This is a genomic window from Photobacterium sagamiensis, assembly GCF_050337085.1.
Taxonomy (GTDB): Bacteria; Pseudomonadota; Gammaproteobacteria; order Enterobacterales; family Vibrionaceae; genus Photobacterium; species Photobacterium sagamiensis.
Window position 1 is genome coordinate 1 of record NZ_JAKJSP010000043.1, and the last position, 57,671, is coordinate 57,671.

Below are 57,671 nucleotides of genomic sequence, written 5' to 3' on the forward strand. Positions count from 1 at the left end.
ATATGGTGAGTTTAACGTCCTTCTTTTTGCCATCTTTAGACTCAACGACAAAGGCAACATCAGTGATGATCCGCTTACCAAGCAGCGCAACCAAATTAGAGGATGCAGGATCTTCCATCGTTTTGATCAAAGAGGCATCCCAAAGTTTGATCGCATGCTGAAGAAAATGTCGCGGTCCATTGTTCTTTTGGGTGGGATAATACCGATCAGTATAATCCGACGCCTTCAAGGTCACCGAACGGTACTTTAATGGCAGGTACTCTTCCCCGCTCTCTAATGCCTTGATAAATGACTCATTTTCCAATAAATCCATTGGGTAAAGATTTAGGCTGTCAGAGGTGAACTTGTACATTCTTAGAGCATGGCTATCTAGGGACTCAAACGTTTTCAGCAACGAGTTCGAATAACGTTGGATGCCATTTTTCTTGTCACCCTTATAGTTATGTTCAAACTGTGCAAGGCGCTTTCGCTCTGTCGTAATAACTTCGTTGAGTTTTTCTTTAGTATCGATATCCATCTTCTAGTAATTTTTTGATCGTTAAACTTTGGTCAGTATACCTATTTATACTGTCACTTACTGCAAAAATACACCTATTTTCACTGTCACTATGGTGGAGTGTGATCTCGATGCTATACCTAAAAAATGACAAAAATTGGCGGTATTACACCTAGGAAAGTGCAATACTTTTCAATAATACACCTAACTAGTAGCATTTATTTTACGATTAAGCGTTACTAAACAACAAGTTAACACCCTACAAGTAAAGTAAAGTGATCTATATAAATAGATCGAGATCGTTAATTAAAGTAGTTATAAGTACAACTCTGTTGTATGTGATTTTTTTATTGTTTTTCTATACAAAGATCACGTTAGTACTGTACCTATTTTTACTGTCATCAAATACCATAAGATCCCTATTTTTACTGTCATTGTGTCTCTTAACCATGACGATAATACACCTAAAAAAATGCATAAAAACACCATGACGCACCTAAAAATGTGCAATTATTATCGATAACATACCTAAGAACATGCAACATCTTGATATTAAACTATTAAAAAACAATATGTTAGATAGCGCTAAGTAAAGTAAAGTGATCTATCTAAATAGATCGAGATCGTTATATAAAGTAAATATAAGTACAAACGTCGTTTGAATTTTTTGTTTATTGATCTTTAAGATCACTGATGGATCAATCAAACATCAGACACTGGCGCTAGAGAGCATTCGTAACTCGATACCCAGTAATATCACTGTGGCTGCACCGTCAGCTTCATAGTCAGGGATGACAGTTCGTTAATGGCTTCAAGTGTCACCTTGTCATCGATCGCTTCCGGTCCTATGTTGAGGCCTGTCAAGATGAATTTCTTCGGCCTACTGGCAATATCTTCAAAATACTGCTCAAGATTTGCCCTCAACCGAATAGGCTTTAACCATTGGTTACGTTCCATCCCCCACCATATTGTAAGTATGCTCATTCAAGTCCCACCCATCTTTGAAGCCTTTTTCTTTGAGTATTAAGGCACACCTCACCACTGCCAATGTTTCTCCACTTCTGCTGGTACGGCAAGATATTGTTCAGCCCAGGCATTTCAATCTCTTTTTTGAAGCCAGAAAAAATACTTAATATCCAATGCCTGTGATGTGCATCAGCTCCGAAATTAGTTAACCCAATAGAGAGTGACATGATTGTTAATCACAATAGCTAGCAAATTCTGGAAGCCATCGACACCATTATCCGCGAGCTCAATGTCCGCCAGCCACACCATGAAAACGTTCAAGTATGCATTGGGCGTGAATTTCTCGACGTATGTGATCCCGCGGCTTAAAGTGCAGTATTTTCGCCGTACTCGCCATTGAGCTAAAAATTTTTTGCAACAGAGCCCCAAAAAGCCCTTAATAAAAGGCAATGTATTGTTTTATCTGTTTTGTTCTAAGCGCTCGTTTTCCCTGAACAGAGAAGGGCTTATTCCTACCGTTCGTCTGAAATCTTTTGAAAAGTGAAGTGGGTCTTTATACCCAACTTGATAGGCAATTTCAGAAATACTCTGCTCTGATTCCACCAGCATTCGTCTAGCTTGTGTAAGACGGTAATTCTTCAGCCACTTTTGTGGTGACTGATTAAACGTTGACTTGAATAACCGAAACACCTGAGACTTACCGACTTGGCAATATTCAGCAAATCTAGCTATATCCCAATCTTCTGAATAATGACTATGTATCGCGTATATCAAACTTGTCAGCCCACGATGTTTAACAGGGTCTTGCGTTATCTTATCTGGTTCGCTTCGTATCTCTAAAAGCATTACAAGAAGCTCAGATATAAGTTTATCGCAGGAAATATCAGATAGCAGAGTGTGACTTTGCATCTGCTCAAATATGCTTTCGAATATCTGGCAAACATGATCTGTGTCATCAATCAAGAATGTTGGCTGCTGCGGGACTTGAAGAAAATCTACTATATTATTTAGCTTGCCGCCATCAACTCTAAACCAATAAATCTCCCAAGGACGTTTAGAGTCCGGGCAGTGAAAGTGCGTTTCACTAACCGGTAGCCATACCAATTGTCCTTTGTGGATATAGTGCCGCTTACCTCTAAAATCTACCCACCCTGCCCCATTGATACAGTAGATAAATTCATGACCAACCACCGAACGTCTATTAATTCTGTGATCTATATCGGTAACAAGATGACCGGCTCTAAGGACTCGATGGCTACATAGAGCTGAGAAGTCTAATGACTCTCTATAAAAAGACTTAATTGTCTTTGTCTTTGGCATTTTTGATCTTCTATGTTTATCGATAATGAGTTTGTATCACATTAAGGTGCTGTTTTATCAGCGCATTTCATTTAAATTAGACGCTCGTCACAAACACTGTGGATGGGAATTCTGTCCATGTATTGAGTAGTGGTGTGTATTAATTAGTAGCGTTGCTAGAGATATATTAAGCGCAGGTCATTAAGGCACTATTTATAAAAGTCCACTATTTAGGAGTTATACACATGATCGATTTTAACGATCCAAAGCAAGTTGCCAAAGCTATCCAGTTCACAAACGTAAATGCAGAGCTAACTAAGAACGAGTTAATTGCTCACCTAGATATCTGTAAAGAATTCAACTTTGATGCTGCGATGATTGCTCCTTGCTGGGTAAAAGTTGCTAAAGAATACCTAAAAGGCACTGGTGTTCGTGTTGCGACTACTCTTAACTTCCCACAAGCGAACGACACTACTGCAATGAAAGTTGCCCTAGTTCATCAGCTTGGTACAGAAGGCACTGACGAGTTTGATTTCCCGCCAAACCCAGGCTTCTTGCTGAGCGGTATGGAAGAAGAATATTTCCAAGAAATCAAGCAAGTTGTTGACGCTGCACACTCTTACGGCATGAAAGTTAAAGTTATGCTTGAGTTTGGTTTTCTACCAACTGACGAGCTAAAAATCAAAGCAACTCAACTTTCTATGAAAGCTGGCGTTGATTGGGTTAAGCAGTCTTCTGGCTGGGGCAAAGGCGGCTGCGCTGCAACTGAGCATGACGTTCGCATCCTTAAAGAAAACATCCAAGCACCTTGTAAAGTTAAGGTTTCTGGCAAAGTTAACACTATTGAAAAAATGCAGGCTATGTTTGAAGCCGGTGCAGAGCTTGTAGGTACTAGCTCTGGTCCTGAAATCGTTCGTCGTATGACTGGTGATATTAACGCTTACTAAGCAAACCTAATGCCGCGTACCTATTTTGCGCGGCATTTTTTTATTAAAATTTTAAGGATGTGTAAATGAGCGTATTCATTTTAGGTAGCTACGCAAAAGCATTGGTAATGACCGCAGATCGCATTCCTCTTGTTGGCGAAACTTTAATTGGTGAAGATTTCCGTCAAACATTTGGTGGCAAGGGTTCAGACATGGCCGTTCAAGCTGCTCGTCTTGGATCAAAGGTGGTTTACTCAGGTGTTATTGGTGATGATGCATTCGGTAATGAATTTCAAGACCTGATGAAGCAAGAAGGTATCAATACAGAAGCTCTTCGCGTAACTAGCGAACTTGCTACTGGCGCTGGCTTTATCGTTAAAGACAACAAAGCACAAAACGTTATCGTTGTTGATATGGGCGCAAACAAGCTATATAGCAAAGAGGATGTTTTCGAAGCTAAGCCATTAATGAACGACTGTAAAGTTGCACTTGCTCAGCTTGAAATCCCATTAGAGACTGCACTATATGGTCTAAAGATTGCAAAATCTCTAGGCAAGAAAACCATCTTAAACCCTGCCCCTGCTCGCGATCTTCGTGGATTAGATTTGTCTGACGTTGACTATCTAACACCAAATGAAACAGAAGCCCGAGTTGCTTTAGGTCTTGAGCCTAATGCTGATATCTCAGATCGCGAAGTGGCTGACAAGTTATTAGAAACTGGCTGTAAGTTTGTTGTTATGACTTTAGGCAGTGATGGCTCTGCGGTATTTACCAAAGACGAAACGATTATTGTCCCACCATGCAAGGTTGATGTAGTTGACAGCAACGGTGCAGGAGACAGCTTCAATGCTGCGCTTTCGGTGGCGCTTTCAGAGAATATGAATATTAACGAAGCTATTAATTTTGCAAATGCAACTGCGGCTTTATGTTGTAAGGATTGGGAAACCGTCCCTTCATACAAAAACCGAGTTCAAGTTGAAGAATTTATGGCGAAATAAACTCCAATAAAGGAAATAATAATGAGAACTGAAAGAATCCTACACCCAGAATTATCTAAAGCGCTGGCAACTCTAGGGCATGGCGACATCGTTCTAGTAACTGATGCTGGCTTCCCTATCCCAGCCGATGCAAACCGTATCGATTTGGGCTTCTATCCTGGCATGCTAGATGTTTTGGATATTCTTCGTGTTTTGCGAAAAGAAATTTTTGTAGAAAATATCAAATTTGCACCAGAAGTTCGTGACGTTAACGGTGAACTTTACAAGTCAGTGCAAGAAATCTATACCGGTCATGGCGCTGAATTCACAGCCGTATCTCATGAAGATTTATGTAACAACATCGCTCAAAAAGCAAAAGTTGTTATCCGCTCAGGCTCATTTAATCCGTGGGCTAACTTTGCAATGACAGCAAGCACTGACCCATTCGCATGGTTCTCAGAAGAATCTAAAGTTAACCCTCTTCCTGCATACATTGAACGTCGAAATCGCATCACCAATAACACTAAGCCATCACTGAAATAATCGAAAACACATTAAAGATTAATGGTACAGCCATATTGTAGTCTGTGGCTGTACTTAAATTATTCAATGGAGTGAAAGATGAATACAGTAAACTATAAACTAGCCCTCATTGCATCTATTGGTGGGCTTTTATTCGGTTATGATACAGCGGTAATTGCTGGCGCAGTTCAAAACTTAACTGCGTACTTCTCACTTACCCCTACAGAAACAGGGTGGGCGGTTTCATGTGCTCTTGCTGGCTGTATGATTGGCGGCCTTTTTGGGAAGGTGCTAACTGATAAACTTGGCAGAAAGAAAACTTTAATAATCACAGCATGTTTAATTCTTATTTCCGCCATCGGAACTGCCTTACCAGATAATCTAACAACATTTGTGATCTTTAGGGTCATAGGCGGCCTTGGTATTGGTCTTGCGTCACTTGCTGTCCCTGTATATATCAGTGAGATATCAGCCAAAGAAGTTCGTGGCAAAATGACGGCTCTTTATCAACTAATGATTGCGCTAGGTATGCTAATTGTTTATATCGTTAACACCGGCATATCAGAAATGAGTCCTAGCACTGAATGGGCTGTTAGCCAATCTTGGCGCTGGATGTTTGGATCAGAATCAATCCCCGCTCTAATTTTCTTTGTTCTACTTTTTACCATTAAAGAGTCTCCGCGATGGTTGGTTAAAAACAACCAAGAGCATGAGGCTGCTAAAGTCATTCGCGCAGTTAATGGTAACGAAGCTGATGCTGAACAAATAGTTCGTGAAATCAAGGCGTCATTTAACGATGAGCACAGCGACGACAAGAGTGATTCGCTTTTCTCAAAGCGAAATAGAAAAGTTTCACTAATCGTAATTGCAACGGCTTTTATCGTTAACTCAGTAGGTGTAAATGCCGTCCTTTATTACGGTAATGTTCTTGTTCAGAATATCGGCATAGCAAATGCACAAACAGCATTTTGGCAACAAATAATAGTAGGCGTTGTATTTTTGCTAGCTGCTGTATTTGCTGTTTACAAGGTTGAGGCTTATGGACGACGACCGTTACTTATAATTGGTAGCGCAGGGTGTGCGATAAGCATACTTGCACTTGCTGCTATGATTTACTTGGGCGTTCAAAGCCCGTTTATGTTCGTGTTAATCTTGATTTATATTATGCTTTTCGGAGCATGCGTTGGTCCAATATTCTGGGTTATGCTTCCTGAGTTATCACCTAACTCAATCCGTGACAGACTTGTATCCGTATCCGTTCTCATGGTTTGGTTCGGTAACTTTCAGATTGCTCAAACATTCCCAATGATGAATGACAATCCATACCTGATTGAAACGTTTAACGGTAGCTTTCCATTTATCATTTATGGAATATTCGCAATTCTATATCTAGTGCTAACAATCAAGTGCATACCAGAAACAAAAGGTAAGTCACTTGAGCAAATAAGTGCGGAGATGAGAGGCGAAGAAACTAACCTAACAACGGCTAATAACTACAACTAGCCCAATTAAACGAGCGGCGAGAATGCCGCTCGATCAAATCAAAAAATAATAAGGATTTAAAATGGCAACTACAGCATTCTTTATGCCGTCTGTAAATATCATGGGCGCAGGCTGTCTAGCTGAAGCTATAGACGCAGTAAAAGGCTATGGTTTTAAAAAAGGTCTTATCGTTACCGATAAGGTTCTTAGCAAGATGGGCGTTGCTGAAAATATCAAAGCTGAGCTAGCGAAGCGTGACATCGATACAGTAGTTTTTGATGGCGCACAGCCTAACCCTACTATCGGCAATATTCATGATGGCCTAGCTATTCTTAATTCAGAAGAATGTGACTTCATCGTGTCTCTTGGCGGTGGCTCTCCACATGATTGCGCCAAAGGCGTAGCCATGATCAAAGCTAATGGCTGTACTGTTAATGATCTTGAAGGTCTTGATCAGACAGAGAAACCTATGTTCCCGCTAATCGCTATCAACACAACTGCGGGTACTGCATCTGAAATGACTCGTTTCTGCATCATCACTGACGAAGAACGTCATATGAAGATGGCTATTGTAGACAAACATGCAACTCCGTTAATGTCAGTTAACGATCCAATTCTTATGACTAAGAAACCTGCAAACTTAACAGCTGCAACCGGCATGGATGCACTTACTCATGCTGTTGAGGCTTATGTTTCTATTGCTGCTAGCCCTATCACAGACGCCGTTGCGCTTAAAGCTATCTCTATGGTTCAAGAGCACCTTCGCACTGCGACTCACGAAGGTGATAACATTGAAGCGCGTGAAGGCATGGCTTATGCACAATTTATGGCAGGAATGGCTTTCAATAACGCCTCTGTTGGTTATGTTCACGCTATCGCCCACCAGCTAGGTGGTTTATACGATCTGCCTCATGGCGTTCTTAACGCTATCTTGCTTCCTCACGTTGAGCGATTTAATGCAAAAGCATGTCCAGAGCGTATGCGTGATATCGCTGTAGCGATGGGCGTTGATATTTCTAGCATGTCTGTAGAAGAAGGTGCAGAGGCAGCTATCGAAGCAATGGCGCAGCTTTCTAAAGATGTGAATATTCCGGTTGGTCTAAAAGAGCTAGGCGCTAAAGAAGAAGATGTGGCCAAACTTATTGATCAGGCACTAGTAGATGCATGTGCGGCTACTAATCCAATTCAGGCAACTCACGAAGAGCTATCGGCAGTATTGCTTGCTGCGTTCTAAGTAAATTTTGCCTACTAAAGAGCGCCTTATGGCGCTCTTTTTGTATCCGTTGTATTTGAACGGGAGTGAGGGTTGTGTCGCAAACTGAAGTGGTGGGTTATGATCTCCGTCAGCACTCATTACTTTTTGCATTATGACTATCAACTTTTCTGGTCGCCACTTTCCTTCCGCCATCATCCTTAAAATTGTTCGCTACTACCTTGCATATAAACTGAGTTATCGTGAAACCGAAGAGATCATGGTTGAGCGAGGTATCCATATTGATCACTCAACCATCAATCGGTGGGTCATCCAATACGCCCCGTTACTGGAACATCGTGCTCGACAAATGAAAAAGCCAGTCGCATCATCTTGGCGTATGGACGAGACATACATTAACGTCAAAGGTAAATGGAAGTATTATTAGCGGGCCGTTGATAAATACAGCAATGTGATTGATTTTTTACTGTGTGACCACCGAGATGAGAAAGCAGCTCGCGCCTTTTTCAACAAGGCGATAGGCTATAACGGCTTACCTGAAAAGGTGGTGATAGATAAGAATGGTGCGAATGCGTTAGCGCTGCATAATATCAACGTCCAACTCTGGTTGACGGGAAGGATGCTCAACCTAATTGAAGTGCTTCAAGTTAAGTATTTGAACTACATAGTCGAGCAGAGCCACCGAAAAGTGAAAGGTAAGATGCATCAGTGCCAGGGATGGAAATCTGATGAAGGAGCCAAAGCAACCCTCGCTGGCGTGGAGCTGTGAACGATGATAAAAAAAGGACAGCTCGACAACCCTGAAGGCTTATCTGTTTGGGAGCAGTTTTACGCGCTAGCAGCCTAATTGTATCTGAAAATCAATACGCTTGTACTTCTTCATAACTTTGCGACACAACCGACAATGGCTGCCTTTGTTTTATTGAAGTGAGACTGAGCACTCAATTAACAAATAGCGGATAGGGTTTGTTAAATATCGTAATTGTTGAACTAATTCTATAAGCGCAGGATTAGATACAGATAAACCACATTCTAGTCTGATTTCAATTGGTTGGGCTTAAATACCTCACTCTTACCTCTGAGATAAATATCATGGATATGACTGATAAATACGAAGCTCTAGTTCTTAAGGGCGCTAAATTCCAAGTAATGATCAACGCAACAATTAACGCCCTAGTTCCGGCATTGACTCTTAGCGGTGTGTACATGACTATCATGGGGGGAAGTGGCATGGTTGTTGATTTCCTAATCATGAACTTCTTCCTCATTTTCTTTGTGTTTCTTTTTGCTCGCAAAGAGGTTGCGGATTGGGGTGCAAAAAACAACGCTCATGGCGTTTGGTACAACGAAACAAAACATAAAGATTTGAAAAAATACTTACATCGAGGCTTCTTCAAAAACTTCTTGTCTATTTTCGTTCGCTACAACATTACTATGGCTCTTCCTGTAATCGTTGCATGTGGCTTTATCTACCCTGAAGCCGGGATTCCTATTGCTCACTTTGTATTTATCAAATGCGTTTACTCAGTATTTTTGGCAAATAAAGTTGCAACTCTAGGTGGCCGCCTAGGTTCTATTGATCCTAAAAGTATTAAATTAGCTCAGGCTTAGGGTGGAAAAATGTTTTACGAAAAAATTGGCGCAGATAAAGAATTCTACGAAGAAAAGGCAAAGCTACTAGTATCTAAAATGACGCTGGAAGAAAAATGTCACATGCTTTCTGGCAACTGGGATGTTTTTGGCAATGTTAAAAAGGGCGATGCGTATAACCCTGTACCAATCAATACATTTGGCTGTGAGCGTCTTGGTGTGCCACCAATTGGCTTCTCTGATGGCCCTCGTGGTGTTGTAATGCAAGGCGGCACTTGTTTCCCAGTATCAATGGCTCGCGGTGCTTCATTTGACCGCAGCTTAGAAGCTGCAATCGGTGATGTAATTGGTAAAGAGGTTCGCTCTCACGATGGCGGTAACTATTTTGCCGGTATCTGTATTAACCTACTTCGTCACCCTGCTTGGGGTCGCGCTCAAGAAACTTACGGTGAAGACCCGTATCACGTAGGCGAATTTGGCTTGCAGCTAACTGAGCAAGTTCAACATAACGGTGTAATGGCATGTCTTAAGCACTACGCTATGAACAACATCGAAAACTCTCGTTTCAAGGTTGATATTACAGTTGATGATCGCTCTCTTCATGAAATCTACCTACCTCACTTCAAGAAATCTGTAGTTGAAGGCGGCGCAGCATCTCTAATGGGTGCATATAACAAAGTTCGTGGTGATCAGGCGTGTGAAAGCAAGCTCCTTAATACTGATATTCTTCGTGATATGTGGGGCTTTGAAGGCTTCATCTCTACTGACTTCTTCTTCGGTACTCGTGACACCAAGAAGTGTTTAGAGTCAGGTATGGATGTTGAAATGCCCCTTCCTATCCACTACCACAACGTTCTTCGTGACAAAGTTAACTCTGGCAAAATTGACGTTAAGTATGTTGACCTATCTTGTGAGCGAGTTGTTCGCACCGTTCTTGCGTTTACAAACAAAACAGACGAAATGAACTATGGCAGTCACATGCTATACAACCAAGACCACATTGCGTTGTCTCGTCGTGCTGCTGAGGAGTCTATGACTCTAATTAAGAACGAAGGCAATGTTCTTCCGCTTTCTAAGAAAATCAAAAAACTTCTTGTTGTTGGTAACTTTGCTATTACACCTAATACCGGTGACAAAGGCAGTAGTGCTATTAACTCTGGTCGCTCTACTTCACCTTTCCAGGGCTTAATTAAATATTTTGGTGACACAGTAGAAATCACTCACTGTTTAGATACTGAAGTTCAAGAAGCGAAGAAGCATGCTGGCAAAGTTGATGCCGTTCTTATCTTTGCAGGCTGTGATCACACTGACGAAGGTGAATATCTTGTTCCTGACGAAGATGTGAGACTTGGTCCACTAATGTGTAAGGCATTCGAGAACAAAGGTCAGAACCTTAAAGGTAAATTCATAGAATGGTCTGCTGGCAAAGCTGAGAAGTTCATTGAGGCTTCAGACGAAGAAGGCAAAGGTGTTGGTGGTGACCGCGTAAAACTTGGTGTTCGCAGTTCTCAGGCTAAAATGATCCGTGAAATTGGTCGTATCAACCCGAATACAGTGGTTAACATTATTTCTGGCTCGATGATTATGACTGCTGAGTGGGATGATGCAGCGCCAGCTATCTTGATGAACTGGTATGCTGGTGAGGAAGGTGGTAAAGCGCTTGCTAGCATCCTATTTGGTGATGTTAACCCAAGCGGCAAGCTTCCATTCACTGTGCCTTACAGCGAAGCGCATTTGCCTCATTTCGAACCTAACTGTAAAGAATTTACTTACGACTTCTACCACGGTTACTACTTGCTTGATAGAAATGGCATTAAGGCTATGTATCCATTTGGTCACGGTCTGAGCTACACAAACTTCGAAATCAGCAACCCATCTTACGAACTGTTTGATGATCGAATTCGTGTAACCACTGACGTAACTAATACCGGCCTTGTTGACGGTAAAGAAGTTGTTCAAGTTTACGCTGGTTACGCTAAATCTTCTGTTGAGCGTCACAAGAAAGAACTGAAAGGCTTCGAGAAAGTATTAGTTAAAGCTGGTAAAACTGAAACTGTAACGGTTGATGTGATGCTGAAAGAACTAGAATACTTCTCACCGGAGAAACAGCAATTTGTATTCGAAGATATGGATTACGAGCTGTACGTAGGTAACTCTTCAAAGGAGGAAGCTCTAGTTAAACTAGATGTGGCTATGAGCTTGAAAGATAAGATTAGCGCATAAACAATATCAAATCATCTTAACTTTAGCGCTCCTTTGGGGTAATGCCGTTCACTTAAAGTGAGCGGCATTTTTATTTCTAGCATATCGTTGTGGTCTTGGTTTTACCGCTTGAGGGAAGGTTCTCTTTCTTTTGGGAGCTAATATTAGGTGCTCTGCCATACTATGGATGTACTTAAATTGACGAGGAATTGCGCCTGGCTTTGAGTAAGGTCGGCTAATTAAAAGGCTGGTTATTTGTGCTAGGGAGCCATTAAAACTCAACTATTCTGGTCAAGCACAAATGGACACCTGACTTTGTGATTTTTCATAGTTGATTGGTGTGAAATCAACAAGCGTTGTATGCAGCCTTTCATGATTGTAATACCGTATGTATTCTTCAACATATTGCTTCATCGATTCACGCGTCAGATACACGATATTCAATAACCACTCATACTTTAAACTGTCAAATAAGAGCTCTACAACGGCATTATCTAAACAGGCACCAACACTACTCATTGAAGCGGTAATTCCATGTTTTACTAACAAGCGCTTAAATTGTTTACATGTGTATTGGGAGACTCTATCACTATGGAACAGTAGACCTTTTTTGGGTTGGCGCAACGTGATGGCCATTTGCAATGCGCGTTCAACTAGAGTCACGGTCATACGCCGAGAAATAGACCAACCGATAATACATCTAGAGTGCAGAGCCATAACGATAGCCAGATACATCCAACCCTGATTAGTCCTCAAATACGTCACGTCACCAGCCCAAGCTTGATTGGGCTTCTCAGGATTAAACTTTTGATTCAGAAGGTTATCAGCAACACTGTGGCTGTTCTTACGCTTCGTAGTTACCTTGTAAGCTTGACGCTGAATTACCCTTAATCGTAACGAGCACGATGACGACCAATGCTAAAGCCTTCCTCACGTAATTTTTTAGCTAACTGACGAGAACCTAAACTACCTCGGCTACTCTTAAAATAAGCGTTTTGCAGATCGATATAGATTAAGCTCTTATTCGCTAATAATTTTAGCAGGTCGCCTTAACCAATCATGAAATGCACTGCGGCTCACTTGCAGTACATTACAAAGCAAGTTTGTAGGATATTTAGAGCGGTTTGCTCGAATATACCGACACTTTACTTCATTTCTTTCGCGAAGAAGGCAATGGCCTTTTTAAATGTTTCTTTTTCCATACGCAGTTGTTTTACTTCTTTGCGAAGCGCTAATAGCTCAGTTTTTTCATCTGAACTAACGGATGAGTTTTCTTGTTCTTCAGACTTCTGCTTCCAGGTATCAGGTATAGAGAAGGTTGGTTTTGATACCTAACGCATCAGCGGCTCCCTGGACGGAGTAACCTTGGTCGGAGATCAAGCCTAAAGCTTCGTCATTAAATTCTTTGGTATTACTTCTGTACTGACGTTTAGTATTCATACTCACCTCGATTGATATCATATTATCTACAATCAAGGTGTCCAGATCGATTAGACCAGATCAGTGCTGAAAGGCTTGACCAGTCAGGATTATCGCTAGTTGCAGTGAGAACTATTGATATATTTGTGTACTCGTAATCAGTTTGGCACTAATCAAAAATTCCCATGCTTGCTTCTTCCCGTTTATCAGCTTGATATGGAGGTCAGTATCACTTGACCATCACAACAAACACGAATAAAAAATACACACCGTTGCGGGTGTGTGTTTTTTAATCACTTTAGAATGTTTTTGCTTTCAGTGCATTCACTCGTGTTTATGCTTATTAAGCCAGAGCCTCGACAACGGCCTGCTTAATTTTCGCTTGCAGTGCTTCATCCAAGCCGGCAAGGTTGATCACAGCGCTCTTGCTGCTCTTTTGCTTCCACTCGACTTTCTGCTTGGCAGTACTGCCGTTCCAGAGCGTCTCGGGTTCGACTTTTTTACTTACCGTGCGTTTCTTGGTATTTAGTTGGTTGAAGCTGCGGTTCAGTAGGTCAAAGCGCTCGTTTGCACCAAGGCTGTCCGGGACTGCACTGCCGACATTCTCCAGGTATCTCTCATGCAGCTGTTGGGCCTCGACAGGGCTTTCCGTTAGCGCATTGTTAAGCGTGACCATTTTGTTCATCACACGGGCGCTGATCTCATTGCTGCCCATCACCGACCAGAAAACCGGTGCCAGGGTGATCGCGTTGAGGTAGCGTGACATTAACGTCTTATCAACACCTTCGTCATCGGCAAATAGGCTCTGTGTTAGCGCTGGTGTCTCTTCTCTTAATTTTTCCAGCTTGTTAGAGAAATAGTGGCCCCAGTCAAGATAGCTGAACGCCTTTCGCTTGTCTGACTGCAGGACGATATATTCGGCATCCTTCGGGTCAATTTTGGAATCACTGACATCAATGCGAAGGGGAGCGTCGGCTATATCCGCACAGGCCATTCGACGTGAACCATCGACCACATACACCAAGCCATCTTCACCTAGGTAGCCGATTGCATTGGTGATTTGATTGCCGTCGGCAATCCCTTCGTAAATATCAGCCAGTTTATCGCGGGTCAGCTCTTCCGGGCGGCGGATATTGAGGTGATCAACCCGTACATGCTTTTGGATCTCTTCACTGCCTTTGTAGGAGTGGAGTCTTAGCATAATTTCTTGGCCAGACGGTAGCTTGATCCTGTTCGTTACAGGTTTCGCCTGGGGCTTAATTCCTGACGTTCCACGATTGATACCATTAAAGCCAGTTGCTTTTTTATTCCTATTCATTAGTTAACCCGTCCGGAAATTTTCTTGATGTTGGCCATGACTTCTTCATAAACAGCCCTGGTCGATACCACTGCATTGTCGTAAGCCGACACAGAGGCATATTTGTTGTCGCGGGATTCGGTTTTTTGGATGTCGAAAATGCTGCGGTTTAAGTTATCCGCAGCCAGGAACAGCTCAGAGTGCTTGATCGAATTCGAGCACAGGTGCTCGACAAACGAACGGATGATCATGTTGGACGTCTGTTCGACCTGCGGACTGTTTGAGTCCACATTGACACGCAGGCATTTGAACATCTTTAATTGGTCACCACCGCTAGGTAGCTGGCGGATACGGTCCTTGATAAAAGTGATAAAGTTCTTCGTCGATAGGTAGTCCAGCTTGTGTGGTGTGACAGGTAGTAGCAGGAAGTCTGCAGCCTCAAGGGCTGACCAACAGATCGGGCTATCCTGTGGCGGAGTATCGATAAAGATAATGTCGTAATGGTTTTTCAGGATCGGCAGGATGAAATTACGGAGCTCCTGCAGCAGTTCTGCTTTGCCCTCTTCATCGAGCTCGGCATAAATGTCGCTGAATACTTCATCTTCAGGGAAGGCTGAGAACACATCGAGGTTTGGCAAATGCGTGTTGAATGCCGCCCCCAATACAACCTCCTCTTCCGATAGGCCGTAGTTTTCTACATATTCGTTAAAGGATGGGGTGTATTTTCGCAGTGCGATATCCGCAATCGTTAGGTAAATCCCATCGTCATCTTTTGGCTGTGCCTGCAGACCTGCTGAACCCTGTGGGTCAAGGTCAAGGATACACACTCGGGCATTGAGGTTGAGATCCAATGCTGCGGCCGTGGCCAATGATTTTGTGGTCGTGGACTTGCCCGTGCCCCCTTTGTGGTTCTGGACAGAGATGACGCTGGATGTGAAGTCGTCACTGTATTTGCGGTGGCCAAGGTTGTCGAGGATAACCTGGACATCAAAGCGGTTATAAAGGAAAGACTTGCCTTGTTGGATAGCCTCGCCAATCACCTCTTCTTCTTCCAGTGCCGCCACTCGCTTGTTGAACGTCTTGGTCGATAGATTGACGATTTCGCGGATTTTGGTCTTGTTTAGTGAATGGTTGTAGATCAGGCGGTCTACGCCTTCATCAAGCTCGCTGTCGGTTACATTGATACGAGATTTTTCATTGATGATGTCTTTCAAACGGACATCTTCATTCTGCATGCGTTCTGAGCAATCATCCAGTGCCAACAATACATCCATTTTTATCATCCATTTAACTAAAGAATATGTAATGCGATGATAATAATGACATTTCCACGTTGAAGCAATGATATCTGTATTTTATTGTGGAATGTTGTTGTCATTGATTGACGCCAAGGGATAACGTGGCACTTTTTTGCCTTTTCCATGTTTTTATAAGCTATTGATTTTAAACTGTTGTACCCGTACAACACCTCCGCTGTTTACTGCTCCTGGTTATTGCGGTCGTTTGGTAGTTCTGTCAGCTTATTTTGCCAGTACAGTGTTGTTTCTTTATCCTTTTCGATATGCTCACCATCCTGGTAGATGTCAATGAGCGACTCGATGGCCTCGCGACTCCCTCGATTTGCTGCTTCGGTGTACAGTGAAATCGCAAATGCGCTATCTGTACCTAAATTAGTTTTATCTAGATAGTAATCGGCTTCATCAGTGAGTCCTGATGTCGTAGTCTCAAGGGCCAGATTTAGCCACTGGGTTGCTTCTTCTTGGTCTGGGCTTGTTAATTTGCCCTGAGTGTAGGCTTTATGTAGGGCGATCATGGCATGAGAACTCCCTTTTTCAGACCAATGTCGGTAATGGCGGATGGCGCTGGATAGACTTTTTTCAACGCCGAAGCCGTGCTCAAGGCAAGCGCCGACAGTGAGTATGCCCCACCCATCTTTAAACTCGGCCGCTTTTTGTGCCCACAAATAGCATTTCTTTGGGGCTTTGGCGGTGCCGATGCCATGTCTATAACAATTAGCAAGATTATACATTGCTATCTCGTTGTTCTTGTTCGCTGCTTTTTGATACCACTTAAAAGCCTTGTTAGGATCTCTGTCCGTTCCGATGCCTGACTCAAAATAGACACCAAGCTCAAACATAGCGTAGTTCTTACCTTGCGCTGCGGCTTTTTGAAGCCACTTAAATGCATTGCCACAATCTTTGTCTACGCCTCTACCTTCTGAGTAACAACATGCCAAATTGAACATGGCTTTGGTGTCGCCTTGCTCAGCGGCTTTTTGATACCAATTGAAAGCTTTGTCACAATCTTTGGCAATGCCTGTTCCATCTGAGTAACAACATGCCAAATTGTACATGGCATTGGAGTGGCCTTGCTCAGCGGCTTTTTGATACCAATTGAAAGCTTTGCCATAATCTTTGTCTGCGCCTGTACCAAAGAAGTAACAACATCCCAAATTGAACATGGCAGATCTGTTACCTAATTGCGCTGATTGTTCTATGAATTTCATAGCTAACTTGTCGTTTTTCGTGACCAGTTCTCCAGACTTAAAGCTCAGCCCCATATTTAATAATGCCTCTGCATCATTGAAGTATGCCTTATCAACCAATGTCTCAAGGATAAATATTTTGGCATGTTCATTGTTGTTGGCCGCCTTCATTATCATCGAGACGGCCTCGTAACTTAAATCCCCAGTATTGATACGGCGCAATGCCTCAATATACATGGCGGTATGATCACCCTCTTCAATACGTTTTTTGATCGCTGTATGGTATTCCACGCAGCGAGAGAACAGCCGGTGTTGGTGGTCAACACTAATGAATTCCAGTTCTGAAAAGGTGTGCTGGGTAATGATTTCCATGAGACTGGATTCAACAGACATGTTCTCCAATTTATCGGCGGTTTCCTTTGCCTGCATGGCATCCTGTTCGGCACTGAGCAGGTGCTCATTCAATTCGGAAGTCTTTTCTTGTTCTTTATGCCAACGGTATTCGAAAATCATGCGCTCGACGTAGGGAGTGATCATCTCGGCTGAGGTGTCGTACCACTCGGAATCGCTATTTGTCGATTTGTGGGAAATAACGGTGAAAAACTGGCCTAGATAGTGATGGAGTTTAGTTTCCAGGTCTTTATAGGCTACTTCATCTACTTCATATATTTTTACTAATTCATAAAAGGGGTTGTCGGTACAGGCCTTATTTTTCCGCTTATTTTCATCAATCGTTGAGCCCACCTTGCACCCCCGCTGGTCATCTCCGATATAGATAATTGCCGTTCTCATAACCGAACCCATTTATTAACTCACGATAATACAGAGTGTTGCACAGCCTGACTGAGACAGTGGCTTAGATATTAGACAGAGTGCCAACTCGTCTAGTTGATCTCATTTATCTATATTAAGAAGTCTGCGTTGCCAATAATACCTCCATCACTGGGATACACAGGTAATTCCATCTTCCTCTGTGTAGCATTAACATTGACAATCACTTCTTTAGTTTCTCCCTGCTTGATAGTGACGCCGGCCACGCTGAACTTGAACGTGCACAGGCACAGGCTGCAGGTAGCCGGTGCACGCCCTTGAACAGTGCCATTGTCCAGTTGTACTCGTAGCTAATTCCTGCCCCACCCCACTGGTGCTGGTTGCCCCAGTGAAAATTGTTGCTATTGTTGTTGCCGAACGGTGAAGTGGTCGTCAGGTAGATATCGTGGTTATCTTCACCGGAAGTTGTGGTTTGGCCAAGTTTGTTAATCAGGCTCAACCCGGCAAAGATATATTGATGGTAATTGTTCTTGGGAATAAGCCAGGCCTGTTTGACCAGGTTAGTTTTACTGTCAGTCCCGGACGATATGGTTCATTTGGTTCTGTGTGTCTGTAAAACGGTATTCGATAATATCAGCCAATGTGTTGCCGAAAGTTGGAGGGACAGTAGTAAGACATTACCTAAGCGCATGACCATTCCCGTTGCAATATAGCTTACAGCAACTGTATACAGTTTGAGGAAATTGACACCTAATTTGCGAAGCCATTTTCTCTGCTTAATTTACCTTTCTATTTTTTATACAGTACAGTCGGTAAATGGTGTTTTACACACACAACATCAAATAAATGATGTTTTGCATGGTATAGCCGGTAACTTCAAAGTGATTAACGTCTTAATGGGCTTTACAACGAACCGCAGGCGTGAAAACTGCAAGGCGAATAGATGTGTAAGGACAATATATTCGCTCGTAGACAATAAAGATTGCCCGTAGCACGTAACATTATGATTCAAAGATTATTTGGGGTGTTAAAAGCTCTAGCGATGATATATCACTGTGAGCGATAGAAAGGACTAAGGTTTACCCTATCTCTCTCAGTTTGGGACATTATCGAGTTAAAGTTAATGGCCTAATGACGTCCTTTGTCATAAGCAAAAGTATCTCATTCCAAGCAGTATTTACCTCAGCTACCAACTTTGTGATACACACTAAAACGCTCGCTAACGGGAAGAATGAGCGAGCGTAATGATTTTTCATGATAGTCAAATAATCTACTAGAACATGAACCGCTTATTTTCGAAATATGAACTCAATAGGAATGAACACATACGTCCAGAGAAATACTAGTTTAACTAGACAGCGAATTGCCTATCAGACATCAATTGTAGTGCATCAGACTTGACCAAACAGTCACTGCCAGATCGAGGCTAAAAGGTGACACTGCTGGTTGGCCTTCTATTGCCTTCTCTAATCGAGTCACATTCCCGAAAGCGGACATATCTCATGGAAACAGCGAAGGGTGCTTCCGACACACAGGAGACATTTAGGGGCGGTTTACACAAGGGTCATACTCTCAGCTACGTAGTTCCTTCAGAGCGGACATGGGCCGGGAGTATGGGTTGGGCAGTTCTCGACCCATAACTGACATTGATTTCGCAGAGAAAACACAACCAAAAGGCAAGCTACGAGTCGAGAAGATCCGCCGTAGCATAATTGATTGCACGCCCTGTTAGCTGGCAGATTCCAACTGAACAAATTCAATTTATTGATTTTTCAGTTTGGAGGCACGTTTCGCAGCATACATACTTTGATCGGCTTGTTGGATCAGTACATCTGGGGATACATAATCATTTGAACCTGTCTGAGCGTAGCCAATACTCAGTGACAGATCTTTCTCATTCTTATGTAGCTTATCAGTTATGCGTCGTCCATAAATGCTCTTTGCTTGGTCTTTTGTACAGTTGGCAAAAATGATACAAAACTCGTCACCACCATAACGAAAGGAGTAATCCTCTAGCCTCGTAACGCTCTTAATAGCTTTTGCCACAACAAGCAGRATTTCATTTCCGCGCTGATGGCCAAGGGTGTCGTTGATTGCCTTGAAGTCATTGATATCGATATAAACAACCGTCACAGGTTCTGAACGCCGTTTCGCGCTACATAAGACATAAGTGAGTGTTTCGGTCAGAGTCAGGACATTCAATAACCCCGTTAACGGATCTTTTGTTGCCATTTTCTGTAAGCGACCTACTACGGTTTCGCGTTTGGATTCATACACATGGGCCATTGCCCAGATCGCTGCGGCACAGAGCCCAAAGTTACCCAGTACAATCCAATGCACCTCGGGATCCTGTTGCCAAACCCGCCATCCAAGAATACCTAATCCCAAAAAGACACAGATTGTAGTCATCACCATTCCAGTTCTGCGCCCTAACAGCAGGTAGGATAAAATAGGAAAAATAAAAATCCATGCAAATAATCCGGATCGGAAACTAGAAATAAAAATACCAAGCAAAACAAGACAATAAAAGGTAAGCAGGTAGGCAAAAGACCATCGTTGTAAATGTCGGGTTGTTTTAACAATACTCAGTATGCCGCCCCACAGGCAAACCACAATTGCTTCAATCAAAGCATAGGCTTTATGCCCAACTATCCAATTAAAAACACCGAAGAAGCTTGCAGACAAAATGGTGAGGATAAGTAATACACGTAATATTGATCGGCGGAATTCATACTCATCTGGCATTCGCATTGGATATTCCTTTATTTTATTGACCTATCATCAGCAAATATACCAACGGCACAGCTCATCGAGTAACCATAATAAAACTATCATAATCAGGCGCCTTTTTCGGTTCAAGACTTCGTTAACATGGTTACCCTTTCCTACGAACGGAACTAGATCTGCATCCTCTAGCCCCTGTAGCTCAATGTATCTAGGTTACTATGCTTCATGGAGATATGGTTTGAAAAGTGTGCATTTAGTTCCAGCTTTTTATATTGTGATATGACGCTTGTTGGAGAACGTAGAGACGTTGTCTGACATTAGGAAAATTTCGCAAATTGCATGCGAGCATTAACTCTATCAAGGAAAGGAACAGAAATAAGTTAGACCTTTAGCTCTAACTCGGGCGTATCGGATAAGGGAATGTATCTCAAACCACCAAGCATACGCCGAGACTATCGCTGTTCTGATTCACCGTGGAGCGCTCGCAAACGGGAAGAAACGGGCAAATCAATTCAGTGATAAGAAAATATTATATGCAGATATAATGATTGGGTATTGTGTTCGATAATTTTAAAAAAGTGGAACTTTCAACATTTGTAATCAAAAGTAAATTTGTGGTAAATAGCGTATCTGCATCTGACATGCTAAGACTGTACTTAACTTTCAAGCCAGATAGCCTGTTTTAGTCACTGTAAGCTTCTAACCTTGGCGCTTCATACCAAATAATTCTCAATAAGCCCATTTTTCTATATATGGCAATGCATTCATGAATCCTACATGAACAACGCCTTAATGGTTGGTTAAGTTGCAATCCTTTATATTCTTCCCAACATATTTCCTCTTGGGATTCAATAATGAACAAGCGAATCGCTTTCATCTCAGCTTTTCTAATAATGCTTTTCGGTATAAACACTTTATTATCACTACCGGAGAACATTGATTCTGCATTTATCAGGCATCAACTTGTCATGCTTTCTGGTTTCTTGACTTTTGGCTATATGAGCATCGCCATGATTTTGTCTATCAAGTCTGCATGGCTAAAGAAAAAGCTTAATGGCTTTGGTAAGATGTATCGTCTTCATAAAGATTGTGGCATTGCGGCAACTGTAACTTTAATCGCCCACTGGGCATTGGCTAGCGACAGAACAGTTAATTCAGGGTTATTTGACCATAGTTTTCAGCGAATAGGTTCTAATATTGGTGAGATTATACTGTTCTTGTTCCTGCCTTTCGTGGTCATAAGCATGACAAGTATAATAAAACGAGATTGGTCTAAGTTAATACATAAACTTGGCGGCCTTATCTTTGTTGCAAGCGCATTGCACTCCATTCTCCTTCTAGACAATGGCATGTCACAGCTAGTGTTAAATCTTTGTGTTGCGATAATGACTGTGGTAGGAACTTATAGTGCGTGGCTGTCTCTTACAGATCGAATATCTCCATCCAGAAAAACTAAAATAGCATAATACTCATCAAAACGCCTAAAAGGGGAGTCTATGACGCCCCTCTTTCTATGTATATTATTTATGTGTGGATATAATTTATAACCACGGATCCAACATCACTTTTCCAACCACTTTATGCTCTTCTACCAGTTGATGCGCGGTTTGAATCTCGCTTAATGGCAAAATAGTGGCAATGGCTGGAGCGATTTTACCAGCAGCAAGCATCTCTAGGTAAACACGTTGATCATTTAAACGAGAGCCTCGAATACCTAGGATGGTCATTTCTTTTGCGACCAAGTCCATAATGCCCCATGGAAGACCACTGGAAGTGACATCCCCTCCAACAGGACACAAATTGCCTCCTAAACGCAAAACGTCATACGTCAACTGTTGTAGGACTGGGCTACCTGTATACTCAATAGAATGCTCCACTCCTTGTTGATGAGTAAACGCCATGATCTCCTTTCGCGCTTGCTCAGGCTGATTTGGATCCACCACTAGATCGGCCCCAAGCTCTAACAAGGTTTGACGTTTCTCTGCATCACGACTAGTCGTAATCACAGAAGCTCCGACTAATTTCGCCCATTGCAAGGTCGCATAGCCCATACCGCCAGAAGCGCCAGTCACAAATACATACTCACCCACCTTCACTTTGCAGCGATCCACAATGATACGGTGACTGGTTGGATAAGACCAAGAGCCTGCGGCCGCATTTTGGTAGCTCACATTGTCAGATAGTCGCATCCAGTAGTTTTCTGGGCGAGCAATAAATTGTGCGTTGCCCCCTTTCATAGCATGCCCCGGATAATCTAGGCCAACAGATAAGTTTCCTAATCCTCTGATTGCATTGATGTCATCTATTTTTTCAGGATGTACTAAGCCTAACACGCGGTCGCCAACAGCGAATTGAGTAACTTGGTTACCAACAGCTATCACTTCACCAGCTGCTTCTCGTCCGGGTTGTTGCGGTAAAGGGTAAGCTTTACGACCTGGTAAGCTTTTCCCCTCAAATTTTTTTAATAAGTCGCCATTACGGTATTTAATATCCCAGCCTGAAACGGCTGTTGACATCACTTTGACTAATACATCGTGATCACCGACATTGGGCATTGGGTAGTCGCCATATTGAAGAACGTGATAATCACCACACTCATTAATTCGAACTGCTTTCATTGTTTGCATCTCTACTTCCTTCGCACATAATGTCAATCATGATTAACATAATCAACAAACAAAGGTGATGTCAACCATGATTGACAAAGAGGGTGCGATTTTTTTAGAGTCGAACGTAAAGGGCTTAATGCAAGAGTGCATTACGGCGATGAATATTAAGATGGCAAAATGGCGAGAAGATACTGAGTTTGCGACTCTTCGCGAGGGGGATATCCGTGTCTTTGCACAGCTTCGCGGGCAACCTTTTACTGTGTCTCAATTAGGCCGTCTAATGGGGATCACCCGTCAAGCCGTGCATCTCGCCGTACAGCGCTTGCAACAAGAAGGCATGGTTAATTTGGTGGATAGCCCAGCAGATAGAAAGCAAAAAATAATTGAAATCACAGAAAAAGGTCAACGTTTTCGCCATCTCGTAGCCAAACACCTACAACATCAAGAGCAGCAAATTTGCCAACAATTAGGTCAAACGACTTTTGATACATTGCGTGACGCTTTGTTGGAATTGCAGTCCTTTTATAAACAAAATGGATAACTTGAACCCCACATTTGGGTAAGCCTGTACTTGTTATCAGACGCGCAAGCGCTCTTGTTTGGTTTGTGCAAAATTATGCAGACTGGATACATCAACAAAAAGATAGGTCTTTGCACGTGTGGGAGTTTGTTAGCGTTGCTGACTTAAAGGATCACTCCTCATCACGCAACAAGCTCTAATTAGTGTTTTGCGCACATTATAGTAGTCTTGTGGGATTGAATCGACCAGCCTTCTCTATAAACAAGTTGAGCATTCACGCTCTCGTCCTGGGTAGTTGCTAGAAATGACGAAAAGAGCATCTTTGGCTCTTTTCGTCATTTGAGCAAGGCAGTAGGTGACAGTATGTAATTACAACACAGTAAGCTTCTTCACCTTAAAGTAGGATGTCGAGAACATTTCAGAATCATATTCACCGCTAATTCTCACTTTGTCTTTGTCTGAGAAATTTGCTGCAGTATTAGACTTGATCTTGATGGTCATTTCGTCATTGCCATCGGTGAAGATAAACTGTGAGTCGTTCACTTGCTTGACGATATTTCCTTCCAGAGTGAACTTTTGATCTTTAAACCAGCTATCTTGGGCAAGTAGTTCTTTAATAGTCACCGTTTCAACTGGGCCTGCGTATTGGATAGAAGACTTAACCACAGTTTTATCGTCTTCTCGATCATGGTTACCATTGTGGTCACCGTCAAACGCCAATGCACTACCAGTACTACCAATAACAAGTGCTGACGCTAGTGCAGTTGCGGCAATCGAATTTTTCTTATTGATGTTTACATTATTTAATTGTTGTTTCGCTTTTAATACTAGATCTTGGATGTTCATAGTGTGTCCCTCTTAATCTCTTTAATCGCTTTAGTATTTATATTACGAATGGCGTCTGAACCATGAGTGAGGTATCTATTCATATTCGGTTAACTTGTATTTGACGGTGGTATACTTCGAGTTGGTAAGAACGGCTAACTTGATGTGGGATTGAGTTAATTAGCATTTGGTTTTCTACAAGAAGCTGCTCCAGTAGTGGGTAACATTCAAGATTGAGTTGACGTAACTAACTATAGCGCTGTACGTGTTATGTGCACGCTCTCTCTTTGTCAATTCCCGACTTTTTTCCGAGCGACAGGATGAAGTTGAATGTGGGCTGACCAAAGGTCTGTCACTGATAGACCTTTTGCTATCTCACATTCCGTAAATGCGATTAGAAAATGTATCGAAAACCAGCATTAACAGCCTATGAATGAGTGTTCACTCTAACGCGGAATGGGGCATTTCTTTGTTACTGAGCACACACGATTGCGAAGGTCATACCCTTTATCACGGGCAGACTTTATTGTCTTTATATAATAGAAAATAGAACGTTTATCAGTCCGTTGTAATACCTAGTAGAATTGTCAATTTTTGAAATCTCCTTATTTGTATAAGCTATTGATTTTAAGGCATTGTACCCGTACAACACTTTGTGATCTTTTGCGGGGTTGTGCGGACACTCCGGGGCGAGTTTAAAGCATACCCCTGAATCTTGTGGCTTTGTTGAAGCGCTCAGATAATACTCAATGATTCCATTAACACTGAGTTCAGTTATCATAACCAGCCTTTCATTCCGGTAGCTATTTAACACATGCCTTACAAACATAATGACAGAAAGCGCCATCATTTTAAGGAGCATACCTACGCAATAAATAACTATCGCGAGTACAACCAGGCGCTCAGGCAACGCGGAAGGTTTGACATTTGGATCTCTGACGAGATCATCAATCATTGGCAGCACGACGAGCGCGTTTATGACGGTACCGGCTCTTCCGTTAAGTATCCTGATAGTACCATCGAAGCCTGCCATTACATCCGGTTGGTGTATAAACTTCCCCTGCGTCAAGCCCAGGGATTGATTGAAAACTGACTGATGAAGCTAGGCATGGCCAGCCTTCAATGCCCCGATTATACGCTGTTGTTAAAGCGGCTGAAGCAGCTCAACCTCACGGCTCCACGCTTTAGAAAGAATGAAAAAACAGACGACAAAATTACAGCGATAGCCATTGATTTAACGGGGCTCAAGCGGTTTGGTATGGATGAGTGGCACCAGGGAAAACACAGGGTCAATGCAAAACGCAGCTGGCGAAAGGCGCATTTCGCTGTTGATGAGGCTCACTTTATTCAAAGCGGAGTCCTCACTGATAAAAACACCATGGATGATCAGGTTGTCGGGGCGTTATGTCAGTCCATCATTACGGATGTCGAGCACGTAAGTGCCGACAAAATGTATGACACCAATGCGGTGTACCAGACATTAGAAGATCATTTTCCGAATGCTGAGATTGTTATTCCGCCGAAAGACAATACGTTTGCCGATGAGGTTCATCACCCCAAGAGGATGAGCAACCTGATAGGTTGCTTCGCCCTTGGCATCATCGGTTGGCAGAGTGTGCGGCAATATGGAAAAAGGAATATCTCAGAAACGGCCATGCAACGTTACAAAAAGATCATCGGCAATACGTTACACAGCAGAAAGATTGAAAATCAGTCAAAGGAAATGTTACTCGGTTGTTCTCTTTTAAATCGCTTTACTCACCTCGGGATGCCCAATAGCTACCGGGTCGCCTAACCGTATCAAAAGACCACGTAGCTTTAGTGTTGCAACAAAGCCCCGTGCTACTGAACAATTTGCATTCCCCCGTAACACTCTCAAGAAACGAGAGTAGTACCACACAAAACACATCACCCACCCTTCATGTGAAATTTCGTAATTGTTACCAATTCCTATTAAGAGGATAGTGTCCTTAATAGCTTCTATCACTAAGGACAGATTGTGTTTATCTCTATAGACGAAGGAAAGTTTGGAATTGAAGCCACTATCACTGATGAGTTCGGAGAAGTGGTTGGGTCAACATCTGTCTTGGCGGAAGAGAATTTCTTTGATGCCGCATTTAGAGCGATTGGCCATCTTAAAGACGTTGTCGACCTCTCTAACGTAAAGGCAATTGGCGTCAATACACATGGAGACCGCGCAAACACTCATGTCACAGATGTGCTCGACTCAGATATTGCCCGACAATTAGAGATACCATGTGTACCTATTGTCGCTATTTAATAAGTGATACGCATCACACATATAAGAAAAAGCAACTAATTATTTAGACCCGCATCTAAGTTTTTGCTGTATGTCGCAGCAAATAAAGTCTCTCCAATTAAAATAGCGGATGTCGTCCTTAATAAAGCAAGTGAACGCATGCAAAATAAAGCCTACAGAGTCGCACTACTATTCAATGCAAACAAGGTCTTTGACAGAGACATCATCAGCGGTATTGGTGAATACATACACGCCTCAAATACTCGTTGGGATGTCTATGTTGAAGACGACTTTGTTGTTGCAAAAGATGTCATAGCAAACTGGTCAGGAGATGGCATCATTGCCGATTTTGACGATTTAGATCTTGCGAAGATTCTTAGCAGAAAAGATATGCCTATTGTAGGCATAGGAGGCTCATATAGAGACGAGTCTAAGTACCCAGATGTTCCGTATGTGGCAACCGACAACGTTTCCGTAGTTAAAAATGCATTTAATCACTTGCGAGATAAAGGTATTAGCCAGTTCGCATTCTATGGCCTTCCTGACATAGAGAATAAGCGATGGGCTTTAGAGCGAGAGTCTATCTTCAAAGACATCATGAGAGAGTCAGGTCACAATCACTGGGTTTATCGAGGCATTCATACGAGCTCAAAGACTTGGGAATATGGCATGCATCGATTGACTAGCTGGGTAAAAGATCTTCCCAAAGGGACAGGCATAATTGCTGTAACCGATGCAAGAGCACGGCACTTACTTCAGGTCTGTGAAAATGCCGGGATAATTGTACCTGATGACTTGGCTATTATCGGTGCAGACAATGAACGAGTAGCAAGACATCTAACAAGAATATCGCTCAGTTCGGTCGATCACTCCTGCAGGAAGATGGGTCATGAAGCAGGCAAGATGATGCACAGAATTCTTGAAGGCAAAAAGCTAAAGAGCAATCGAGTTATTGTGCCTTCAGAACGAATCTTTGAACGACAAAGTTCAGCATATCAGGCTATTCAAGACCCTTATATTATTAAAGCACTTCACTTTATACGAACCCATATAAAAAATGGGATCAAAGTTTATCACGTACTCGATGAGCTACGGCTATCGCGTTCTAATCTAGAAAGCCGGTTCAAACAAGAGCTTGGCTACACTATCCACCAAGAAATACATGAGACTCGCTTGAAGCTAGCCTGTTCAATTCTTACGAACACAGAGCTACCAATTAGTGACATCTTCAGCATGTGTGGGTATCCATCGCTTCAGTATATGTATTCGGTTTTTTCTAAATCATTAGGAATGACTCCGAAGGACTATCGCAAAAAGGCAATCAATGAAACTGTATAGACTTGAAAATAATGGCGTCAAAGTTGATATCTCACCAATTGGCGCATCAATCATAAATTTCTTCGTAAGGGACAAGGATAATGTCGAAAGGAATATCGTTCTTGGATATGACACGGAAGATAGATACAAGAACAACAGCACCTATTTTGGCGCTGTTGTTGGTCCTATTGCTAACCGCGTGGATTTGGGTGAGTTTACCTTACGTGGGACTATACACAAACTTACACAGAATGATGGGACAAACCACCTCCATGGTGGAGATGCCAACCTTAATAGCCGTAATTGGTCGATTCTAGATTACACGGAAAAAACCATTCTATTGCGAGCTCGCACTGAGAAAGGCGAAGGCGGTTATCCTTCAGGTACGCAAACTACTGTCATGTATCACTTAGATGACAAAGGAAGCTTGAAAATAAGCTATGTATCAACCCCTGACACTGTTTGCCCGCTTAATATAACTCAGCATACGTATTTCAATTTGGACGGGGCTGGTGACGTTCTAGATCACGAGATGTGGATCGATTCTGATATGTTCTTGCCGGTTGACGAGAGTCTAATTCCAAATGGCGTCACGTACGTTGAAGACAGTCCATTTGATTTCAGAGCCCCTAGAAAGATTAGCGAAGCACTTAGCTCGCATGTAGACCATCGCCAGCTGTTGGTTGCTAATGGCGGATATGATCACTGTTACGTTCTTAATCACCGTGATCTAACCATTGAGTCAATGCGCGTTAGAAGCGAAAAGACCGGCATAACACTTTCGGTTAAAACTGATTTGCCAGGGGTGCAGTTCTATAGCGGCAACTTCCTAGATAACGAGCAAGGTCGCGGAGATGAAGTTTACAACAAGCATGCAGGGCTTTGTTTGGAGACGCAATTTTTCCCTAATCTAATCAACTCAGAACACAAAGAGCAATGCATCTTTACTCTAACCCATTCATTTATATCAACTACCATTTACTCAGTTAGCATCGACTAGAAATAGAAAAGCCCCTCTCATGAGCTAACGCCAGTTTGATTGTATTTTTTACTTTGCAGTATTTTATCGGATATAAAAGATGTCACTTCCACATGTAATTTTAACAGCGTTGAGCAATCGCGACGCAACCGGTTACGATATCACCAAAGAGTTTTCACACCGCGTTGGAAATTTCTGGAAATCGAGCCACCAACAGGTGTATCAAGTACTGAATAAAATGGCCGGCAGTGGCCTGGTAACGTGTCAGCTTGAACCTCAGGAAGGTAAACCGGATCGTAAAGTCTACTCGATTACCGATCTGGGATGTCAGGCACTGTTTGAATGGTTCCAGGAACCCGCTCGCAATCCAACGATCCGCGATGAGCTCTCGGCCAAGCTACTGGTTTGCGGTGTTCATAATTCAGAGCCAATGCAACAACAGCTTGAGGCACTCATTGAAGAGTCTCACTCGCTGATGAACAACTTTAAGGAACTGGAAAATATCCACTTTGCTAACTATAGAGAGATGGATCGCCAGCATCGTCTTGACCGCCTGACCCTACGTCGCGGCGTACATAACCGCCAGGCGTGGATTAACTGGGCAGAAGAAGTTCTGGCAGAGCTGAAAGATCTGGATAGCGAAACAAGCAACATTGCGATCACCAAATAACGCTCTGTCTGAAGCAACATAAGGCTTACCATCAGGCAGGAGAATATCTAGTTAATTAAGTAGCTGACGCATAGGGAATTTTCTAAAGAGAGCCATGCCGATTACCGCCCAAACCATGGACTCCATCGGTAATTTTCGTCTACGAATAGTTGCGACTCCAGCTTGATTCAAGCCTTGTTCGATAAGAGCAGGATCGAGAACATCAGCAAGACTTTGAAAGTCAGTTCGGCTGTTAAGAGAAACGGAGGCAAGAGCGTCTGAAAGTTGCATAAAAAAATCCGGAATCAGTAACTGATCCCGGATTATGTCAGCCTCATAGGATCGTTCAACTGATCCTTAACTGATCGGCATTACTCAATGGAGGGGCTTTTTAGTGTTGATAACTACTTCGCACCAACCGGCTTAGGCTGCGCATCTAATATTCTTTCTAACTCTTTCACTACTTCTGGATTCTCTTTTGCGATGTTCTTCGTTTCTAGAGGATCGTTTTGGTAATCGTAAAGCTCGTACTTGTACTTAGTACCTTTCTTCTTGTTAATAGCCCACTTAACCATACGATATTGCTCAGTACGAATAGCGTAGCCAACATACTTACCGCCTAGTTGTGGCCATACGTGATAAGCATAGTTACTAAGGCGCTTTTCTGAGTCCTCTAGAACAGGGACTAGATCTTCGCCGTCAAGAGACTGCTCTGCTTTTGACTGTGTAATACCAGCTAAAGAAGTTAGCGTTGGATAGATGTCTACAGTTTCAGCCAATTGCGTAGTTGAAGTGTTTGGCTTGATCTTACCAGGCATCTTGAAGATTAGAGGGATTTTAACAGCCTCTTCGTAGTTCGAGTGCTTAGTCCAAGAACCGTGATCACCTAAATGGAAACCGTGATCACCCCAAAGAACAACAATTGTGTTCTCAGCAAGACCAGTTTCTTCTAGCTTCTTAAGAACCTTACCTACTTGAGCATCCATGTAGCTAATGCTTGCATAGTAACCGTGAACAAGATTACGAGCTACGCTCTCGTCTGCGACCAGCCCCTTTTTCTCTACAGCACCGGTTTGAGTAAATGCGAACACTTCCCCACCACGTTTAACAGCAAAGCGAGGTGCACCTTCTGGCGCATTAGTGTTTTCAGCCATTGGTAGTTTATCTGCATCGTACATATCCCAATATTTCTTAGGAGCAGAGAACGGCATATGTGGACGAGCAAAACCAACGGCCATAAAGAATGGCTTATCGCCTTTCTGAGTAGACAGTTTCTCTAGACGGTTGTTTGCGTATTCAGCAGTACGACCATCAGCATAGCCTTTGTCGTCTACGTCAGCAGCTTCCCACGCAGAGCCTTTTGGAAGTTTTGAGAAGTCTCTTAGGAGCTCAATATCTTTAAGCCAGTTATCAGACTCAGTACCGGCATATTTAGGATCGATGAGTCTTCCACCGAAGTTTGTAAATAGCGCCTCTTCTTGCGTTAATCCAACATTCACATTTTCAGGACTTACGTAGTCAATAACTTTGTCGTGATAACCCTTTTCTGTCCACGATGCTTTGTCATCGACGTTGCCGTGACCTACGTGGAAAACCTTACCGATAGATTCAGTAGTATAGCCAGCGTTCATGAACTGCTGAGGGAGAGTTACTGCATTTGGATATAGCTTGCGGAAGTCTGTGCCGAAGTTATAAACACCAGTTGAAGTAGAGCGAGAGCCCAACATCAAGTTAACGCGAGAAGGCATACAAACAGCTTGGTTGGCATAGGCCATGTCAAAGCGTATACCTTGAGCTGCTAGTCTGTCGATGTTTGGGGAGATAGCGGTCTCATCACCGTAAGCGCCAAGATTAGGTTTTAAGTCATCTACAAGAATCATTAATACGTTTGGTTGAGCAGAAGGCTCTGGAGCTTTAGCGCTTGCCTCCGCTGCTGTTGTGGTAACTAGTGACGCAGCTAGCAGACTTGTCAACTGTATCGCTTTTTTTGCATTAGACATGTAGTCAATACCTTGTGGATTAATAAGGGACGCAGTATCTTATATTTGCTACTGTTAAATTTAGACAAGCAGCAAATTTACTAAATCCACTATGCCAAAAACGACATTTCATAATGAAAAACACAAAGAATATGCCATTTCACGTAATAGCAAAACCGGTAAGCTATCGGTCAATACCTTGTGGATCAATAAGGGACGCAGTACCCTATATTTGCTACTGTTAAATTTAGATAAGCAGCAAATTTACTAAATCCACTACGCCAAAAACGACATTTAATGATGAAAAATACAAAGAATATGCCATTTCACGTAATGGCAAAACCAGTAAGCTATCGATGCAACCTCAAATGTGACTACTGCTTCTATCTGGAAAAAGAAGAATACTACGCCGAAGAGCAGCCAAGAATGCCTAACAAGGACTTAGAGCTATATGTTCGCGACTACATCAAGTCTTGTCCTAGCGATATTGTTGACTTTGCCTGGCAAGGTGGAGAGCCCACACTAGCCGGTCTTGATTTCTTCGAGAAAGCTGTCGAGCTTCAGAAGAGATATTCTGGTGGCAAGGACATCACGAATAGCTTTCAGACTAATGGCATTGCTATCAATCGAAAATGGGCAGAGTTCTTCGCTAAGAACGACTTCTTGATTGGTATTTCAGTAGATGGGGAGCCTGAAATACACGATAGGTATCGCATCTCAATAAATGGCCGACCAACATTCCAGAAGGTTCATGATGCCATCTTGCTGTTAAAAGAGTACCAGGTGGAATTCAATACGCTGACGGTTATTAACGACAAGAACTGGAATAGGGGCAGTGAGACTTATGAGCTACTAAAGGCAATTGGGTCTGACAACATGCAGTTTATCCCTATCGTTGAGCTAGAGGCTCACAGCTGCAATTCATCTAGCAAATTTTCCCCGTCAAGAAACGCTGAAACTACCCCCTACTCTCTACCATCGAATGGCTATGGGCAGTTTGTAATGGATGTCTTTGAAGAGTGGAAGCAAAAGGATATTGGCAAGGTTTACGTTCAAACGTTCGAGATGCTACTGGCTCAAAAGTTAGGTATGGAATCAGGCCTATGCGTATTTAATGAAGAGTGCGGCAGGAACGTGATTGTAGAGGCCAATGGGGATGTCTATTCGTGCGATCACTTTGTTTATCCGGCTTACAACATAGGGAATATCAAGAATACTTCCCTACCTAAGATCATCAACAGTAAAGCTCAGAGAAAATTTGGCAGAGCAAAGAAAGACTTGCTAACCGATAAGTGCAAAGAATGTGGATTTTTATCTATTTGCAATGGTGGATGCCCTAAGCATCGAGTTCTAACTCTTGATGGTCAGAATCATAAGCATAATTATCTGTGTGAGTCATATAGACAGATATTCTCAGAGACGAGTGACTTCTTCGCCACTGCTGCTAATAGCATTCATAAAATGTGTTCATAAAAAAGCCCTCAACTGGAGGGCTTTCTTTTGTACATATTATAGATCAAATTGAGCTACTGGATTTACTTCAATCGAGTCTAGGTAAGCTTTTGCTTTAGCTCGCATCTCTGCGTACTTCTCCGGCTCTTTCTTGGCTAGATTCTTTCTTTCAGCAACGTCTTTCGCGACATTGAACATTTTAGGCTTCTTAACTTTTACTTTGCCTATTAGACCAATGCCTCCAAATACCAACTTATAATCACCTTCACGGAAACCAACTAACCGACCGCGCATAAAGATTGGGATCATATTACGAGGCGATTCTTCGCCATTTAGAATGTTGTCCGATTGATCTAAACCGTCCGTAACAACGTCAGGCATTTTAGCGCCAGTCATTGTTGCAAGAGTCGGCATAATGTCAACCGCAGAGAACATTGAGTTGTTCATGCCTGGTTTAATTTGACCGCTCCACTTGATTACACCTGGTACTCGGCTACCACCTTCATATGGAGAAGATTTGCCTTCTTTAAATGGTTTGGCAGAGCCAGCAGCTCCTCGGTCTGAATATGATAACCAAGGACCATTGTCAGAGGTAAAAATAACGATTGTGTTGTCATCTAGTCCGTTTAGCTCAAGAGCTCGGGTAATACGACCAATTGAGTAGTCCATCTCCGTCATAACGTCACCATAAGCTGTATCGGTAACACCGGTGAACTCAGGAGAGGTGAATAGAGGGACGTGAGTCTCAGGGAAAGCTACGTATGCGAAGAATGGCTTGTCTGCATTGCTGTTGATGTACTCAACTACGCGAGAAGTCATTTGACGAGCGAATGTATTCTGGTTCATTGTACCGACGACATTGTCAGAAATAGAACCGTCTTCATTAACCCAAGAGTGAACCAGAGGGCTAGCAAAGTGCTTGTTGTCAGACCGGCCATCAGAGTCACGGGCTTGAACCTGATCGCGACGCATAAACAGTTCCATAGTCTTCTCAGATGTTAGACCATATTCGTTGGCAACTCTCTGAACATTAGGAATTGAGAACTCAGGATTGGTATTGTAGTTGTCATTAGACATCGGAATGCCAAACCACTCTTGGAAGCCATGACGGGTTGCTGCATGCTCTATATTGTCTTTACCAGTACCAAGATGCCATTTACCTACAGCAAAAGTCTTGTAGCCAGATTCGACGAGCATTTCTGGGATCGTAACCTCTTCTGTTGGCATACCACCTTTGCCGTTTTCGTCCATAAACACAGGATTTATGTCACCATACATGCCGGTACGAAGACCCACGCGAGAAGTCAGCATTGCAGCGCGAGCAGGAGAACTAACTGGGGCTGTCATATAGAAGTCAGTGAAGTTCTGACCTTGCGCGGCCAATTTATCAATATTTGGCGTTGAGTATTTACCGTCATTAGCGCTAATGTCAGCATAGCCAGCGTCATCTAGCATGATTAGAACAACGTTAGGTTGATCTGTTGGGGTACGATTAGCACCCTCTTGAACTGGTAGAGCCGAAGCGCTTGTGCCTGCCAATGAAGCAGAAGATGCCAATGCCGCAGTAATTGCACAAGAAGCAATAGTTCGTTTTAACATTTTGTCATTCCTTGTTAAAAAGCCCCTCAGTTGAGGGGCTTCTTTTTACTGCTAGATAATTAATCTAACTTACCAGTTTTGATCATGTCAGTTAGGCGCTTGTGCCATTCGACATCACGCCATAGACCTTCGAAATGAGGTTCAGAGAAGTTACTAGTACAGATGCCAACCCAACCTTTAGCGATTGCATGACGAACACCAAACTCACAAACGTCTTTAAACCAATCCCACTCGCCTAGACAGCCGTTATGAGAGAAATCTTCGTAGATAACTGTTGCCCAAGCCTCAGTAGTTACTAGCGGAAGACCTGTCTTCTTAGAAACAGCAGCCCACTTGTCAGTACGCTCATCAAGAATATTATTGAAGAACTCTGGTTCCGCTTTGTGCTTAGCTTCTGCTTTGTACCACATCTTAGCAATGTTCGCTGGGAACTCTATATCGCCCAAAGCATCGAAGTAGCCGATTTCTACAGAAGCAGATAGATCATCAGAGCACCAGATATGTGGCTCAAATACACCGAATTCAGAGAAGTCACAACGCAGGTAGTTATCCTCGCCCATAATCTGAGAAGACCATGTGTAACGGAATTCTGGGTATGCCTCTTTGATCTTCTTAGTGCCGCCAACAAGGAATTCATTCATGCGCTCAATAGCGTCATCTTCCCAGTCATCTTCGATAACTTCGAACATTTCAGGGCCACTCTGAGGGTTTTCGCCAGTGATGTATTCGAAGATGTGCGGATACCAGTTTTGCAGAGGGAATTCGCCACCGATATCAACGTAGATAATACCGTCTAGTAGATCGTTTGCTTTTAGGATGTCTAGAGTAGAAATCCAAGAATCAACAAAGTCTTGTGGCGTACGTAGTGCGTCACGGTGACCTTTAGTTGTTTCCATTACTAGGAAAGTAGATACCGCGATCTTTACACTTCTTCATGAACTCGATTAGATCGGCTTGTACGTCAACTGTTACTTCTTTACGGTGATGACCCCACATGAACGAGTCTTCAACCGCTTTGAACGTAACTACGTTCTCATCGCCATCTTTGTGATTTTTTAGAATATGAGGGAACACGTCAAGGCGAATCGCTTCATAGCCGCGCTCTACTACTTCATCTAAAACTTTATCCCAGTCAGCATATTCATCTTGCGCACCAGAACGCTGAACTAGCCAAGAGTATTCCATCATTGTGATCGCGAAACGCTTTCCGCTATTTAAGAACTCATTGCCAGGCATAGGATATGACATTTTTGTATTCCTTTATTGTTTAACGTTATTTCCTATACTATCTGCCCGTTTTACAGCCAAATCATTTACGTTATTTCACAATCAATATCGATTTTTTGTTAAACCAGATCTATGTATCAAAAAACTAAATTGCATAAAAAAGCCCCTCAATCGAGGGGCTTAGTTTTGTTAGCTACTTTACTTGTTCATTGTTCTTTCAAACGCACTGTATAGCTTATGGTTAATCTCATTCACTTCCTCTACAGGAAGTTTAATCACATTACGGTTATAGGTAATAAGACCGTTAATTTCGCTCTCAACGTCAGTGATTTGAGTGTACACAGTGCCAGATAGACCGGCTTCGATACATGGAATCATTTGACGGTGCATCACGTCAGTAAACGCAGAGCGGAATTGTCCTTGAGTCTCGTTCTTTCCGTAGCCGAAAGTTTTCTCAGAGAACTTCTCGCTTTCAATAGCCCAAGTTTGACCACCGTATTCACCAATAACACAAACACGATAGTTAGTAGGATCTACAACAGGCTTTAGATCTTGCATGTAAACGTGAATATCGAAGACATCACCAACACCCTGATCACAGTTGCCAGATACGTTGTTTACCGAACGAGTTGGATCTATTGTCTTGATAAAGTCTGTAGCCTTAGCTGCATCAAATTGACCCCAGTATTCGTTGAATGGAATCCAACAAACGATAGACGGGAATACTCGAAGATGCTCAACGAGCTCTTTCAGTTCTTGGAAGAAAATATTCTGTGAGCTTTCAGTACGCCCCCAGCCTTTATAATCATTGTCACGAACGTCGATGTGCTTAACGCCTAACGGAGCTGCATGCTGTAGATAGTCTAACCAAAGATCTCTTGGTGGAGCTGAGAAGCCAGAAGCACTGATCATATCTTGCCATACCATGATACCTAGACGGTCTGCGTGGTAGTACCAACGAGCTGGCTCAACTTTGATGTGCTTACGCGTCATATTAAAGCCCATTGCTTTAATCTGTTCTAGATCCCAAGCAAGTGCTTCGTCAGATGCCGGTGAATAGTTACCGTCGGGCCAGTAACCTTGATCTAATGGGCCATGATGAAAAATAGGCTCATCATTCAAAGTAAACACAACGTTACCATTCACTTTCTTTTTGCCAACTTCACGAATAGCAAAGTAAGCATCGGCTTTGTCAATTACCTTATCGCCATCTAATAGCTCAACAGTGATGTCGTATAGATGAGGATTATTAGGACTCCAAAGAATAACGTCATCAGGGGCAATAACGATAGGCTGATTAGCTGGTGCAGTTACAGATTTAGATTCACCTTTGATAGTTACTTTAGCATTGATGCCATAAGTAGGCTTATTAGTAATAATATCAAGGATAGCAACACCAGCTTTAATGTTAGCTGTAGCAACCATTTGCTCGACACTAATAGCGGCTACCGGCTCAAGCCAAACTGTTTGCCAAATACCAGAACAAGGTGTGTAGCTGATCATGCTTGGACTTAGACATTGCTTGCCAAGTTGACGAGCATCGCGCTTCTTCTCGCCTGAATCCGTTGGGTCGTAAACAACAACAACGATTTCGTTTTCGCCATTGCGATCAACTGAATCAGTGATGTCAGCCGAGAACGGCGTATAACCGCCAACGTGTTCAACTTGGAATTGACCGTTAACGTAAACTTTAGCTTCCCAATCGACAGCGCCGAAGTTAAGAACGATACGCTCATCAGATTTCCAATCAGTCGGTACAGTGAAGGTGCGTTTGTACCACATTTTCTCGCCACCATAGATAGGGCGACCAATGCCAGATAGCGCTGCTTCTACAGGGTAAGGAACAAGGATTTGACCAGGGAAATCGTCGTTAGCATCCAACTCTTTCTTGATAACGTTGAACTGCCATAGACCATTTAGGTTCATCCAGCGATCACGTACTAGCTGTGGACGTGGATACTCAGGAAGAACATTTTCAGGGCTTACTTCATCAGTCCATCGAGTCTTGTGATTGTCTTCGATAGTAACTTTCCAGCCATTTTCTGATTGATTTGCAAACCATTCAGCCCAATCTTCTGATGTCTTGTCGCTGTGTTTAACTTCCTCAAGCTTACGACACCCAAGAACAAACGTAATGAACTGGCCTACTGAACGTGGCTTAAAGCGAACCATTAGTGACCAGAACAGTACAATGCCGACTATAAACGCTACAAAACCGACTAGAAACATCCAGCTAGTAAAGTAAACACCAGTACCTAAAAAGGCTGCTAAGATAGCAGCCCCTATGATTTTTGCTTTCATGACTTCTCCAAAAAAGCCCCTCAATTGAGGGGCTTATTACTACTTAGATTAAAATTCTACTTTGCCTGTGCCAGTAAACTTACCGTGTGGCGATGTTACTGTGATTTCTTGGTCAGTAATAATCCAGCCAGAACCATCTTTGTTTAGCTTCCAGTGCGGTGCTTCAAACTCGATACCGGTGCCAACAACAAGATCGCAGTTCTCATCGACTTGAACCCCACCGATATGTAGCAGACCTAGAATTGGGTTAGTGTGAGCGTGAGTGTTGCACACAGGGAATGCTTGCATAGACATGTAAGTTGCAACCTGAATGATTGCTTCATCTACGTTTGCATCTGGATCTACTGTGCTAGTATCCCAACCTTCCCAAGACTCACCCTTATTAAGCTCAGACTCAGGAGCATTCCAAGCATCAGGGCCAGAAAGAACACCGTTAAAGCGGTCTGGATAAGCAGTTGTCTTATTGTGCAAGCTCATCATTTCAAGGTTACGAATAGCCCAATCTTTACGACCGAACTTAGCAGCACCAGAAATCAATTTTTCGTTGATTGTGTACCAAACACCACCTTGAGATGCGCGACCCTTACCAGTGTGAGGGTACATAGTACGAGCACCTAGTGGGCTATCTTTGGCGTTAAAGTCATCAACGTATTTTAGAACGCTATCAACAAGACCTGCATCTTCTGCCGCGCCACACAAAATAGCGAATGCCTGAACTTCGATCCAACAAATATCATCGCCAACTGGTGTGCCGTCTGGACAGATAGCTCGCCAGAAATAAGTTCCGTTATGAGCCTTAGCAGTTAGAGCTCGCAAATCAGCTGCCTGTTCGCGAGCTTCTTTAGCTACCTCTGACTCACCAAGTTTTTCCATTAAGCCAGCAAACATAGGAAGAACGTATGCGCCAAGAGCTGAGTTAAATATAGAACTGCCACCTTCGATCATGTCTTCTTTGTTATAGTCACCAGCAAAATCTAGTACGTCATCTGCCCAATCAGCATTAAGAATACGTGGGTAGTTAAGAGCTCCGCGACCAACAACGTCTACGAAGAAACGGAATTGACGAATTAGGTTTTCTTTTAGAGTTACAGACTCTTGTTCATGCATTGGGTGATAGTATTGCTGCTCACCGAATGCTTTCAAGTCGCCCGTCATTGCAGCGTAATCACATGCAGCCCAGATAGACCATAGGTTTTGGTCTGATGGACGGAACGCAAACAAGCTAGCTTCTTTGTCAGAGCTTAGAGTAAATGGCATATCACCATCTTCTGAACCCCAACCTAGCGTATTGCGTAGACATTCAAGAGAAAGCTTAGGCTCCATGTATGCCATCGCAGAAGCGTACTGTAGTGGATCACGAGGTGCGGCATTACAGCCAATATCGAAACCGTAAGCAGAGCCCTGGTTAATTGTGAAGTCACCGATAACGTCGTCTTTAAATACCATGCCGTAGATAGCAGCAGCATTCCATACTAGCTCAGCAGATGTATACGGTAAGTCATCACAGCCGCCCGTAGGTAGGCGGGTGATAGTTGCTTCTAGTGTTTCTTCGTAGAAACTTTCAGGCGCTTCGATGTTTGTATCGTCGTAACGACCAAAACGGAAGTAGAATTCTTTAACTTGACCGGCTTCAATAGTTACTTCGCCAGTAAAGGTAAGCGTTGGGTGCTGTTCGCCGTTCGTTGCAGCCTCAAAATCATCATTGTATGACTCGATCATCATCTTAGCCGGTGTGCCAGTTTCACCACCGAAATCGTCATCTTCAAATACTTCTTGAGCGATGATTTGATTACCTAGAGTCACATCGTAATGAACTTCTTCTGATAGCTCTTCACGCTCTTCTGGAATAACAAGAAGCGCTGCATATAGAGGCTTTAGACGCCACTCTTCTGAAAGCTTAAATGTGCGAACTGCCTGACCTTCATCAAGACTCACGCGAACACGGATGAACGCCCAAGGATAGTCGCCTTCTGGCATGATCATGTCACGCTCAACATTAAGACCATTAAAGCTTGGGTAAACGCCGAAAGAAGTAGGACCGAAGTGACGCTCAGGTGTCATTCCTTCTGGGAATTTATTAACGTGAGTGCCCCACGTAGTGCCGTCAGCTTCTTCGATGACAGTTATACCAGTACCACCTTCCTGCAGATCAGCTTGAGTAAGCCAGCGAGAACACTCTAGCTCATCCCACATACCAGATGTGCCGAAGTTATCTACTAGGAAAGATACCGCTTTGTTACCGATGTAATGGAAGTTACGACGAGTATTAGGGTGCGGAAGTGGCGACCACTCACACTCTGGGGTAGTTAGTGGGTTAACTTTGTAGTTAAACATTGGTAGACCATCTTTCATGATCCACTCACCGAATACGCTATTACCTTTAAACTCTTTTGAACTTGGAGATAGTTGCATTTTGTTCGCCCCAAAAAAAAGACCAGAAAATCCCAGTCTTTATTGTTTTAATAATCACTTAGTTAGCTTCAACACTTCTGACTTCTCAGCATCACCAACTACACCTTCGTGTGCGTAAGCAACCTTACCGTTCTTAACAACAGCGATTAGAGAGTTTTCTGGCTTAAGATCCCACTCGTAAAATAGTTCGCCATCTTCATCAATAACCGCTTCTACAGAAGGATTTTCAATCTTGCCATCTTTAACAGCGCCTTCAATAAACATGCCAGCGCCAAATGGTGCGTCATCGCTATTGATGATTTTGAAAAGCTTAACACTCTTATTTATCTCAAGAGATTCGATAAGATCTGCCGGAGTCATCTCGCTTGCTGCTGGGCGAGCTGCTGATGCGATGATTACTACTGTGCCAGTAGAAGGAATCTGATCTGCACTCCACTCAGCGAAATTAACTTCTCCACCTGATAATGACGCGATGCCGCCTTCTGATACGGTAGCGCTAGGCAAAGCTTTGCCAACTTCTACGTTATGCGCAGATGCAATTGAAGGTAAGAACGCTAGAGCTACTGCCAATGAAATGATTTTTGTTTTCACAATGATTTCCTAAGTGTGTTTGTTATTGGTTGATGTATAGATTGATGCATCTACACAATCAAAAAATAGACATGGCGCAACTTTGCAAAATAGAAGATGCTGATTGTTAAATATCGTAAATGAAAGGAGCGTGATTTAATCAGACACTTAGCTGGAACTTTGACGAGACGCTTATGAAACTTAAACGACTTTGGATAATTGGCGGCATTGTCTACCTAGCATTTGCTGCTGATGCCGCATGTAACTATCGAGCAAATCAAGCAATGGACGGCAATAGTGACATTTTGCAATGCAGCTTTGAGAATTGACTATAAATAAAGGATACAATCCTTTATAGAGCAGAGAGCAATACAGGGAGAAGAACAATGCCAATTATCGCAACGAAAACAATTATCGGTCTTACTGCCGCAGCTACAGCGTTAGGGTCAATGGTTGGTGGCGGTATCGCTGGTGATGTTGACCAGACCTACACTATGGCAATGGACTATGCCGATACCAAGATTGAACAGGTCACTAAGGTACTAGCGTATGAAGAACTCGGTAAAATTGATGCTATCAAGTATGGGGGGAATACACATCCGTGATTGATTTAATACAAATTGAATAAAAGGCGCTTACGATAAGCGCCTTTTTTGTTGGTTAAGTTTAGAAACGAGACAATTGACACACAAACCAAATAGCAGATGTTGGTTGTTAAATATCGTAATTGTTGAAGCCAAGTCAAAGGAGCAGCATTAAATAACCGCTGAGTATGTTCACTATGCATTTGGCGGCGGTGTGCGTTACATGCTGAACCCTAAAGATAAGTTAAGCATGCGTCTTGACGTAACCTACAGTGACCAAGAAGAAGACGAAGTTCTAGTGTTCTTCAACGTATCAGAACTATTCTAATCTTTATATATGGGGCTTTTAGCCCCATATTAATTCAATAGAGAAGAAAAAATGGACTACTCAAAAGATTACGATTTCCTCGTAATGAAGGGCGCTAAATTTCAGGTAATGATTAACGCCGCAATTAACGGACTTGTTCCTGCATTAACTATGTCAGGGATGATTGGTATCTTTACGGCTGGCGGAATGGTTCAAGATTTCTTGATCATGAACGTATTCTTGATCTTCTTCGTGTTTATCTTTAGCCGCCTAGAGGTTATAAAATGGCGTCAGAAGAACAATGCTGAGCCTGTAGCGTTTGACCCTGTTAAGCATAAAGGCTTAGAAAAAGCTATGCATCGTCATCCTATGGCAGAATTCTTTGTCATCTTCGTCAAATACAATCTGCTTATGGCAGCCCCAGCTATTGCGGTTTGCCTCTTCATCTTTGGAGACGCTGGCATTCCTGTTCACCAGTTTGTATTCATCAAAGCTACTTACTCAGTGTTCCTCGCAAATGCTGTAGCAATGCATGGTGGCAAACTTGGTTCAATTCACATTGAATCTGAAGCGAAAACTGCTAAAGCGTAATCTGAAAACAATAAAAAAGCGTCCTATTGGATAACTCCATTCAGTTAGCGTGTTTTGATTGAATGGGGTAACGCGTTTTAGAGATACGAACGGTCCTACTTTTGGGCCGTTTTTTCTTTTCTGGCAAGATATATCGTTTTACTCGCTCTCGCATTGCACGCAGCTTTTTGGGTATAGAGCCTGGGGAAGCAATAGCACACCACAGCAACTCATCTTGAATATCACGCATTGCCATAACAAAGCTTATCCTTAGTGGTAATACGTTGGCTTCTTTCGCTATTCGGCATATTTCTAGTCTTATAAGATTGTAAGCTAACAGAATGCCCATATCTCTTGATTGACCCCATCGATAGATTGGCTGCGCAGCAATGTACTATCTTCCAATAGCTGATGCTTTATTTCCCCATAGCTTGTTTCTATTTCCCACCGTTCAAAGTAGACATCACGGATCTTTTTAGCTTTGTACTGGAGCTTGTCGATAAGTGAACATAAGACACCTCTGATATGATTTGGTTGCTCTACCTCTGGGTACATGACCAACCTAGCTTGCCATGTCTCTGGGAGGGATGGGTCTTGTTTGCGAGCATGCGCAGAGACAGACATTTGTTCCTGATTTTTCGACAATACGATATTGAGTGTTGCTCTTTATCGGCACCATCCAGTGGCTTTGCGAATGTTGTCGCTGCCAATTAATAATTAGCTCTGCACTCAGATAGCAACGGTCAAAAATGGTTAATGAAGCATCTGGTACTGCGCCAGTGAGTTTCTTTGCATAACCAATTTCACCCGTTGAGCTCGGGTCAAATGCGACATCATAGACTAAGCGACTTCGTAATGAACTTAGCGCACATAATCTGACAACAAGGTATTCAGTATGTCTTGTCTTACTGTGTTTTACATAGCCAAAGTGGTCGGCTAAATCAGGTTTGTCATGACAACGAAGCTGTGTTCCGTCGATAGAAAACAGACGTAATCCATGCCAGGTGTCGTCTTTGTCCTCAGATTCGGCCCAATGTTTAGATGTAAGGGTAAATAGTTCTGCGATGGGCTCTGCCGTTAATCGCTGTCTTGCTTGAGGGATAGCACTGGGTGCAATCGAATCGCCAAGGGAATCGGAGAGATGAAGGTCAAGTTTGGTCACAACGTCAGATATAGAGCGATTACGAAATAAACCCATCCCGACAATCAACCAAACGACAAGCTCCGCAGGTAATTTACGCTTCCTCAAGCTCGCTTTCTGAGTCTTCTCCAAAACTTGCTTAATCCACTCAATTGGGAGTTCATTTTGAAATAAAGATAGCGATTCTGGAGACGCGTGGATATCAGTGTCGATAAGCCAATGAGCAAGCATAATAATCCCCTATTTCCTTGGGAGAAGAGGGGATTTTGAACCAACCACTGGATCATTCAACTGATCACGAAATTCTTAACTAATCAGTGTTATCCTATTGGATGTTTTTTTACCTAAAGAACTGAGGCTATAGAGCAGCTAGAACAGCGTCAATCTCAGCAGCGCCACAGTGACCTTCGTGAACGAATACAGCCTCACCGTCAGCGTTTAGAACCGCCACAAGAGCGCTTAGATCAGCGATTGCTAGTGCTTCTTTAGCTGTTGCGTTCTTATCAAGAACTAAAGTGTTTGCAGGGTTAGCTTTGTAAGCTTTCTTGAATTCACTCTTGATGAACATACCAGCGCCCATAGGGGCTTCTTTGGTGTTCACGATTTTAACTACTCGCGCTTCTGGCTTTTCAGCGTCAAGCTTAGCTAGCAGGTCTGCTACTTTATCGCCAGATTCAGGATGTCCAGCCATTACGATAAGAACTTTTGGCTCGCCAACTACTTCGCTTGAGCTCCAAGGAACGTATTTGTTCTTTTCAGAGATTTGACCTTCTTTAGCCACTTCGATTGATGGTAATTTTGCGCCTATGACTAGGTTAGTCATTTTGTATTCCTTTAAAAAAGTTGCCCTAGCTAATGCTGGGGCAATAAGTTATTAAATTAAGATAGATTACTTGCCGTTACGGATCATGTCGTTCATGCGCTTGTGCCATTCAACATCGCGCCACATGCCTTCGAAATGAGGTTCTGCGAAGTTACTAGTACAGATGCCTTTCCAACCGTTGTCGATTGCTAATTCAATACCGGTTTCAAGAACTTTCTTAAACCATTCCCACTCACCTAAGTGGCCGTTGTGAGATAGATCTTCGTACACAACTGTCGTCCATGCCTCAGTAGTCACTAGCGCCATACCGTGCTTTTCTGCTGCGTCTTTCCACTTCTCGATTCGCTCTTCAAGAATTTCAGAAAAAACAGACGGGTCTTCTTTTACTAGCTCTTCACATTTTTTGCGCATATTAGCTACGCCAATTGGGAAGTCTTCCATTGCGTCGAAGTGACCAATTTGCACTGAAACGCTCATGTCGTCAGAAGCCCAAATATGAGGTTCAAACATATCTAGCTCAGAGAAGTCACCACGTAGGAAGTTATCTTCGCCAAATGCTTGGTTTGAGAATGCGTACTTGAATTGTGGGTATTTCTTCTTAAGAATTTGAGGTGTACGAACTAGGTATTCGTTCATACGCTCGATACAATCTTCTTCCCACTCATCTTCTAGATTTTCGAAAGATTCAGGTCCCATAGGAACAGAAGCAGGTTCGCCAGTAATATGCTCGTAAGCAGTTGGACACCAGTGCTTAAGTGGGAACTCATTACAGAAATCTACCCAAACAATACCATCTAGAAGATCGTTTTCTGCAAGCAGGTCTAGAACATCAGTCCATGCCGCAGCGTAATCTTCAGGGGTAGTAAGCAAGCCACGACGATCACATGTCGTATTGTTGTACCAAGAAGAAAGACCAACATAGATTCCGCGATCTTTAGCTTTTTGCATGAACTCAACAAGACCGTCAGCAACATTAACTGTTACTTCGTGGTGGTTGCCCCACATAAATGCAGATGGGATTGGCAGGAAAGTAACTTCAGTAGGGCGATTGCCTTCTGCGTCTTTCTTAATTACGTGAGGGAATGCATCGATACGAATACAGTCATAGCCACGCTCAACAACTTCATCAAGAACCTTATCCCAATCTGCATATTCTGCTTGAGCGCCAGTACGTTGAACCATCCAAGAATATTCAAACATTGTTACTGAGAATCGCTTACCGCTATCAAAAAGTTCAGCACCAGTAATTGGGTATGTCATTTTTATTTACCTTATACGTTTAATTACATTATTGGTTATATTGAAGACCCCCAAGATCTTCTGTGGAGCAAGAGGATTCCGACCTCGGGGGTGCTATTTATTACTCTGAGTTTCCGTCAAACAGAGCTGTAGCCCACTCGCCTTTTGACTCATCATAAGCCTTGGCAAGTGCAATCATTTCTTTCAATTTAGCTTTGTCTTTTTTTGCTAAATCTTTTACTTCACTTGGATCTGTCTTGACATTAAATAGCTGGGTGCGTTTAAGCTTCTTGCTGCCACCTAGACCAGATTTCCAGAACACCACCTTATAGTCGCCATTACGGTAAGCTTGGAAGTGACCCATAAAGTAGTAACCCATATCACCACGAGGTGACACTTCACCACGAAGTAGGTTTCCTGACTGATCGTAACCATCGGTATCTATATCAGGCATTTCAGTGCCAGTTAACGATGCTAGCGTTGGCATAAGGTCAAGTGTTGAGAAGATGCTATCGTTCTGACCAGCTTTGATTTGACCAGGCCAATTAATAATGCCAGGCACTCGATCGCCACCTTCGTATGTTGATCCCTTGCCATCACGCAATGAACCTTTATCACCAGCAGCGCCACGATCTCCATACGGCAGCCAAGGACCATTGTCTGATGCGAACACGATAATAGTGTTGTCTTCTAGACCATTTTTCTTAAGGGATTCAGTAATACGACCAACGTTATAATCTATTTCCATCATTACGTTGCCGTACATGGTGTCTGTAGCGCCTTCGAAGTCCTCAGATACGAATAGAGGTACGTGCGTTTGAGAGTAAGCAACGTAAGCAAAGAAAGGTTCGTCTTTCTTCTCTTCGATATAATCAACAACTCGGTCTGTTGCATCTTTGGTGAAGTTCTTAGCATCTAGATTGCCAAGCAGCTTATCGCTGTATGTCCCATCTGCATTCACGTAGCTTTCAGTAACTTCGTTATAGAAAGCTTCTGCCGTTCCACGACCATTCTCGTCAGCAAATGCGCCGTCACGGAACGTAAGAGCAGGGATTAACTCTGCAATTGATACACCGTTGTTTATCTGCTTAAGAATTACATCCATGCGGTATTTTGGATCAGGCCAGTATTCTGGATCGGTGTCAGAGTTGTGATTAACAAGACCCCAGAACTGATCAAAGCCGTGACGTGTTGGTGACCATTCAAGACCATCTGTGCCTAAACCCAAGTGCCATTTACCAACCATCATGGTTGAGTAGCCATTTGTTTTCAGCATTTCTGGGATAGTCGTTTCTTCATATGGAAGACCATCTGGATCGCCAATAGCGAATACTGGCTGTTTGTTGCCATACATACCTGTTTTCTTAGAAACACGAGATGTAAGCATGCCAGCGCGAGAAGGAGAACTAACAGACGAATTCACGTAAAAGCTAGAAAAGTTTTGACCTTCGTTTGCCAACTTATCAATGTTTTTAGTGTTGTACTTGCCGCCATTAGCGCTGATATCAGCAAAACCAGAATCATCAAGAAAGACGACTATTACATTAGGCTTATCAGTTGGTGCGCGATCTGCACCGGTTGCTTTAACTTGCTCAGTTGCACCACAGCCTGACAACATTGTTGCCGCTATTGCACCGCAAAGTAGAGTTTTTTGTAATTTCATAATATCCCCAATAATGGAGGGACAATCCCCTCCATCATTTTAATTACTGACCAAGCTTGTCTGCTGTTAGCATTGCAGCAAGAACCGCTTCAGCTTTTACAGGGAAAGGCATGTTATGCATTGTTTCGCCTTCAGCACATGCTGCTTCAGCAACTTCTAGCATCTTAGCCATATCAATTTCTTTAACGCCCATGTCACCTAGATTTGTAGGTAGACCAACAGAGCGGCAGAAATCGATAACTTCCTGAATTTCGTTCATTGGGGCATTTTCAAGAACAAGCTGAGTCAAAGTGCCAAATGCAACTTTTTCACCGTGATATAGGTGATGACACTCTTCTAACTTAGTTAGACCATTGTGAACAGCATGAGCAGCAGCTAGACCGCCTGATTCGAAACCAATGCCACTTAGGTATGTGTTCGCTTCAATGATGTTCTCAAGAGCGATAGAGTTAAGATTCTGGTCACAAGCAACTTTCGCTTTTAGACCGTCAGCTAGTAGAGTTTCGTAGCAAAGCTTAGCTAGTGCTTGAGCTGCTAGAGTCGGTAGACCGTCACTCATTGCAACGTTGCCAGATTTAGCATTAGCGCGAGCTTCGAAGTGAGTTGCTAGTGCATCACCCATACCAGCTACAAGTAGACGAGTTGGTGCTTGTGCAATGATCGCAGTATCCATTACAACAGCAGTTGGGTTAGTCGGTACGATTAGGTACTCGCTGAACTCATGTTCTGGTGTGTAGATAACAACAAGTGAGCTTGTTGGTGAATCAGTAGATGCGATAGTTGGGCAGATAACTACCGGAATATTGTTGTAAAAACCAGCAGCTTTAGCCGTGTCGAAAGTTTTACCTCCACCGATGCCAATGATAACTTCTGCGCCCATTTCTGTAGCAACAGCCATGACACGTTCGATTTCTTGACGGCTACATTCGCGCTGGAATTCGTCAAATTTAACCGCAATATCAGTGCTAACACAGCTAGAAATAACAGAGTCACTTACTAGACCAGTCACAAAGTCATCAGCGATAACAAGTGCTTTTTTACCTAACGGCTTGATAAATTCACCAAGCTTTTTCATAGCGTGTGCTTCTTGGATATAACGACCAGGTGCGATGATTGATTTGTTCATCTTTCTTTCCTTCTAATTACAAATTCTTACCTAGCTCAACAAGAGCTGCGGTTTGTTTTTCAATTAACGGTTTAACTTCTTCGATTTTCTCAATGGTGGTGTCATCCATTGGCGACCAATATGGGCCCATGTCGAAACCGCGAGCTTCAAGAGCTAGCTTGAATCCGATAGGAAAAGGAAGAGAGAAACAGGTTCTAACTACAGGCAGTAGTGCTCGTTGTAATTCTTGAGCTTTCGCGATATCACCGCTTTTTACTGAGTCGTAGATACCTTTCATCACTTCAGGGAAGATACCCGCGCATGATGTGTAGCAACCGTTAGATCCTGAAAGCAAAGCTGAATCAAAGAAGTCTTCACGACCTGATAGATAAACAGCATCAAGCTTGTTTGTCTTGATGTGATCTACTAGGTGCATCATATCTACCATGCTACCGCTAGAGTCTTTGATGCCGATAATCATCGGATGCTCCACTAGCTTCATTGCAGACTTAAGAGGCAATGGTGGAGCAAACAGTGGGATGTTGTAGATGATTAACGGTATTTCTGATTCTTCAGCCAAAGTCTCGAAGTATTTAATTTGCTCGGACTCAGTTTGAGTGAAGAAATAAGGCGAGCAAGATACTACCGCAGGACAGCCAAGCGATTTCGCTTTTTTAGCCAAACGGATTCCATGCTGTAGGCACGAAGCTGAAACACCAGGTACTACAGGAACTCGACCGTCAACTTGATCTACAACAATTTCCATTAGCTCTTCACACTGCTCGAGTGACAAATGCAGAAACTCGCCAGCAGTGCTTACAGGAAATATTCCGTCCAGACCTTTCTCAATCTGGAACTCAACCATCTCACGAACTACTTTTTCGTTGATGGTGTAATCTTCATTTAATGGTGTGTAAAACGCAGAACATACGCCTCTAGGTACGAACATATCTTTACTCGCTTATGCGGATAATAATGTCATCGAACTTCTCGATGCCTTCAACTAGCTCCATACCAAGACCTGCGCCTTCTGGAACTGTAATCTGACCATTTGTAACTACAGCCATTGCAGTAACGTAGTCTTTGTACCAACCGCGATAGAACGCACGTACAGACTCTTGAATCAATGCATTGTGAGCATGAAGAGAAAGGTGAGTAGAAGCTGTCAGAACAACAGGACCAGTACAGTCATGCGGAGAGATTGGCAGATGGTACGCGTCAGCCATTGCCGCGATGTTGCGACCTTCAGTAACACCACCACACCAAGACAGGTCAACCATTATTACGCCAGCAGAATCAGAAGAAAGCAGATCTGCATAAGCCCATTTGCCACCCATCGTTTCAGAAGCGCAAACCGGTGTTTTACAATTCGCAGCATAACGAGGAAGACTTGTAAGATTGTCCATGCGAATTGGATCTTCATGCCAGAACGTATTGAACGGCTCTAAAGCTCGAGCAATCTTGATAGCCATTGGTAGATTCCATAGTGAGTGGAACTCAACCATAATATCCATTTTGTTGCCAACAGCAGCGCGAATCTTACGGAAAGGCTCTAGCGCCTCATCCAGATCTGCATCAGAGATATAAGTGCCGTTTGATGCTTCAGCGTATTTATCGAAAGGCCAGATTTTCATCCCTGTGATGCCTTCAGCAAGAAGACTTTCAGCTAGAACATCTGCTTTTGTCATGAACCAGTTAAGATCATCAAAGCCCTCTTCTGATTTAGCACCAACGCCCCAGTTAGAAGAAGACTGAGTTTCAGCGTTACGAATGTAGTTAGCGCCGGCACAAGTGTTATATGTGCGAATGCTGTCACGACATTTGCCGCCAAGTAATTGGTAAAGAGGCTGGTTAACTACTTTGCCATATAAATCCCAAAGAGCGATATCAACAGCAGAATTACCGCGCATTTCTGTACCAGTACCCACGAAGCCTAAGTAACCTCGTAAGTCACGGCTAATTTTTTCAATCGCTAATGGATCTTGACCGATTAATTTAAGCTTTGCGAACTCATGGATATAAGCTTCTACCGCAGCTGCCCCCATAAATGTTTCGCCAAGACCAACAAAACCTTCATCAGTGTGTATACGAACCCACAAGATATTCTCATGCTCTGTGGAGCGGAGAGTTTCGACCTGCGTAATTTTCACTGTTTCACCTTAAGCTCTTATAGTAGTAACGACACGCAAATAATAAAGGATGTAATCCGCTATTAATGTGATCGGCTTTACATACTATGAAAAGAGGCTTTTTACCGTTGAATTTTAAAATTTAGAGTTTAAAGTGTCCCATACATACTATCTATAAGTAATCGCACAGGAGAACTAGTGATGGAAATTTCTATCGCACTTAACGCAGGCAACAGTGTTGGAGAATCACCATTTTGGAGCGAACGCGAGAAAGCTCTTTATTGGGTAGACATAATTAACAAGACTGCTAATCGCTTAATTCTTGAGTCTAATGAGCGCACATCGTGGGATTTTGATGACTTTGTATGTGGCGTTATTCCAATGACTAACGGCAAAGTTTGTGTTGCCCTACAGCAGGATATTCTTGAGTTAGATCAAGATACCGGTGATTTCAAAAAGCTGTTTGAAATGGAACCCGAGCTGCCTAAGAACCGCATCAATGAAGTTAAATGTGATCGCAATGGTCACTTGTGGGTTGGCACAATGCAGAACAATGTTGCCCCTGATGGTGCAGGGATGGATATTACCGAAAACTCTGGCTCTCTTTATCTGGTAAAAAATAAAAACTCTATCGATAAGATGGTTTCAGGCTTTGGCATCTCAAACACATTGGTTTGGGATGAGCCCAACAAGAATTTTTACATCGCAGACAGCATGAAAGATATGATGTGGAAATACGATTACAACCCTGAAACCTGTGAAATTGGCAATCCTCAAGATTTCTTCTACAAAGAATCAACTCTTGGTGCGCCTGATGGTTCAGCTATGGATACAGAAGGGTGTGTTTGGAATGCTAGATTTGGCGCAGGGTGTGTTGTTCGTATCGGTCGTGACGGTAAGATTTTACAGAAGATTGATTTGCCAGTGACTAACCCAACTAGCTGTTGTTTTGGTGGAGAGAATAACTCTACTCTATTCGTTACCAGCGCTCAGTTCACACTGACTGATGAGCAGCTTGCAAACAACCCTCTTGAAGGTAGCGTAATCGCTATTGAGACTAACGTTCAGGGCACTAAGACATATTCTTGGAACATCACTGAATAAAGAAATAGCCCTTGGTTTTCGTGCTAAGGGCTATTCTCTACAGCTTTGCCAAATTTGACTCAAGTTCTTCTTTCGCTCGAATGATGATGTACTTCATAAATGCTTCGCCACCATCGGCATCTTTAGCCTTGATATGTTCCAATATTTTACGATGCAAATCCAGCCCTTCACTTGACGAGTGAAAACCCATTTCTTTATCGTGCTGTATCTTAAAGCTACACTCTAAAATCGTCTTAATTACCATCTTAAACTGTAGCATCAGTTCGTTTTTGCAAGATTCAAATATAGCCATATGAAAACGAACATCAGCTTCAGAATGCTCATGTATCGTTTTAGCGTTAGCCATTTGCTCGTAAGCTTCTTCCATTTCTTTAATGTCATCGCTGGTGGCTCTGATTGCCGCTAGCTTAACTACCGTTGGTTCTATTGAGCCTCTTAGTTCGATGATGTCGCGCAGCAATGCTTGATCAATCTTGCCATCAAACAACCAAGTAAGAATATCTCTATCAAATAGATTCCACTTGCTACGGGGATTCACAAGCGTACCTGCTTTCTGCTTAGTGCGAATAATCCCCTTTTCTACAAGCGTCTTGACTGCTTCACGAAGCGCTGTCCTGCTAACACCAAATAATTCCCATAACTCTTGCTCTTTTGGCAATAGGAAGTCTTCCGAAAATCCACCAGCAACGATTCGTCGACCAAGTACCGCCGCCACGCTTATGTTTAATCTTTCCGTCTTACTGCTTAGTATTTCTTTTTCTTCTTTGGTAAGCGGAAATTTAATGTCTTCGTCTGTCATATTTATTCCTTTAAAATGGGTACTACAGAGGTAGTTTATGCCTACTCATACTACATGCTGTTGAATCGCCTATGCCGCTAAGAAGTTGTTATCACTTTTCAACAACTACCTCTGTAAGATAAGTACCCATCAAGAACGCTATTAGCCTTCCATTAACCAGCCACCATTAACGTGAAGATTTTGACCAGTCATGAATTTAGATTGTTCTGAAGAAAGAAATACTACCATATCTCCAATATCTTTAGGGTCGCCACGATGTTTCAGAGATTGATGTTCTAAAACCCAAGCGTTGTACTCTTCCCATTTGTCGCCAAATACTTTTTGCTCCATCTGTGACGGAATTGCACCAGGAGCAACGGCGTTAACAAGAATATTCCAAGGGCCAAGTTCGCGAGCAAGTGTGCGAGTCAATGCAAGCGTAGAACCTTTTGACGCAATATATGGTGAGTAATCGCCCCACCCGCCATTCATAGTTATGCTACAGAAGTTAACAATGCGACCTTCTTTTTTGCTCTTCATATGAGGCACAACTGCCTTGATCAAAGCATATGCGGCAGAAGTGTTGATTCGTTGAGCTAACTCAAATGTTTCAAGGCTAATATCTTCAATCGGTCCATGAGGCATAATTGCAGCGTTGTTTACAAGAACGTCGATGCCGCCAATCTCATCGCAAAGATCTTTAATTTGCTTGTAGCTAGCATCTAAATCGGCAAGATCACCTTTTATAAATTTAATAATCTGACGGTCGCAGTATTTATCTTTTAGTTCAGCGACATACTCATCACCTGCATCTTGATTTAAATCCAAGATATAAAGGTTAGCACCGGCATCTAGCATTGCCTCTGTTTCTGCCTTGCCAAGACTGCCTAGAGCGCCAGTTATCAATACATTCTTTCCGTCTAGTTTCATACTGTTTCTCTTTAACGCTTCAATAATAGATAGTATTTAAGAACGGCTTTTCTGCAAAATTAACAACCATTCCGTAGCATTTGATGTAAAAAGTGCGGATTGATACTATCAAAGGTTCAGTTCAAAAACCTTGATACATGCTGCGTTTTGTTGACTAGCGGCTCAAAAACTAAATTGTTAACCAAGAAAGTAAAATATCGTAATTGATGAGATATCTAATGTTGCCATTATTGCCTTGAAATTAAAGGAATCGATCATGAATGCATTAAAAAAAACTGGATTAGCTGTCGCAACAGCAATGGCTATGTCACCTGCACTTGCGGCAGATCAGCCAAATATTCTATTTTTAGTAGCTGAAGACTTAAGCCCTAGAATTGGAGCGTATGGCGATGAGATAGCTGAAACTCCAAACATCGACAAACTTGTGGCAAAAGGCGTCAAGTATACAAACGTATATACCGCTGCTGGCGTAAGCGCACCTTCTCGTGCTGCTCTTATTACTGGTGCTCACCCTAATGCTATAGGCGCTGGTGGCATGCGTCCTAGTGATTACCACTTAAATGGCGGTACTAGATACCTAGCTGTCCCACCAGAAGAAATTAAGGCTTTCCCTGAGCTTTTACGTAAGGCTGGCTACTGGACTTACGAAAACAACAAACTGGATTATCAATTCTCTGAAGGTCTGCCTGAAACTGGCCCATTTACTATTTGGGATAAAGAAGGAAATAACAACACCGATCTTGATTGGACTGCTGCTAAAGAAGATAAGCCTTGGTTTGGTATGTATGCATACCTAGAAACTCACGAATCTGGTCTTCTTCCGCGTTGGGACTTTGATCAAGATATCATGGCTGCTGTGATGGGGATAATGCAGTGGAAGTGGCATTTGGGCTATGAGTCAAACGTTACGCCAGAAGATGTCACTATTCCACCTTACTACCCTGATTCGCCTGGTATTCGCGAAACCATTGCTCAGCAGTACAACAATGTTGCGACTATGGATACTATCATTGGTGATTTATTAGCAAAACTTGAGGCAGATGGCGAGGCCGATGACACAATCATTATCTGGACAACAGATCATGGTGACGGTTTCCCTCGCGTTAAGCGTGAAGGTAACAATGTTAGCCTTCAAGTGCCAATGACAATTTACTGGCCTGAAAAGTGGCGTCCTAAGCATATTAAGCCTGGCACAACTGATGACCAAATTATTAGTTTTATCGATCTTGCGCCAACAATTCTAGCAATGGGAGGCGCTGAACAGCCAGACTTTATGATAGGTAACAACTTCGTTCAAGAGAATGGCGGTGGTCGAGAATACTATTTTGCAGCGGCTGACAGAATTGAAGAGGCAGAAGAGCGCACTCGCACTGTTAGTGACAGCAAGTACAAGCTTATTTTAAATTATCTCGATGTCCCTTCTTATCAGTACAGTGGTTTCCGCGCTGGTATGCCAATGATGAGAGACCTATTGGCTTTGCATGAGGCTGGTAGTCTTAATGAAGAGCAAGAGCAGTTCTTTAAAGTTCGCCCGAAAGAGCAGTTCTTTGATTTATCAAATGACCCTTATGAGCTAAACAACGTTATTGATGAACCTCAATACGCCGAAGATATCGAGCGTCTGCGCAGTGAAATGGCAAGATGGCAATCAGAGGTGGCAGATTACGCAGTTATCACTGAGAAAGAGTTGGCGCTTCAGTTCTGGCCTGATGGCATTCAGCCTATTACTGAGTCAAGCGAACTTAAAATTGAAGGCGGTAAGATTGTAATCACCAACTCTAACCCTGCCGCTTCTGTTGGCTATCGTGTTAATGGTGGTGATTGGAAACTATACACTGGTCCCATTGAAATCAAAGATGGCCTAGAAGATGTCATTACTAAAGCCGTTCGTTATGGATGGGCTGAAAGTGAAGAGACTTATATAAAATTATAGGCAACAAAAAGCCCTTCTTATAAGGGCTTTTTAACGAAGGTAATGCAATGAAAAAGTTTTTTCAAAACGTATCTATAAGATGGCAAATAATCACACCGGTTCTTTTTACAGCCCTCGTTCTATTCTCCTGTCTTGTCTACTCGATCATAGACTTGTCAGGGCAAGTTATAAAGGTAGAGAAAGCTAGCTCAAAATCAATGTCCAACAGTATCGCTGTCGCAAATATCAATATTGGCATATCTAGAATTCAAACCATCATGCAAGACAAGTTAGTTTCTAGGGTCAAGTCTGAAGATATGGCAAAAGAAATTAAGGCTGAGGGTGACAAGATAAGAAAAACCACCAATAGCTTTAATCAGGGTAAAAAGGCTGCCGTAAAAACTTCAGTAATGACTCTTCTACACAGTCTTAATAAGGAAAATATTGATGACATGCGAATGGGCAAAGCCAAAGCTAAGAGTGACTATATCGACGCTATAAACCTAGTCAACGAATCCATAAGTGACTTGTTCTCGTTCTACGAAAAGCAGATGAAAGATGAATATAAAAGTCGACGCAAAATAAAAGAGGATGGTAAGACAAGAGGTCTTATTATAATCATCATTCTGCTAACCCTTAGCATCTCCTGCCCTTACTTTATTGCCAATCTAATTTCTAGGCCAATCAAAGAACTTCAAGCTATGGCTAATAAGATGGCGAATGGAGATTTGAACGCTCAAGTCCATTTGGAAGGCAACAATGAGCTTACTGAGCTTGCTAGGGATATGAACGCCTCTGTTGCCACTATAAAAGAGACAATAGACTCTCTTGTTTCTGTAGGCGGGAATGTTGCAGCCGCATCAACTGAGCTATCTGCGGTGATGACCCAATCTGAAGCTAATGCCGTCGAAGAGAAGTCTCAAATTGACTTGATTGCCTCTTCTATTAATGAGCTATCAAGCACCGCTCAAGATGTTGCCAAGAACGCAGCAGATGCCGACTCGGCGACAAAAGAAGTAATGACGCTATCAAGTACCGGTGCAGCAGCCTTTGAAAGAAGCTACGCCGCAAGCAAGGAAATGAGCGATGTTCTTACTGTTACGGCTGAAACCGTTAGTCATCTTGCCAACGAGTCTGAAAAGATTGGCAATGTAATTAAGGTTATCGAGGATATTTCTGGACAGACTAACCTACTCGCTCTCAATGCAGCTATTGAAGCGGCTAGAGCTGGCGAACAAGGTCGCGGGTTTGCAGTCGTTGCTGATGAGGTAAGAACATTGGCAGGCAGAACTAAGAGCTCCACTGAAGAAATTCAAGCAATCATCGAGTCGTTACAAGTTCGCGCAAGAGAGGCGAACGAAAGCATGATTCAGAGCCTTAATAAGCTGACAAGTAATAGAGAAATTATGGTCGAGGCCAATGATGCTATTCATAGCATCACAGTGGCAGTAACTAGCATTAGCGACATTAACGCTCAAGTTGCAACAGCAGCAGAGCAACAGAGCAGCGTCACAGAGCACATTAACTCAAGCGTTGCATCTATTCTCGACTTAGTTAATCAAAACGTCACAGGAATCAATCAGAGCGTTTCTACAGCTAACGAGCTATCGAATCTCGCAGAGCAGCAGAAAGAACAGCTCTCTTTCTTCAAATAACAAAAAAGCCCCTCAATCGAGGGGCTTTGTTTTATCTATGGTATCTACTATTTGAATTTGTAGAACATGTTGTTGTGGCGCAGTTCTTTCTTGAAGTCCACAATCTTAGTGCCTTCGTCGATCTGAACGTACTCTACGTCAACCATTTCAGAGAAGTCGTAAAGCATCTCTTCTGTTACTGCCTGTGAATAAACAGTGTGGTGAGCACCACCAGCATAAATCCAAGCGCCTGCAGCGACTTTAAGATTCGGTAGTGGTTCCCATAGAGTGCTTGCAACCGGTAGATTTGGCATCTCTGCTTCTGGCGTTACGCTATCAACTGAATTCACGATCATGCGGAAACGTGGGCCCAAGTCGATTAGAGATAGGTTAAGACCGTGACCTTCTTGACCGGTGAAGATCATGCGAGGTACTAGGCAGTTACAACCGATAGTGTGACGGTGAATCTCGATAGTAGGCTTATTCTTAGCGATGGTAGGACATACTTCTAGCATGTGTGCACCAAGAACCTGATCAACTTTGCCAAAGTTATATGTGTAGTCTTCCATAAACGAAGTACCACCAGATAAACCTGTTGCCATAACCTTAAGAACGCGAGTCATTGCGGCAGTTTTCCAATCACCTTCACCGCCGTAACCGTAACCCTTCTCCATCAAGCGT

Annotated in this window: 46 protein-coding genes and 6 pseudogenes (1 of these 52 running past the window's edge); 24 read left to right on the plus strand and 28 right to left on the minus strand. The window is 42.8% G+C overall.

The features are described 5' to 3' along the window. The 3 genes from L4D76_RS19625 to L4D76_RS19635 all read right to left on the minus strand — a co-directional run. A partial coding sequence (locus L4D76_RS19625; protein WP_428442578.1) for a hypothetical protein occupies window positions 1-517 on the minus strand: 517 nt, incomplete at its 3' end. A 735-nt stretch (window positions 518-1,252) separates the two neighbouring features. Beyond that, window positions 1,253-1,480, minus strand: coding sequence for a hypothetical protein (locus L4D76_RS19630; RefSeq protein WP_428442579.1), 228 nt, complete (start codon window positions 1,478-1,480; stop codon window positions 1,253-1,255). Between the two features lie 441 nt (window positions 1,481-1,921). After that, entirely contained in the window at window positions 1,922-2,782 is an 861-nt protein-coding gene (locus L4D76_RS19635; RefSeq protein WP_428442580.1) for a helix-turn-helix transcriptional regulator, read from the minus strand. A 224-nt stretch (window positions 2,783-3,006) separates the two neighbouring features. Here L4D76_RS19635 and deoC point away from each other — a divergent pair, with 224 nt between their 5' ends. The 8 genes and pseudogenes from deoC to L4D76_RS19675 all read left to right on the plus strand — a co-directional run bounded on the left by deoC (window position 3,007) and on the right by L4D76_RS19675 (window position 11,694). After that, window positions 3,007-3,708 (plus strand): deoxyribose-phosphate aldolase, encoded by a 702-nt coding sequence (gene deoC, locus L4D76_RS19640; protein ID WP_428442581.1) that lies wholly within the window; start codon window positions 3,007-3,009, stop codon window positions 3,706-3,708. A gap of 65 nt (window positions 3,709-3,773) precedes the next feature. Next, window positions 3,774-4,685: a ribokinase gene (locus L4D76_RS19645; RefSeq protein ID WP_428442582.1), complete on the plus strand. Its 912-nt coding sequence runs from the start codon at window positions 3,774-3,776 to the stop codon at window positions 4,683-4,685. A gap of 21 nt (window positions 4,686-4,706) precedes the next feature. Continuing rightward, window positions 4,707-5,207, plus strand: coding sequence for a D-ribose pyranase (rbsD, locus tag L4D76_RS19650; RefSeq protein ID WP_428442583.1), 501 nt, complete (start codon window positions 4,707-4,709; stop codon window positions 5,205-5,207). Window positions 5,208-5,285: 78 nt separating this feature from the next. Continuing rightward, entirely contained in the window at window positions 5,286-6,689 is a 1,404-nt protein-coding gene (locus L4D76_RS19655; RefSeq protein WP_428442584.1) for a sugar porter family MFS transporter, read from the plus strand. 61 nt (window positions 6,690-6,750) lie between these two features. Next, window positions 6,751-7,902, plus strand: coding sequence for an L-threonine dehydrogenase (gene yiaY / locus L4D76_RS19660; RefSeq protein WP_428442585.1), 1,152 nt, complete (start codon window positions 6,751-6,753; stop codon window positions 7,900-7,902). Between the two features lie 133 nt (window positions 7,903-8,035). Beyond that, window positions 8,036-8,728, plus strand: a pseudogene (locus L4D76_RS19665) (IS6 family transposase). Window positions 8,729-8,973: 245 nt separating this feature from the next. Continuing rightward, entirely contained in the window at window positions 8,974-9,492 is a 519-nt protein-coding gene (locus L4D76_RS19670; RefSeq protein WP_428442586.1) for a hypothetical protein, read from the plus strand. Window positions 9,493-9,501: 9 nt separating this feature from the next. Beyond that, a complete protein-coding gene (locus L4D76_RS19675) occupies window positions 9,502-11,694 on the plus strand; it encodes a beta-glucosidase (protein ID WP_428442587.1) in 2,193 nt (730 codons plus the stop codon). A 48-nt stretch (window positions 11,695-11,742) separates the two neighbouring features. Here the strand turns inward: L4D76_RS19675 and L4D76_RS19680 are convergent. The 5 genes and pseudogenes from L4D76_RS19680 to L4D76_RS19700 form a co-directional block, all read right to left on the minus strand. Continuing rightward, window positions 11,743-11,955: pseudogene (locus tag L4D76_RS19680) on the minus strand (IS4 family transposase); the annotation flags it as partial. 9 nt (window positions 11,956-11,964) lie between these two features. Next, a pseudogene (locus L4D76_RS19685) lies at window positions 11,965-13,113 on the minus strand (IS3 family transposase). Window positions 13,114-13,435: 322 nt separating this feature from the next. Further along, window positions 13,436-14,410 carry a ParB N-terminal domain-containing protein gene (locus L4D76_RS19690; protein ID WP_428442588.1) on the minus strand — a complete coding sequence of 325 codons (975 nt, stop codon included), beginning with the start codon at window positions 14,408-14,410 and terminating at the stop codon, window positions 13,436-13,438. Beyond that, window positions 14,410-15,672 carry a ParA family protein gene (locus L4D76_RS19695; RefSeq protein ID WP_428442589.1) on the minus strand — a complete coding sequence of 421 codons (1,263 nt, stop codon included), beginning with the start codon at window positions 15,670-15,672 and terminating at the stop codon, window positions 14,410-14,412. The genes L4D76_RS19690 and L4D76_RS19695 overlap by 1 nt, the downstream gene beginning before the upstream one ends. Before the next feature lie 194 nt (window positions 15,673-15,866). Then, entirely contained in the window at window positions 15,867-17,666 is a 1,800-nt protein-coding gene (locus tag L4D76_RS19700) for a tetratricopeptide repeat protein (protein WP_428442590.1), read from the minus strand. Window positions 17,667-18,090: 424 nt separating this feature from the next. Here L4D76_RS19700 and L4D76_RS19705 point away from each other — a divergent pair, with 424 nt between their 5' ends. Beyond that, the gene (locus L4D76_RS19705; RefSeq protein ID WP_428442591.1) at window positions 18,091-18,261 is read left to right on the plus strand and encodes a hypothetical protein; all 171 of its coding nucleotides are present in this window, start codon (window positions 18,091-18,093) and stop codon (window positions 18,259-18,261) included. Between the two features lie 1,145 nt (window positions 18,262-19,406). On the opposite strand, the gene L4D76_RS19710 is transcribed toward L4D76_RS19705, so the two are convergent. Beyond that, window positions 19,407-20,396: a GGDEF domain-containing protein gene (locus tag L4D76_RS19710; protein ID WP_428442592.1), complete on the minus strand. Its 990-nt coding sequence runs from the start codon at window positions 20,394-20,396 to the stop codon at window positions 19,407-19,409. A gap of 830 nt (window positions 20,397-21,226) precedes the next feature. Between L4D76_RS19710 and L4D76_RS19715 the strand changes: the two genes are divergently transcribed. Continuing rightward, window positions 21,227-21,838 carry a ferric reductase-like transmembrane domain-containing protein gene (locus tag L4D76_RS19715; RefSeq protein ID WP_428442593.1) on the plus strand — a complete coding sequence of 204 codons (612 nt, stop codon included), beginning with the start codon at window positions 21,227-21,229 and terminating at the stop codon, window positions 21,836-21,838. Between the two features lie 75 nt (window positions 21,839-21,913). Here the strand turns inward: L4D76_RS19715 and L4D76_RS19720 are convergent, their stop codons facing one another. Next, window positions 21,914-22,999 carry a quinone oxidoreductase family protein gene (locus L4D76_RS19720; RefSeq protein ID WP_428442594.1) on the minus strand — a complete coding sequence of 362 codons (1,086 nt, stop codon included), beginning with the start codon at window positions 22,997-22,999 and terminating at the stop codon, window positions 21,914-21,916. 67 nt (window positions 23,000-23,066) lie between these two features. On the opposite strand from L4D76_RS19720, the gene L4D76_RS19725 reads away from it, so the two are divergent. Beyond that, entirely contained in the window at window positions 23,067-23,522 is a 456-nt protein-coding gene (locus L4D76_RS19725) for a MarR family winged helix-turn-helix transcriptional regulator (RefSeq protein WP_428442595.1), read from the plus strand. 348 nt (window positions 23,523-23,870) lie between these two features. Here L4D76_RS19725 and L4D76_RS19730 read toward each other — a convergent pair whose 3' ends face one another. Next, entirely contained in the window at window positions 23,871-24,347 is a 477-nt protein-coding gene (locus tag L4D76_RS19730) for a YgiW/YdeI family stress tolerance OB fold protein (protein ID WP_428442596.1), read from the minus strand. 793 nt (window positions 24,348-25,140) lie between these two features. Here L4D76_RS19730 and L4D76_RS19735 point away from each other — a divergent pair. The 6 genes from L4D76_RS19735 (at window position 25,141) to L4D76_RS19760 (ending at window position 29,552) form a co-directional block, all read left to right on the plus strand. After that, window positions 25,141-25,419 (plus strand): transposase, encoded by a 279-nt coding sequence (locus tag L4D76_RS19735; RefSeq protein WP_428442597.1) that lies wholly within the window; start codon window positions 25,141-25,143, stop codon window positions 25,417-25,419. 15 nt (window positions 25,420-25,434) lie between these two features. Further along, complete coding sequence (locus L4D76_RS19740; protein ID WP_428442598.1) at window positions 25,435-26,121, plus strand: IS5 family transposase; 687 nt, start codon at window positions 25,435-25,437, stop codon at window positions 26,119-26,121. Window positions 26,122-26,325: 204 nt separating this feature from the next. Then, entirely contained in the window at window positions 26,326-26,607 is a 282-nt protein-coding gene (locus L4D76_RS19745) for a hypothetical protein (RefSeq protein ID WP_428442599.1), read from the plus strand. A gap of 138 nt (window positions 26,608-26,745) precedes the next feature. Next, window positions 26,746-27,924, plus strand: a complete 1,179-nt coding sequence (locus tag L4D76_RS19750) for a XylR family transcriptional regulator (RefSeq protein WP_428442600.1) — start codon at window positions 26,746-26,748, stop codon at window positions 27,922-27,924. Next, window positions 27,911-28,903, plus strand: a complete 993-nt coding sequence (locus tag L4D76_RS19755; protein WP_428442601.1) for an aldose epimerase family protein — start codon at window positions 27,911-27,913, stop codon at window positions 28,901-28,903. Before L4D76_RS19750 ends, L4D76_RS19755 begins: the two co-directional genes overlap by 14 nt. 79 nt (window positions 28,904-28,982) lie before the next feature. Then, window positions 28,983-29,552: a PadR family transcriptional regulator gene (locus tag L4D76_RS19760; RefSeq protein ID WP_428442602.1), complete on the plus strand. Its 570-nt coding sequence runs from the start codon at window positions 28,983-28,985 to the stop codon at window positions 29,550-29,552. Between the two features lie 54 nt (window positions 29,553-29,606). On the opposite strand, the pseudogene L4D76_RS19765 reads toward L4D76_RS19760, so the two are convergent. Both L4D76_RS19765 and L4D76_RS19770 read right to left on the minus strand, forming a co-directional pair. Next, window positions 29,607-29,822: pseudogene (locus tag L4D76_RS19765) on the minus strand (transposase domain-containing protein); the annotation flags it as partial. Window positions 29,823-29,935: 113 nt separating this feature from the next. Continuing rightward, window positions 29,936-31,531, minus strand: a complete 1,596-nt coding sequence (locus L4D76_RS19770) for a sulfatase (protein WP_428442603.1) — start codon at window positions 31,529-31,531, stop codon at window positions 29,936-29,938. A 276-nt stretch (window positions 31,532-31,807) separates the two neighbouring features. Here L4D76_RS19770 and L4D76_RS19775 point away from each other — a divergent pair, with 276 nt between their 5' ends. After that, window positions 31,808-32,983 carry an anaerobic sulfatase maturase gene (locus L4D76_RS19775; RefSeq protein ID WP_428442604.1) on the plus strand — a complete coding sequence of 392 codons (1,176 nt, stop codon included), beginning with the start codon at window positions 31,808-31,810 and terminating at the stop codon, window positions 32,981-32,983. Window positions 32,984-33,019: 36 nt separating this feature from the next. On the opposite strand, the gene L4D76_RS19780 is transcribed toward L4D76_RS19775, so the two are convergent. The 5 genes and pseudogenes from L4D76_RS19780 to L4D76_RS19800 all read right to left on the minus strand — a co-directional run bounded on the left by L4D76_RS19780 (window position 33,020) and on the right by L4D76_RS19800 (window position 41,092). Further along, window positions 33,020-34,561: a sulfatase-like hydrolase/transferase gene (locus L4D76_RS19780; protein WP_428442605.1), complete on the minus strand. Its 1,542-nt coding sequence runs from the start codon at window positions 34,559-34,561 to the stop codon at window positions 33,020-33,022. Between the two features lie 59 nt (window positions 34,562-34,620). Beyond that, a pseudogene (locus tag L4D76_RS19785) lies at window positions 34,621-35,809 on the minus strand (cellulase-like family protein). Between the two features lie 177 nt (window positions 35,810-35,986). Beyond that, window positions 35,987-38,089 carry a glycoside hydrolase family 2 protein gene (locus tag L4D76_RS19790; RefSeq protein ID WP_428442606.1) on the minus strand — a complete coding sequence of 701 codons (2,103 nt, stop codon included), beginning with the start codon at window positions 38,087-38,089 and terminating at the stop codon, window positions 35,987-35,989. A 48-nt stretch (window positions 38,090-38,137) separates the two neighbouring features. Next, window positions 38,138-40,501: a GH36-type glycosyl hydrolase domain-containing protein gene (locus L4D76_RS19795; protein ID WP_428442607.1), complete on the minus strand. Its 2,364-nt coding sequence runs from the start codon at window positions 40,499-40,501 to the stop codon at window positions 38,138-38,140. Between the two features lie 54 nt (window positions 40,502-40,555). Continuing rightward, window positions 40,556-41,092, minus strand: coding sequence for a YtfJ family protein (locus tag L4D76_RS19800; RefSeq protein ID WP_428442608.1), 537 nt, complete (start codon window positions 41,090-41,092; stop codon window positions 40,556-40,558). Between the two features lie 173 nt (window positions 41,093-41,265). Between L4D76_RS19800 and L4D76_RS19805 the strand changes: the two genes are divergently transcribed. From L4D76_RS19805 to L4D76_RS19815, 3 genes are all read left to right on the plus strand, one after another. Further along, on the plus strand, window positions 41,266-41,400 hold the full coding sequence (locus tag L4D76_RS19805) for a hypothetical protein (protein WP_428442609.1): 135 nt from the start codon (window positions 41,266-41,268) through the stop codon (window positions 41,398-41,400). Window positions 41,401-41,457: 57 nt separating this feature from the next. After that, window positions 41,458-41,676: a hypothetical protein gene (locus L4D76_RS19810; protein WP_428442610.1), complete on the plus strand. Its 219-nt coding sequence runs from the start codon at window positions 41,458-41,460 to the stop codon at window positions 41,674-41,676. A 358-nt stretch (window positions 41,677-42,034) separates the two neighbouring features. Continuing rightward, complete coding sequence (locus L4D76_RS19815; protein WP_428442611.1) at window positions 42,035-42,553, plus strand: hypothetical protein; 519 nt, start codon at window positions 42,035-42,037, stop codon at window positions 42,551-42,553. A 40-nt stretch (window positions 42,554-42,593) separates the two neighbouring features. Here L4D76_RS19815 and L4D76_RS19820 read toward each other — a convergent pair. The 7 genes and pseudogenes from L4D76_RS19820 to L4D76_RS19850 form a co-directional block, all read right to left on the minus strand. After that, window positions 42,594-43,904: pseudogene (locus tag L4D76_RS19820) on the minus strand (IS4 family transposase). Window positions 43,905-44,031: 127 nt separating this feature from the next. After that, entirely contained in the window at window positions 44,032-44,496 is a 465-nt protein-coding gene (locus tag L4D76_RS19825) for a YtfJ family protein (RefSeq protein WP_428442612.1), read from the minus strand. Between the two features lie 66 nt (window positions 44,497-44,562). Continuing rightward, complete coding sequence (locus tag L4D76_RS19830) at window positions 44,563-45,756, minus strand: cellulase-like family protein (RefSeq protein WP_428442613.1); 1,194 nt, start codon at window positions 45,754-45,756, stop codon at window positions 44,563-44,565. A gap of 100 nt (window positions 45,757-45,856) precedes the next feature. Then, complete coding sequence (locus L4D76_RS19835) at window positions 45,857-47,398, minus strand: sulfatase-like hydrolase/transferase (RefSeq protein ID WP_428442614.1); 1,542 nt, start codon at window positions 47,396-47,398, stop codon at window positions 45,857-45,859. Between the two features lie 43 nt (window positions 47,399-47,441). Continuing rightward, window positions 47,442-48,524, minus strand: coding sequence for a glycerol dehydrogenase (locus L4D76_RS19840; RefSeq protein ID WP_428442615.1), 1,083 nt, complete (start codon window positions 48,522-48,524; stop codon window positions 47,442-47,444). A gap of 16 nt (window positions 48,525-48,540) precedes the next feature. Then, window positions 48,541-49,452 carry a dihydrodipicolinate synthase family protein gene (locus tag L4D76_RS19845; RefSeq protein ID WP_428442616.1) on the minus strand — a complete coding sequence of 304 codons (912 nt, stop codon included), beginning with the start codon at window positions 49,450-49,452 and terminating at the stop codon, window positions 48,541-48,543. A gap of 4 nt (window positions 49,453-49,456) precedes the next feature. Beyond that, on the minus strand, window positions 49,457-50,653 hold the full coding sequence (locus L4D76_RS19850; RefSeq protein ID WP_428442617.1) for a mandelate racemase/muconate lactonizing enzyme family protein: 1,197 nt from the start codon (window positions 50,651-50,653) through the stop codon (window positions 49,457-49,459). A 180-nt stretch (window positions 50,654-50,833) separates the two neighbouring features. On the opposite strand from L4D76_RS19850, the gene L4D76_RS19855 reads away from it, so the two are divergent. After that, window positions 50,834-51,736 carry an SMP-30/gluconolactonase/LRE family protein gene (locus tag L4D76_RS19855; protein WP_428442618.1) on the plus strand — a complete coding sequence of 301 codons (903 nt, stop codon included), beginning with the start codon at window positions 50,834-50,836 and terminating at the stop codon, window positions 51,734-51,736. Between the two features lie 37 nt (window positions 51,737-51,773). Here the strand turns inward: L4D76_RS19855 and L4D76_RS19860 are convergent, their stop codons facing one another. Then, on the minus strand, window positions 51,774-52,535 hold the full coding sequence (locus L4D76_RS19860) for a FadR/GntR family transcriptional regulator (RefSeq protein ID WP_428442619.1): 762 nt from the start codon (window positions 52,533-52,535) through the stop codon (window positions 51,774-51,776). Between the two features lie 141 nt (window positions 52,536-52,676). After that, window positions 52,677-53,444 carry an SDR family NAD(P)-dependent oxidoreductase gene (locus L4D76_RS19865; protein ID WP_428442620.1) on the minus strand — a complete coding sequence of 256 codons (768 nt, stop codon included), beginning with the start codon at window positions 53,442-53,444 and terminating at the stop codon, window positions 52,677-52,679. A 256-nt stretch (window positions 53,445-53,700) separates the two neighbouring features. On the opposite strand from L4D76_RS19865, the gene L4D76_RS19870 reads away from it, so the two are divergent. Together L4D76_RS19870 and L4D76_RS19875 are read left to right on the plus strand one after the other, a co-directional pair. Then, window positions 53,701-55,377 (plus strand): sulfatase family protein, encoded by a 1,677-nt coding sequence (locus L4D76_RS19870; RefSeq protein WP_428442621.1) that lies wholly within the window; start codon window positions 53,701-53,703, stop codon window positions 55,375-55,377. Window positions 55,378-55,424: 47 nt separating this feature from the next. Then, complete coding sequence (locus tag L4D76_RS19875; RefSeq protein ID WP_428442622.1) at window positions 55,425-57,011, plus strand: methyl-accepting chemotaxis protein; 1,587 nt, start codon at window positions 55,425-55,427, stop codon at window positions 57,009-57,011. Window positions 57,012-57,058: 47 nt separating this feature from the next. On the opposite strand, the gene L4D76_RS19880 is transcribed toward L4D76_RS19875, so the two are convergent. Further along, window positions 57,059-57,671: part of an L-arabinose isomerase family protein coding region (locus tag L4D76_RS19880; RefSeq protein ID WP_428442623.1), annotated on the minus strand (this coding region is incomplete at its 5' end). 138 nt of the annotated region lie beyond the right edge of the window; the window shows 613 of its 751 annotated nt.

Coding starts and splice junctions, on each gene's coding strand:
- L4D76_RS19630 (WP_428442579.1), bottom strand. CDS start 1,480: ATGAGCATACTTACAATATGGTGGGGGATGGAACGTAACCAATGGTTA.
- L4D76_RS19635 (WP_428442580.1), bottom strand. CDS start 2,782: ATGCCAAAGACAAAGACAATTAAGTCTTTTTATAGAGAGTCATTAGAC.
- deoC (WP_428442581.1), top strand. CDS start 3,007: ATGATCGATTTTAACGATCCAAAGCAAGTTGCCAAAGCTATCCAGTTC.
- L4D76_RS19645 (WP_428442582.1), top strand. CDS start 3,774: ATGAGCGTATTCATTTTAGGTAGCTACGCAAAAGCATTGGTAATGACC.
- rbsD (WP_428442583.1), top strand. CDS start 4,707: ATGAGAACTGAAAGAATCCTACACCCAGAATTATCTAAAGCGCTGGCA.
- L4D76_RS19655 (WP_428442584.1), top strand. CDS start 5,286: ATGAATACAGTAAACTATAAACTAGCCCTCATTGCATCTATTGGTGGG.
- yiaY (WP_428442585.1), top strand. CDS start 6,751: ATGGCAACTACAGCATTCTTTATGCCGTCTGTAAATATCATGGGCGCA.
- L4D76_RS19670 (WP_428442586.1), top strand. CDS start 8,974: ATGGATATGACTGATAAATACGAAGCTCTAGTTCTTAAGGGCGCTAAA.
- L4D76_RS19675 (WP_428442587.1), top strand. CDS start 9,502: ATGTTTTACGAAAAAATTGGCGCAGATAAAGAATTCTACGAAGAAAAG.
- L4D76_RS19690 (WP_428442588.1), bottom strand. CDS start 14,410: ATGAATAGGAATAAAAAAGCAACTGGCTTTAATGGTATCAATCGTGGA.
- L4D76_RS19695 (WP_428442589.1), bottom strand. CDS start 15,672: ATGATAAAAATGGATGTATTGTTGGCACTGGATGATTGCTCAGAACGC.
- L4D76_RS19700 (WP_428442590.1), bottom strand. CDS start 17,666: ATGAGAACGGCAATTATCTATATCGGAGATGACCAGCGGGGGTGCAAG.
- L4D76_RS19715 (WP_428442593.1), top strand. CDS start 21,227: ATGAACAAGCGAATCGCTTTCATCTCAGCTTTTCTAATAATGCTTTTC.
- L4D76_RS19720 (WP_428442594.1), bottom strand. CDS start 22,999: ATGCAAACAATGAAAGCAGTTCGAATTAATGAGTGTGGTGATTATCAC.
- L4D76_RS19725 (WP_428442595.1), top strand. CDS start 23,067: ATGATTGACAAAGAGGGTGCGATTTTTTTAGAGTCGAACGTAAAGGGC.
- L4D76_RS19730 (WP_428442596.1), bottom strand. CDS start 24,347: ATGAACATCCAAGATCTAGTATTAAAAGCGAAACAACAATTAAATAAT.
- L4D76_RS19735 (WP_428442597.1), top strand. CDS start 25,141: ATGCCTTACAAACATAATGACAGAAAGCGCCATCATTTTAAGGAGCAT.
- L4D76_RS19740 (WP_428442598.1), top strand. CDS start 25,435: ATGGCCAGCCTTCAATGCCCCGATTATACGCTGTTGTTAAAGCGGCTG.
- L4D76_RS19750 (WP_428442600.1), top strand. CDS start 26,746: ATGCAAAATAAAGCCTACAGAGTCGCACTACTATTCAATGCAAACAAG.
- L4D76_RS19755 (WP_428442601.1), top strand. CDS start 27,911: ATGAAACTGTATAGACTTGAAAATAATGGCGTCAAAGTTGATATCTCA.
- L4D76_RS19760 (WP_428442602.1), top strand. CDS start 28,983: ATGTCACTTCCACATGTAATTTTAACAGCGTTGAGCAATCGCGACGCA.
- L4D76_RS19770 (WP_428442603.1), bottom strand. CDS start 31,531: ATGTCTAATGCAAAAAAAGCGATACAGTTGACAAGTCTGCTAGCTGCG.
- L4D76_RS19775 (WP_428442604.1), top strand. CDS start 31,808: ATGATGAAAAATACAAAGAATATGCCATTTCACGTAATGGCAAAACCA.
- L4D76_RS19780 (WP_428442605.1), bottom strand. CDS start 34,561: ATGTTAAAACGAACTATTGCTTCTTGTGCAATTACTGCGGCATTGGCA.
- L4D76_RS19790 (WP_428442606.1), bottom strand. CDS start 38,089: ATGAAAGCAAAAATCATAGGGGCTGCTATCTTAGCAGCCTTTTTAGGT.
- L4D76_RS19795 (WP_428442607.1), bottom strand. CDS start 40,501: ATGCAACTATCTCCAAGTTCAAAAGAGTTTAAAGGTAATAGCGTATTC.
- L4D76_RS19805 (WP_428442609.1), top strand. CDS start 41,266: ATGAAACTTAAACGACTTTGGATAATTGGCGGCATTGTCTACCTAGCA.
- L4D76_RS19810 (WP_428442610.1), top strand. CDS start 41,458: ATGCCAATTATCGCAACGAAAACAATTATCGGTCTTACTGCCGCAGCT.
- L4D76_RS19815 (WP_428442611.1), top strand. CDS start 42,035: ATGGACTACTCAAAAGATTACGATTTCCTCGTAATGAAGGGCGCTAAA.
- L4D76_RS19825 (WP_428442612.1), bottom strand. CDS start 44,496: ATGACTAACCTAGTCATAGGCGCAAAATTACCATCAATCGAAGTGGCT.
- L4D76_RS19830 (WP_428442613.1), bottom strand. CDS start 45,756: ATGACATACCCAATTACTGGTGCTGAACTTTTTGATAGCGGTAAGCGA.
- L4D76_RS19835 (WP_428442614.1), bottom strand. CDS start 47,398: ATGAAATTACAAAAAACTCTACTTTGCGGTGCAATAGCGGCAACAATG.
- L4D76_RS19840 (WP_428442615.1), bottom strand. CDS start 48,524: ATGAACAAATCAATCATCGCACCTGGTCGTTATATCCAAGAAGCACAC.
- L4D76_RS19845 (WP_428442616.1), bottom strand. CDS start 49,452: ATGTTCGTACCTAGAGGCGTATGTTCTGCGTTTTACACACCATTAAAT.
- L4D76_RS19855 (WP_428442618.1), top strand. CDS start 50,834: ATGGAAATTTCTATCGCACTTAACGCAGGCAACAGTGTTGGAGAATCA.
- L4D76_RS19860 (WP_428442619.1), bottom strand. CDS start 52,535: ATGACAGACGAAGACATTAAATTTCCGCTTACCAAAGAAGAAAAAGAA.
- L4D76_RS19865 (WP_428442620.1), bottom strand. CDS start 53,444: ATGAAACTAGACGGAAAGAATGTATTGATAACTGGCGCTCTAGGCAGT.
- L4D76_RS19870 (WP_428442621.1), top strand. CDS start 53,701: ATGAATGCATTAAAAAAAACTGGATTAGCTGTCGCAACAGCAATGGCT.
- L4D76_RS19875 (WP_428442622.1), top strand. CDS start 55,425: ATGAAAAAGTTTTTTCAAAACGTATCTATAAGATGGCAAATAATCACA.